Annotated in this window: 59 protein-coding genes and 1 tRNA gene (1 of these 60 running past the window's edge); 27 read left to right on the top strand and 33 right to left on the bottom strand. The window is 64.8% G+C overall.

Features of this window, described 5'->3' with window-relative positions; genetic code table 11:
* From ACX12L_RS12370 to ACX12L_RS12360, 3 genes are all read left to right on the top strand, one after another.
* On the top strand, positions 1-243 hold the 3' end of the coding sequence (locus ACX12L_RS12370; RefSeq protein ID WP_459262858.1) for a PQQ-dependent sugar dehydrogenase. Its footprint begins 855 nt before the window's first position; only the last 243 of its 1,098 coding nucleotides appear in the window; its start codon lies off the left edge, out of view; the stop codon is at positions 241-243.
* 63 nt (positions 244-306) lie between these two features.
* Positions 307-915, top strand: coding sequence for an isochorismatase family protein (locus ACX12L_RS12365; RefSeq protein ID WP_459262857.1), 609 nt, complete (start codon positions 307-309; stop codon positions 913-915).
* Between the two features lie 121 nt (positions 916-1,036).
* Positions 1,037-2,941 (top strand): propionate--CoA ligase, encoded by a 1,905-nt coding sequence (locus tag ACX12L_RS12360; protein ID WP_459262856.1) that lies wholly within the window; start codon positions 1,037-1,039, stop codon positions 2,939-2,941.
* A 67-nt stretch (positions 2,942-3,008) separates the two neighbouring features.
* On the opposite strand, the gene ACX12L_RS12355 is transcribed toward ACX12L_RS12360, so the two are convergent.
* From ACX12L_RS12355 to ACX12L_RS12345, 3 genes are read right to left on the bottom strand one after another with little or no spacing between them, the layout of a single operon-like run.
* Positions 3,009-3,881, bottom strand: coding sequence for a MinD/ParA family protein (locus ACX12L_RS12355; RefSeq protein WP_459262855.1), 873 nt, complete (start codon positions 3,879-3,881; stop codon positions 3,009-3,011).
* A gap of 10 nt (positions 3,882-3,891) precedes the next feature.
* Entirely contained in the window at positions 3,892-4,665 is a 774-nt protein-coding gene (locus tag ACX12L_RS12350) for a GGDEF domain-containing protein (protein ID WP_459262854.1), read from the bottom strand.
* A 36-nt stretch (positions 4,666-4,701) separates the two neighbouring features.
* Positions 4,702-6,432: a SulP family inorganic anion transporter gene (locus ACX12L_RS12345; protein WP_459262853.1), complete on the bottom strand. Its 1,731-nt coding sequence runs from the start codon at positions 6,430-6,432 to the stop codon at positions 4,702-4,704.
* Between the two features lie 124 nt (positions 6,433-6,556).
* Between ACX12L_RS12345 and ACX12L_RS12340 the strand changes: the two genes are divergently transcribed.
* The 3 genes from ACX12L_RS12340 to ACX12L_RS12330 all read left to right on the top strand — a co-directional run bounded on the left by ACX12L_RS12340 (position 6,557) and on the right by ACX12L_RS12330 (position 9,179).
* A complete protein-coding gene (locus tag ACX12L_RS12340) occupies positions 6,557-7,012 on the top strand; it encodes a BON domain-containing protein (RefSeq protein WP_459262852.1) in 456 nt (151 codons plus the stop codon).
* A gap of 9 nt (positions 7,013-7,021) precedes the next feature.
* Positions 7,022-8,251 (top strand): PLP-dependent transferase, encoded by a 1,230-nt coding sequence (locus ACX12L_RS12335; protein WP_459262851.1) that lies wholly within the window; start codon positions 7,022-7,024, stop codon positions 8,249-8,251.
* A gap of 112 nt (positions 8,252-8,363) precedes the next feature.
* A complete protein-coding gene (locus ACX12L_RS12330) occupies positions 8,364-9,179 on the top strand; it encodes a DUF2189 domain-containing protein (protein ID WP_459262850.1) in 816 nt (271 codons plus the stop codon).
* Positions 9,180-9,192: 13 nt separating this feature from the next.
* Here ACX12L_RS12330 and ACX12L_RS12325 read toward each other — a convergent pair whose 3' ends face one another.
* Positions 9,193-9,840 (bottom strand): arylesterase, encoded by a 648-nt coding sequence (locus ACX12L_RS12325; RefSeq protein ID WP_459262929.1) that lies wholly within the window; start codon positions 9,838-9,840, stop codon positions 9,193-9,195.
* 24 nt (positions 9,841-9,864) lie between these two features.
* Here ACX12L_RS12325 and ACX12L_RS12320 point away from each other — a divergent pair, with 24 nt between their 5' ends.
* Positions 9,865-10,587: an ABC transporter ATP-binding protein gene (locus tag ACX12L_RS12320; protein WP_459262849.1), complete on the top strand. Its 723-nt coding sequence runs from the start codon at positions 9,865-9,867 to the stop codon at positions 10,585-10,587.
* 30 nt (positions 10,588-10,617) lie between these two features.
* Here the strand turns inward: ACX12L_RS12320 and sstT are convergent, their stop codons facing one another.
* Complete coding sequence (gene sstT / locus ACX12L_RS12315; protein ID WP_459262848.1) at positions 10,618-11,829, bottom strand: serine/threonine transporter SstT; 1,212 nt, start codon at positions 11,827-11,829, stop codon at positions 10,618-10,620.
* A 150-nt stretch (positions 11,830-11,979) separates the two neighbouring features.
* Here sstT and rlmB point away from each other — a divergent pair, with 150 nt between their 5' ends.
* Positions 11,980-12,726, top strand: a complete 747-nt coding sequence (rlmB, locus tag ACX12L_RS12310; RefSeq protein WP_459262847.1) for a 23S rRNA (guanosine(2251)-2'-O)-methyltransferase RlmB — start codon at positions 11,980-11,982, stop codon at positions 12,724-12,726.
* Positions 12,727-12,732: 6 nt separating this feature from the next.
* Here the strand turns inward: rlmB and ACX12L_RS12305 are convergent, their stop codons facing one another.
* From ACX12L_RS12305 to ACX12L_RS12280, 6 genes are all read right to left on the bottom strand, one after another.
* Positions 12,733-13,191 (bottom strand): SRPBCC domain-containing protein, encoded by a 459-nt coding sequence (locus tag ACX12L_RS12305; RefSeq protein WP_459262846.1) that lies wholly within the window; start codon positions 13,189-13,191, stop codon positions 12,733-12,735.
* Positions 13,192-13,197: 6 nt separating this feature from the next.
* Entirely contained in the window at positions 13,198-13,581 is a 384-nt protein-coding gene (locus tag ACX12L_RS12300) for a VOC family protein (protein WP_459262845.1), read from the bottom strand.
* A 122-nt stretch (positions 13,582-13,703) separates the two neighbouring features.
* Positions 13,704-14,189 carry a VOC family protein gene (locus ACX12L_RS12295; RefSeq protein ID WP_459262844.1) on the bottom strand — a complete coding sequence of 162 codons (486 nt, stop codon included), beginning with the start codon at positions 14,187-14,189 and terminating at the stop codon, positions 13,704-13,706.
* Positions 14,190-14,230: 41 nt separating this feature from the next.
* On the bottom strand, positions 14,231-14,677 hold the full coding sequence (locus ACX12L_RS12290) for an SRPBCC family protein (RefSeq protein WP_459262843.1): 447 nt from the start codon (positions 14,675-14,677) through the stop codon (positions 14,231-14,233).
* Between the two features lie 32 nt (positions 14,678-14,709).
* The gene (locus tag ACX12L_RS12285) at positions 14,710-15,162 is read right to left on the bottom strand and encodes a VOC family protein (protein WP_459262842.1); all 453 of its coding nucleotides are present in this window, start codon (positions 15,160-15,162) and stop codon (positions 14,710-14,712) included.
* A gap of 58 nt (positions 15,163-15,220) precedes the next feature.
* Complete coding sequence (locus ACX12L_RS12280) at positions 15,221-15,574, bottom strand: DUF1428 domain-containing protein (RefSeq protein WP_459262841.1); 354 nt, start codon at positions 15,572-15,574, stop codon at positions 15,221-15,223.
* Positions 15,575-15,657: 83 nt separating this feature from the next.
* Between ACX12L_RS12280 and ACX12L_RS12275 the strand changes: the two genes are divergently transcribed.
* The gene (locus ACX12L_RS12275) at positions 15,658-16,329 is read left to right on the top strand and encodes a TetR/AcrR family transcriptional regulator (protein ID WP_459262840.1); all 672 of its coding nucleotides are present in this window, start codon (positions 15,658-15,660) and stop codon (positions 16,327-16,329) included.
* Positions 16,330-16,335: 6 nt separating this feature from the next.
* Positions 16,336-17,103, top strand: a complete 768-nt coding sequence (locus tag ACX12L_RS12270; protein WP_459262839.1) for an SIR2 family NAD-dependent protein deacylase — start codon at positions 16,336-16,338, stop codon at positions 17,101-17,103.
* Here ACX12L_RS12270 and ACX12L_RS12265 read toward each other — a convergent pair.
* Both ACX12L_RS12265 and ACX12L_RS12260 read right to left on the bottom strand, forming a co-directional pair.
* Entirely contained in the window at positions 17,080-17,673 is a 594-nt protein-coding gene (locus ACX12L_RS12265) for a chromate transporter (protein ID WP_459262838.1), read from the bottom strand. The genes ACX12L_RS12270 and ACX12L_RS12265 overlap by 24 nt on opposite strands.
* A gap of 2 nt (positions 17,674-17,675) precedes the next feature.
* Entirely contained in the window at positions 17,676-18,266 is a 591-nt protein-coding gene (locus ACX12L_RS12260) for a chromate transporter (RefSeq protein ID WP_459262837.1), read from the bottom strand.
* Between the two features lie 216 nt (positions 18,267-18,482).
* Here ACX12L_RS12260 and ACX12L_RS12255 point away from each other — a divergent pair, with 216 nt between their 5' ends.
* Entirely contained in the window at positions 18,483-18,815 is a 333-nt protein-coding gene (locus ACX12L_RS12255; protein ID WP_459262836.1) for an SMR family transporter, read from the top strand.
* Positions 18,816-18,821: 6 nt separating this feature from the next.
* On the opposite strand, the gene ACX12L_RS12250 is transcribed toward ACX12L_RS12255, so the two are convergent.
* Entirely contained in the window at positions 18,822-19,208 is a 387-nt protein-coding gene (locus tag ACX12L_RS12250; protein ID WP_459262835.1) for a hypothetical protein, read from the bottom strand.
* Positions 19,209-19,311: 103 nt separating this feature from the next.
* Positions 19,312-20,001: a Bax inhibitor-1/YccA family protein gene (locus ACX12L_RS12245; RefSeq protein ID WP_459262834.1), complete on the bottom strand. Its 690-nt coding sequence runs from the start codon at positions 19,999-20,001 to the stop codon at positions 19,312-19,314.
* Positions 20,002-20,219: 218 nt separating this feature from the next.
* Between ACX12L_RS12245 and ACX12L_RS12240 the strand changes: the two genes are divergently transcribed.
* Positions 20,220-20,627, top strand: coding sequence for a GlcG/HbpS family heme-binding protein (locus tag ACX12L_RS12240; RefSeq protein ID WP_459262833.1), 408 nt, complete (start codon positions 20,220-20,222; stop codon positions 20,625-20,627).
* Positions 20,628-20,854: 227 nt separating this feature from the next.
* Here ACX12L_RS12240 and hemP read toward each other — a convergent pair whose 3' ends face one another.
* The 7 genes from hemP to ACX12L_RS12205 form a co-directional block, all read right to left on the bottom strand.
* Positions 20,855-21,088, bottom strand: coding sequence for a hemin uptake protein HemP (gene hemP, locus ACX12L_RS12235; RefSeq protein WP_459262832.1), 234 nt, complete (start codon positions 21,086-21,088; stop codon positions 20,855-20,857).
* A gap of 93 nt (positions 21,089-21,181) precedes the next feature.
* Positions 21,182-21,592 (bottom strand): ExbD/TolR family protein, encoded by a 411-nt coding sequence (locus tag ACX12L_RS12230; RefSeq protein ID WP_459262831.1) that lies wholly within the window; start codon positions 21,590-21,592, stop codon positions 21,182-21,184.
* A gap of 6 nt (positions 21,593-21,598) precedes the next feature.
* Positions 21,599-22,318 (bottom strand): MotA/TolQ/ExbB proton channel family protein, encoded by a 720-nt coding sequence (locus tag ACX12L_RS12225; protein ID WP_459262830.1) that lies wholly within the window; start codon positions 22,316-22,318, stop codon positions 21,599-21,601.
* Between the two features lie 15 nt (positions 22,319-22,333).
* A complete protein-coding gene (locus ACX12L_RS12220) occupies positions 22,334-23,050 on the bottom strand; it encodes an energy transducer TonB (protein ID WP_459262829.1) in 717 nt (238 codons plus the stop codon).
* A gap of 105 nt (positions 23,051-23,155) precedes the next feature.
* A complete protein-coding gene (locus ACX12L_RS12215; RefSeq protein ID WP_459262828.1) occupies positions 23,156-23,428 on the bottom strand; it encodes a (2Fe-2S)-binding protein in 273 nt (90 codons plus the stop codon).
* Between the two features lie 193 nt (positions 23,429-23,621).
* Positions 23,622-23,903, bottom strand: coding sequence for an SWIB/MDM2 domain-containing protein (locus ACX12L_RS12210; RefSeq protein WP_013519340.1), 282 nt, complete (start codon positions 23,901-23,903; stop codon positions 23,622-23,624).
* A gap of 161 nt (positions 23,904-24,064) precedes the next feature.
* Positions 24,065-24,970, bottom strand: a complete 906-nt coding sequence (locus tag ACX12L_RS12205; protein ID WP_459262928.1) for a DMT family transporter — start codon at positions 24,968-24,970, stop codon at positions 24,065-24,067.
* 380 nt (positions 24,971-25,350) lie between these two features.
* Between ACX12L_RS12205 and aceA the strand changes: the two genes are divergently transcribed.
* The 13 genes from aceA to ACX12L_RS12140 all read left to right on the top strand — a co-directional run bounded on the left by aceA (position 25,351) and on the right by ACX12L_RS12140 (position 38,244).
* Positions 25,351-26,682 carry an isocitrate lyase gene (gene aceA / locus ACX12L_RS12200; RefSeq protein ID WP_459262827.1) on the top strand — a complete coding sequence of 444 codons (1,332 nt, stop codon included), beginning with the start codon at positions 25,351-25,353 and terminating at the stop codon, positions 26,680-26,682.
* A 286-nt stretch (positions 26,683-26,968) separates the two neighbouring features.
* Positions 26,969-28,888, top strand: a complete 1,920-nt coding sequence (gene thrS / locus ACX12L_RS12195) for a threonine--tRNA ligase (RefSeq protein WP_459262826.1) — start codon at positions 26,969-26,971, stop codon at positions 28,886-28,888.
* Positions 28,889-28,966: 78 nt separating this feature from the next.
* Complete coding sequence (gene infC / locus ACX12L_RS12190; RefSeq protein WP_459262927.1) at positions 28,967-29,566, top strand: translation initiation factor IF-3; 600 nt, start codon at positions 28,967-28,969, stop codon at positions 29,564-29,566.
* A 172-nt stretch (positions 29,567-29,738) separates the two neighbouring features.
* Positions 29,739-29,942 (top strand): 50S ribosomal protein L35, encoded by a 204-nt coding sequence (gene rpmI, locus ACX12L_RS12185; RefSeq protein ID WP_013519334.1) that lies wholly within the window; start codon positions 29,739-29,741, stop codon positions 29,940-29,942.
* Positions 29,943-29,968: 26 nt separating this feature from the next.
* On the top strand, positions 29,969-30,328 hold the full coding sequence (gene rplT, locus ACX12L_RS12180; protein ID WP_005795139.1) for a 50S ribosomal protein L20: 360 nt from the start codon (positions 29,969-29,971) through the stop codon (positions 30,326-30,328).
* 101 nt (positions 30,329-30,429) lie between these two features.
* Positions 30,430-31,482, top strand: a complete 1,053-nt coding sequence (pheS, locus tag ACX12L_RS12175; protein ID WP_459262825.1) for a phenylalanine--tRNA ligase subunit alpha — start codon at positions 30,430-30,432, stop codon at positions 31,480-31,482.
* Positions 31,483-31,605: 123 nt separating this feature from the next.
* The gene (gene pheT / locus ACX12L_RS12170) at positions 31,606-34,050 is read left to right on the top strand and encodes a phenylalanine--tRNA ligase subunit beta (RefSeq protein ID WP_459262824.1); all 2,445 of its coding nucleotides are present in this window, start codon (positions 31,606-31,608) and stop codon (positions 34,048-34,050) included.
* Entirely contained in the window at positions 34,047-34,397 is a 351-nt protein-coding gene (locus ACX12L_RS12165) for an integration host factor subunit alpha (RefSeq protein WP_459262823.1), read from the top strand. Before pheT ends, ACX12L_RS12165 begins: the two co-directional genes overlap by 4 nt.
* Before the next feature lie 99 nt (positions 34,398-34,496).
* Positions 34,497-34,922 (top strand): MerR family transcriptional regulator, encoded by a 426-nt coding sequence (locus tag ACX12L_RS12160; RefSeq protein ID WP_459262822.1) that lies wholly within the window; start codon positions 34,497-34,499, stop codon positions 34,920-34,922.
* A 33-nt stretch (positions 34,923-34,955) separates the two neighbouring features.
* Positions 34,956-35,032 (top strand) — tRNA-Pro (locus ACX12L_RS12155).
* 646 nt (positions 35,033-35,678) lie between these two features.
* The gene (radC, locus tag ACX12L_RS12150) at positions 35,679-36,215 is read left to right on the top strand and encodes a RadC family protein (protein ID WP_459262821.1); all 537 of its coding nucleotides are present in this window, start codon (positions 35,679-35,681) and stop codon (positions 36,213-36,215) included.
* Between the two features lie 696 nt (positions 36,216-36,911).
* Positions 36,912-37,316 (top strand): single-stranded DNA-binding protein, encoded by a 405-nt coding sequence (locus ACX12L_RS12145; protein WP_459262820.1) that lies wholly within the window; start codon positions 36,912-36,914, stop codon positions 37,314-37,316.
* Between the two features lie 67 nt (positions 37,317-37,383).
* The gene (locus ACX12L_RS12140; protein WP_459262819.1) at positions 37,384-38,244 is read left to right on the top strand and encodes a DUF932 domain-containing protein; all 861 of its coding nucleotides are present in this window, start codon (positions 37,384-37,386) and stop codon (positions 38,242-38,244) included.
* Positions 38,245-38,349: 105 nt separating this feature from the next.
* Here the strand turns inward: ACX12L_RS12140 and ACX12L_RS12135 are convergent, their stop codons facing one another.
* From ACX12L_RS12135 to ACX12L_RS12125, 3 genes are read right to left on the bottom strand one after another with little or no spacing between them, the layout of a single operon-like run.
* Positions 38,350-38,820 carry a hypothetical protein gene (locus tag ACX12L_RS12135; protein ID WP_459262818.1) on the bottom strand — a complete coding sequence of 157 codons (471 nt, stop codon included), beginning with the start codon at positions 38,818-38,820 and terminating at the stop codon, positions 38,350-38,352.
* A complete protein-coding gene (gene stbB / locus ACX12L_RS12130) occupies positions 38,817-39,560 on the bottom strand; it encodes a StbB family protein (protein WP_459262817.1) in 744 nt (247 codons plus the stop codon). Before stbB ends, ACX12L_RS12135 begins: the two co-directional genes overlap by 4 nt.
* Positions 39,557-39,976, bottom strand: coding sequence for a hypothetical protein (locus ACX12L_RS12125; RefSeq protein ID WP_459262816.1), 420 nt, complete (start codon positions 39,974-39,976; stop codon positions 39,557-39,559). The genes stbB and ACX12L_RS12125 overlap by 4 nt, the downstream gene beginning before the upstream one ends.
* A gap of 294 nt (positions 39,977-40,270) precedes the next feature.
* Between ACX12L_RS12125 and ACX12L_RS12120 the strand changes: the two genes are divergently transcribed.
* Complete coding sequence (locus ACX12L_RS12120; RefSeq protein WP_459262815.1) at positions 40,271-40,843, top strand: hypothetical protein; 573 nt, start codon at positions 40,271-40,273, stop codon at positions 40,841-40,843.
* A gap of 15 nt (positions 40,844-40,858) precedes the next feature.
* A complete protein-coding gene (locus ACX12L_RS12115; protein ID WP_459262814.1) occupies positions 40,859-41,833 on the top strand; it encodes a relaxase/mobilization nuclease domain-containing protein in 975 nt (324 codons plus the stop codon).
* A 15-nt stretch (positions 41,834-41,848) separates the two neighbouring features.
* Here ACX12L_RS12115 and ACX12L_RS12110 read toward each other — a convergent pair whose 3' ends face one another.
* The 8 genes from ACX12L_RS12110 to ACX12L_RS12075 form a co-directional block, all read right to left on the bottom strand.
* Positions 41,849-43,198, bottom strand: a complete 1,350-nt coding sequence (locus ACX12L_RS12110) for an McrC family protein (protein WP_459262813.1) — start codon at positions 43,196-43,198, stop codon at positions 41,849-41,851.
* 4 nt (positions 43,199-43,202) lie between these two features.
* Positions 43,203-45,122 carry an McrB family protein gene (locus tag ACX12L_RS12105; protein ID WP_459262812.1) on the bottom strand — a complete coding sequence of 640 codons (1,920 nt, stop codon included), beginning with the start codon at positions 45,120-45,122 and terminating at the stop codon, positions 43,203-43,205.
* A gap of 95 nt (positions 45,123-45,217) precedes the next feature.
* Positions 45,218-46,096, bottom strand: a complete 879-nt coding sequence (locus ACX12L_RS12100) for a hypothetical protein (protein ID WP_459262811.1) — start codon at positions 46,094-46,096, stop codon at positions 45,218-45,220.
* On the bottom strand, positions 46,083-47,681 hold the full coding sequence (locus tag ACX12L_RS12095) for an AAA family ATPase (protein WP_459262810.1): 1,599 nt from the start codon (positions 47,679-47,681) through the stop codon (positions 46,083-46,085). Before ACX12L_RS12095 ends, ACX12L_RS12100 begins: the two co-directional genes overlap by 14 nt.
* Before the next feature lie 40 nt (positions 47,682-47,721).
* Positions 47,722-50,445: a DEAD/DEAH box helicase gene (locus ACX12L_RS12090; protein ID WP_459262809.1), complete on the bottom strand. Its 2,724-nt coding sequence runs from the start codon at positions 50,443-50,445 to the stop codon at positions 47,722-47,724.
* A 27-nt stretch (positions 50,446-50,472) separates the two neighbouring features.
* On the bottom strand, positions 50,473-52,116 hold the full coding sequence (locus ACX12L_RS12085; RefSeq protein WP_459262808.1) for a site-specific DNA-methyltransferase: 1,644 nt from the start codon (positions 52,114-52,116) through the stop codon (positions 50,473-50,475).
* Between the two features lie 51 nt (positions 52,117-52,167).
* Entirely contained in the window at positions 52,168-52,563 is a 396-nt protein-coding gene (locus tag ACX12L_RS12080; protein ID WP_459262807.1) for a type II toxin-antitoxin system RelE/ParE family toxin, read from the bottom strand.
* On the bottom strand, positions 52,556-52,903 hold the full coding sequence (locus tag ACX12L_RS12075) for a type II toxin-antitoxin system Phd/YefM family antitoxin (protein WP_459262806.1): 348 nt from the start codon (positions 52,901-52,903) through the stop codon (positions 52,556-52,558). Before ACX12L_RS12075 ends, ACX12L_RS12080 begins: the two co-directional genes overlap by 8 nt.
* Positions 52,904-53,195 lie beyond the last annotated feature (292 nt).

Raw genomic sequence — 53,195 nt, 5'->3', positions numbered from 1 at the left:
TCGGGCATGGCCTTTCTCACCAGCGACCGGTACGGCGCGGCCTGGAAGGGCAGCCTGTTCGTGGGCTCGCTCAAGTTCGCGCGCCTGCACCGGCTGGAACTGCGCGATGCGCGCGTGGTGCGCGACGAATACCTGCTCGACGGCCTGGGCGCGCGCATCCGCGACGTGCGCCAGGGGCCGGACGGCTGGCTCTACCTGCTCACCGACAGCCCCGACGGCCAACTGCTGCGCCTCAAACCATGACGGCCGGGCGCGCCCCGCCTGCGACAATGGCCGCCTACACCTTTGAACAGAAGATCGACCGCCATGCTGCTTGACGCCTCCGAATCCCAACTCGTGCTCGTGGACTACCAGGAACGCCTGATGCCCGCCATCTTCGAAGGCGCGGCCGTGCTGGCGAATGCGCGCAGGCTGGCCCGGATCGCGCAGCTCGTGGACGTGCCCGCGTGGGGCACAGAGCAGAACCCCTCGCGCCTGGGCCCCAACGATGCCGAGCTGCGCGCCCTGTGCCAGCGCACGCTGGCCAAGATGCACTTCAGCGCCGCCGAGGAAGGCCTCGGCGAGTGGCTGCGCCCGGCGCCCAAGCCCCAGGGCGGCAACGCGCGCAGCCTGCCCAAGCATCTGCAGAAGGCCCGCGAGCAGCAGCAGGCCACCGAGCGCGCCAGCATCGTCATCGCCGGCTGCGAGGCGCACGTGTGCCTGCTGCAGACGGCGCTCCAACTCATCGAGGACGAGTTCGAGGTCTGGGTGGTGACGGACGCCTGCAGCTCGCGCACCGAACGCAGCCGCGACGCCGCCTTCGACCGCCTGGCAGGCGCGGGCGCCGAACTGGTCACCACCGAGATGGTGGCCTTCGAATGGCTGCGCGGCTGCGAGCACCCGGCGTTCAAGGACATGCTGGCGCTGGTGAAATAGCAAGGCCGCCCAGGCAGGCGGCAGCGTCAGCTTTCTGCAAGCGCGACATGAATAATTATGAATTTTGGATGACCGACCTTTCGCGCCAGGGTGGCGCGGCATGCTTCCAGGAGACAGCACCATGGCCGCCGAGCACAGCAACTACGCCGATTTCTACCGCCGCTCCATCGACGAGCGCGACGCCTTCTGGGCCGAGCAGGCCCGGCTGATCGACTGGCATCAGTCCCCCCGGACGATCTGCGACTACGGCAACCCGCCATTCGCCCGGTGGTTCCCCGACGGCACCACCAACCTGTGCCACAACGCGGTCGACAGGCATCTGGCCGCGCGCGCGCAGCAGAACGCGCTGGTGGCCATCTCCACCGAGACCAACACCGAGCGCGCCTACACCTACGCCGAGCTGCACCAGGAGGTGCAGCGCATGGCGGCGGTGCTGCAGGCGCTGGGCGTGAAGCAGGGCGACCGCGTGCTGATCTACATGCCCATGATCGCCGAGGCGGCCTTCGCCATGCTGGCCTGCGCGCGCATCGGCGCCATCCATTCGGTGGTGTTCGGCGGCTTCGCCTCGTCGTCGCTCGCCTCGCGCATCGAGGATGCCGAGCCCACGGTGATCGTGAGCGCCGACGCGGGCTCGCGCGGCGGCAAGGTCGTGCCCTACAAGCCGCTGCTCGACGAGGCCATCGACCTGTCGGCGCACAAGCCCGCCGCCGTGCTGATGGTGGACCGGGGCCTGGCCTCCGCCGCCATGCGCGCGGGGCGCGACCATGACTGGGCGGCGCTGCGCGAGCAGCACCTGAACACCCAGGTGCCCTGCGCCTGGGTGCAGGCCACGGATCCGAGCTACACGCTCTACACCAGCGGCACCACGGGCAAGCCCAAGGGGGTGCAGCGCGACACGGGCGGCTACACCGTGGCGCTGGCCGCGAGCATGCGCCACATCTTCCAGGCCAACGCGGGCGACACGTACTTCTGCACCAGCGACATCGGCTGGGTGGTGGGCCACAGCTACATCATCTACGGCCCGCTGATCGCCGGCATGACCACCATCCTCTACGAAGGCCTGCCGATCCGCCCCGACGCGGGCATCTGGTGGAGCATCGTCGAGAAATACAAGGTCACGCACATGTTCTCTGCGCCCACGGCGGTGCGCGTGCTGAAGAAACAGGACCCGGAGTACCTCGCGAAGTACGACATTTCCAGCCTCAAGGCCCTGTGGCTAGCCGGCGAGCCGCTGGACGAGCCCACGGCCACCTGGATCAGCGGCGCCCTGAACGTGCCCATCATCGACAACTACTGGCAGACCGAGACCGGCTGGCCCATCCTCACGCTGTGCAACGGCGTGCAGCAGCAGTCCTCGCGCTTCGGCAGCCCGGGCAAGGCGGTGTACGGCTACAACGTCAAGCTCATCGACGAGGCCACGGGCGAGGAGCTGACCGAGCCCAACCAGAAGGGTGTGGTGGCCATCGAGGGGCCGCTGCCCCCGGGCTGCCTGCAGACCGTGTGGCGCAACGACGAGCGCTTCGTGGGCACCTACTGGAAGAGTATCCCCGGCCGCCTGGTCTACAGCACCTTCGACTGGGGCATACGCGACGAGGACGGCTACTACTTCATCCTCGGGCGCACCGACGACGTGATCAACGTGGCCGGCCACCGCCTGGGCACGCGCGAGATCGAGGAATGCATCGCCGGCCACTCCAACATCGCCGAGGTGGCCGTGGTCGGCGTGGCCGACCAGCTCAAGGGCCAGGTGGCCATGGCCTTCGCCGTGCCGCGCGATGCCTCGGGCCTGACCGACGACGCCGCGCGCCTGAAACTCGAGGGCGAGGTGATGAAGCAGGTGGATTCCCAGCTCGGCGCCGTGGCCCGCCCCGCGCGCGTGTTCTTCGTGACCCAGCTGCCCAAGACGCGCAGCGGCAAGCTGCTGCGCCGCGCCCTGCAGGCCGTGGCCGAACGGCGCGACACGGGCGACCTGACCACCATGGAGGACCCGACGGCGCTGCAGCAGATCAAGGATCTGCTGGGCTGAACAAGCCCCCGTCTGCTTTTGTTTTGATAGCTTCCAGCGCCGCGGATGGCGGGCGCTGGAGGCTTTTTTATTGGTTGCCAGCGGGCTTGAGCAGCGTGGATTCGATCTTGTTGGCCAGCTGCGCCACGGCCAGGGCGGCCGGGCAGCCGGGCATCTGCAGCATCAGCAGCTGGCGGCGCATCACGGCCTCGCGCACCGAGGGGTCGGCCGGAATGTCGCCCATGTGGATCAGGCGCATGGGGCGGCCCGAGTCGGTGCTCACGAAGCGGTCCAGCACCTGCTGCAGCTGGCCGGTGATGGCGCGTCCGTCGCCGGCGCGCGCCGCCTGGTTCACCACCATGCGCACGTGCTGGCGCTTCTGCTGGGTGGCCAGCACCTTGATCGCGGCATAGGCGTCCGTGAGCGAGGTGGGCTCGGGCGTGGCCACGATGAGCACTTCCTGGGCCAGCGACACGGAGAACAGCACCACGTCGGAGATGCCGGCGCCGGTGTCCAGCAGCACCACGTCGTACTGCGGCGCCAGGGTCTGGATGACGTTGAAGAATTCGTTGCGGACCTCGGGCGTGAGGCGCGAATACTCGACCATGCCCGAGCCGGCCAGCACCACGGAAAAGCCGCCGGGGGCCTTGATCACGGCGTCGCTCAGCTGGGCCTTGCCGGTGAACACGTCGTGCAGCGTGGTCTTGGGGTGCAGGTTGAGCACCACGTCCAGGTTGGCCAGGCCCAGGTCGGCGTCCAGCACCAGCACGCGCAGCCCGCGGCGGGTGAGCGCGGCGGCCAGGTTCGCCGATACGAAGGTCTTGCCCACGCCGCCCTTGCCGCTGGTGACGGCAATGATGCGCGCGTCGACCGGCGCGGCGGCGGCAGGCGTGGGGGCTGTGGCCGGAGCGGTGGTGCCGGCGGAAGCGGGTGTCGGTTGTGGGGACAGCGCGTCGTTCATCACTGGGCTTTCAATAGGCGCTGCTTGTGGATGGGTTCAGGGGCGGGGGCAGGTCGCCCCAGACCGTGGGGGTGTGTAGCGGGCCGAACAGCAAGCTCTTTTCCTCCGCGCTCACGCTGCTGTCGGGCTGGTCCTCGATGCTGACCCTGTTGCGGCCGGCAAGCTTGGCCTTGTACAGCTCGGCATCGGCGCGGTCGGTCCACAGCGCGGTGGTGCTGCGGATCCACTGCAGCGCGAAGGCGCCACCGACGCTGACGGTGACGTTCAGCGTCAGCGACGGGGAGATGCACACGGGCGTGGATTCGATGGCGCGGCGCACGCGCTCGGCAACCACGCGGCCAAAGCCGAACTGGCATGCGGGCAGCACGATGGCGAATTCCTCCCCGCCGTAGCGGGAAACGGTGTCCATGGGGCGCACGCACGATTCGAGCGTGCGCGCGACCGACTGCAGCACGATGTCGCCCGCAAGATGGCCATGGCTGTCGTTGACCTGCTTGAAATAGTCGATGTCCAGCATGAGCAGCAGCGCTGCCTCCCCCGAGCGGGCGACGCGGTCGAGCTCGCGCTCGAGCACCGCATGCACATGGCGCCGGTTGGGCAGGCCGGTGAGGGGGTCTTTGAGCGAGAGCTCGCACAGGCCGTCGATCAGGCTCTGCAGGTACAGCACCGGTGACTGTTCATGCAGCGCCGCTTCGGATCCCAGCGACTGGGCCACCAGCGCATGCGCCGTGGCCAGGCGCAGGTCACGCAGACGAACGGAAGCGGAGGACGCAGTGTCGTTCACAAAAGGAAACAAATTGGCTTTCGGCGATTTTAGCAGCTACGGCGCGCTGGTTTGCGCAAGCGGATCCCCGCTGCCCGTACCGTGCTCGCGGGGCGGCGCGGCGGCCGTCTGCTGCAGCGCGGCGATGGCCTCCGCGTCGGTCCGATAGGTGATGAAGTTGGGGCCTGGCGCGAGGGCCCCCGCATTCTCGAGGGTGCGCTGCACGGGCAGTTTGATTCCACTCACGTGCAGCATGCCGCCGTGGCCTTGCAGCAATGCGCGCAGGCGCATGAAGGCCTCCACGCCGGTCACGTCGATGCGGTTGATGGGCAGCGCGAACAGGCACAGGTGCCGGGTGTCGGGGCGCTGGGCCAGCTCGTCGGCCACGCGGCGTTCCAGCGCGTTGGCGGAGGCGAAATCCAGCTCCGCATCCATGCGCAGCGCCAGCACCCGGGGGGCCAGCGGGGCGATCTGCCACAGATGGCGGTCGCGCAGGCTGCCGTCGGGGTGCAGCCCCACCTCGATGATGCGCGGGTGCAGGCGCTGGTACAGGAAGTGGCTCAGGTTCATCAGCAGGCCGATCAGCACGCCCCAGTACAGGCGCGGCGCGGTCACCAGCGTGAGGCCGAAGGTCGCCAGGCCTATGGCCGTCTCCACCCGCGAGATGCGCCACAGCCTGAACATGGTGCCGGGCTTGATAAGGTTCGTGATGGCGGCCACCACCACCGCGGCCAGCACCGACTGCGGCACGTGGTAGAGCGCGGGCGTGAGCCACAGCAGGGTGGCCAGCACCAGCAGCAGCGCGAACAGCGTGGCCCAGCCGGTCTTGGCGCCCGCGTACAGGTTGATCGCGGAGCGCGAGAACGAGGCGCTGGTGGCGAAGCTGCCGCACAGGCCCGAGCTGATCTTGGCCATGCCGTGGGCGATCAGGTCCTGGTTCTCGTTCCAGCGCGTGCCCCCCTGCTGGTGCTCCACCTTGGCGCTCGACGCGGTTTCCAGGAAGCTGACCAGCGTGATCACCATCACCGGCATCACCAGGGCGCCCATGTCGTCCCACGACAGCCACCCCGGCCAATACGGCGAGGGCAGGCCCGAGGGCAGGTGGCCGATCACGGCGCCGTCGGCGTCCGCGTAGCCCATGGCCCAGCTGACGAGGGCCGCGAGGGCGATCACCACGATGGCGGCCGGAAAGCTCGGGCGCCAGCGCCGGGCCAGCACCAGCAGGGCCAGGCTGCCCAGCCCGAAGGCCAGCGCGGTGAAGTCGAAGTGGTGCGGCGAGGGGCTCTCTGCCAGCGCGTGCCAGCTGGTGCGCAGCCCGAGCAGCGCCGGCAGCTGCGACGCCAGGATCAGCAGCGCCGCGGCCTGGGTGAAGCCGCCCAGCACGGGCGACGTCACCAGGTTGAGCAGCCAGCCGAAGCGCACCACGCCCAGCACCAGCTGCAGCAGCCCCGACAGCAGCGCCATCCACACGGCCAGGGCGACCCATTGGGCACTGCCGGGTTCGGCCATGCCGGTGAGCGATGTGCCTATGAGCAGGCTGGTGAGAGCGGTGGGGCCCACGCCGAGGCGGGTGGAGGAGCTCCAGAGCACGGCCACGAGGGCCGGCACGAGCGATGCATAGATGCCCGTCACCAGCGGCATGCCGGCCAGCGCCGCATAGGCAACGCCCTGGGGCACCAGCATCAGCCCGACGGTCATGCCGGCCCAGAACTCCCCCCGCAGGAGGGCGGCCGTGGGGCGGGGCCAGGCCAGGAAGGGAAGCCAGCGGTGCAACGAGAGTGTGGACATGGGGGCCGATTGTCACGCCAGTGGGAGCCGCCGTTGTCCTACTGCGGTTTCAGCCCTTTCCGACCCGCGGCCAAGGCCATGCTCCCTACAGTGGCGGGCGTGTCCCCACAAAGGAGAACCAACCATGGACAGTACACATTCCGCCCTTTCGATGCCGCGCTGGACGGTCCTGGCCGCCGCACTGGCGCTGGCCCTGGGGCTGGCCGGCTGCAACAAGACCGAGGAGCCGACGGCGGGCCAGCGCGTGGACGAGGCGATAGGCAAGACCGAACGGGCGGCCCAGGAGGTCAAGCAGAAGGCGGAGACCGCAGCCAGCGAGGTGAGCGATGCCACGCGCCGCGCCGCGGCCGGCGCCGCCGCGCTGGTGGACGACGCGACCATCACCGCCAAGGTCAAGGCAGGGCTGGCGCAGGACATGGACCTCGGCGCCCTCAAGATCGACGTGGACACGAGCGCGGGCGTGGTCACGCTCAAGGGAGAGGTGAAGTCCGAGCAGGCGCGCGAGCGCGCCAGCCAGATCGCGCAGGCCGTGTCGGGCGTGAGCTCGGTGGAGAACAAGCTCACCGTTTCCGGCGGCTAACATCGGCGCATGACCCAGCCATCCGCTCCCGACCTCCGCACCCGGCTCATCCACCACGGCTACCGCCCGCCCGCGGGGTTCGAGGCGCCGCAACCGGCGGTGCACAAGGCGTCCACCGTCATCTTCCCGAACGTGGCCGCCATGCGCGCGCGCGAGTGGAAGGACAAGAGCAGCTACACCTACGGCCTGCACGGCACGCCCACCACCTACCAGCTCGAAGAGCGCCTGGCGACGCTGGAGGGCGGCCGCCAGTGCCTGCTGGCGCCCAGCGGCCTGGCGGCCATCGCCACCGTGTCGCTGGCCCTGCTGCGGCATGGCGACGAGGTGCTGATCCCGGACAACGCCTACGGCCCGAACAAGGCCCTGGCCGAGGTGGAGCTGCGCCACTACGGCATACGGCACCAGGTCTACGACCCGCTCGATCCGGCCGACCTGGCCGCCAGGATCACCGACGCGACGCGGCTCGTGTGGCTGGAGGCGCCGGGTTCGGTAACGCTCGAGTTTCCCGACCTGCCCGAGCAGGTGCGCATCTGCCGCGCGCGCGGCGTGACCTCGGCGCTGGACAACACCTGGGGCGCGGGCCTGGCCTTCGCGCCGTTCGACCTCGTGGGCGACGGCCAACTGGGCGTGGACATCAGCGTGCATGCGCTCACCAAATACCCCAGCGGCGGCGGCGACGTGCTCATGGGCAGCATCACCACGCGCGACGAGGCGCTGCACCTGCGCATCAAGCTCGCCCACATGCGCCTGGGCCTGGGCGTGGGCGCGAACGACGTCGAGGCCGTGCTGCGCTCCCTGCCCAGCATGGCGCTGCGCTACCGCGCGCACGACGTGGCGGCGCGCTCCCTGGCGCAGTGGATGGGCACGCAGGCGCCCGTGGCGCAAGTGCTGCACCCGGCGCTGCCGGGCTCGCCCGGCCACGAGCACTGGCGCGCCCTGTGCGGCAGCGCCGGCGGTCCCGAGGGCGCCGCGGCGGGCCTGTTCAGCGTGGTCATTGATGCGCGCCACACGCAGGCACAGGTGGATGCGTTTTGCGACGGCCTGCGTCTGTTCAGGCTGGGCTACAGCTGGGGCGGGCCCATGAGCCTGGTGGTGCCCTACGACCTGCCCGGCATGCGCGAGCGCGCCACGCCGCACCTCGAGGCCGGCACGGTGGTGCGCTTCGCGGTGGGGCTGGAGGCGGTGGAAGACCTGCGCCAGGACCTGGCGCAGGCCATGGAGCGCGCCTTCGCCGGCTGACGGGCAGGCTCGGCCGGCGGCTGCCGGGGTGGGATTTCCTTGATGTCCAGCAAGACCGGGGCTGGTTATCGTGGGCGTACTTCCACCGCCGCCGCGCCGCCGGCTTGCCGCCATGACCGATTCCCCCGCGCCTGTATCCGCCAGCGCCCCTGCGGCCCCCCTGGTGCTCACCCCTCTGGGGTGGCGGGACCCGTTCCGCTGGCTTGCCAGGGGCCTGCGCGACGTGGCGGCGGCGCCCGGCATCGCCCTGTTCTATGGCGGCTGCTTCTGGCTCATGGCGCTGGTGCTGGGCTGGGTGTTCCGGGCCAGTCCCGAATACACCATGTCGCTGGTCAGCGGCTGCCTGCTCGTGGGGCCGTTCCTGGCCATGGGGCTGTACGAAACGAGCCGCAGGCGCGAGCTGGGCCTGCCGCCGCAACTGGGCGAGTCCATCACCTGCTGGGACAGCCACATGGGCAGCATGGGCATGCTCGTGCTCGTGCTCGTCGTGCTGGAACTGCTGTGGGGCAGGGCGTCGCTGGTGGTGTTCGCGGTGTTCTTCAACACCGGCATGCCTTCCACCACGGGCGTGGTGCAGGCGATTTTCAACCCTGGCAACTGGCAGTTCATCGCCGTCTACCTGCTGGTGGGAGGGGTGTTCGCGGCCCTGGTGTTCTCCAGCACGGTGGTGTCCATTCCGATGATCCTTGACCGCGACACCGACGCGCTGACGGCGGGCATCGCGAGCATGCGCGTGGTGCTGGAAAACCCCGCGGTGATGCTGCTGTGGGGCGCCCTCATCACGGTGCTCGTGGTGTTCTCGCTGTGGGCCTGGGGCGCGGGGCTGCTCCTGGTCGGGCCGGTGCTGGGCCATGCCAGCTGGCACGCCTACCGCGCGGCCGTGGCCGCGCCTGCTGCCGCGGCGCCACAGCCCCAGGGTGGCGGCTGACGGCGCAACCGGCCTACAGCAGCTTGCGGAGCTGCGGCCACACGTTGTCGAGCATGCGCGGATGCGCCTCGGCGCGTGGGTGGATGCGGTCGGGCTGGAACAGCGCCGTGGAGTCCGGCACGTCGGCAATGCCATGCAGCAGGAACGGCACCAGCGGGACCTTGCGTTCCTTGGCCACGGCCTCGAACAGGGCGGCGAAGCGGCGTGCGTAGTCGGCGCCGTAGTTGGGCGGCATCTGCATGCCCACCAGCAGCACGCGCGCGCCGGCGGCCTGTGACTGCTCGACCATCCATGCCAGGTTGTCCCGGGTGTTGGCCAGGGGCAGGCCGCGCAGCGCGTCGTTGGCGCCCAGCTCGAGCACCACGTGCGTGGGGCTGTGCTGCTTAAGCAGCGCAGGCAGTCGTGCGCGGCCGCCGGCCGTGGTGTCGCCGCTCACGCTGGCGTTGACCACCGTGGCGCCGATCTTTTCCTGAGCCAGCCGCTTCTCCAGCAGCGCCACCCAGCCGCTGCCGCGCGGCAGGCCGTATTCGGCGCTGAGCGAGTCGCCCACCACCAGGATCACGGGGGGCCTGGCGGCGGCCTTGCGGCCCTGCTGCGCCAGCGCGGGCGCCGTGCCGAGCAGGGCCAGGGCGCCGGCCGCGATAAAGTCACGCCGAAACATACGCATCACTGTCGAGATCCTTTCATGTCCGAAACCTTCGCCGCTGCGGCAGCAGCCAACGCTTCCGAGCCGTCCGTGCCCCCAGAGCCCATCATCGCAGTGGAGCATGTGCACAAGTCCGTCACCGACTCCACGGGTACGCTGGAGATTTTGCGGGATATCGATTTCCGCCTCGCGCCGCAGGAGACCGTGGCCATCGTCGGTGCCTCGGGCTCGGGCAAGAGCACGCTGCTGTTCATCATCGCGGGGCTCGATACGCCCACGCGCGGCACGGTGCGGCTGGCGGGGCAGGACCTGTTCGCGCTGGACGAGGACGAGCGCGCCGCGCTGCGCGCGCGCCAGGTGGGCTTCGTGTTCCAGAGCTTCCAGCTCCTGGGCAACCTCACGGCGCTGGAGAACGTGATGCTGCCGCTGGAGCTGGCCGGCAGCCGCGACGCGCGCCGCCGCGCGGCCGACATGCTGGGCCGCGTGGGCCTGGGCCAGCGCCTGTCGCACTATCCCAAGGTGCTCTCGGGCGGCGAGCAGCAGCGCGTGGCGCTGGCGCGCGCCTTCGTGGTCGAGCCGGCCGTGCTGCTGGCCGACGAGCCCACGGGCAGCCTGGACTTCGCCACCGGCGAGACCATCATGGAGCTGATGTTCGCCCTCAACCGCGAGCAGGGCACGACGCTGGTGCTGGTCACGCACGACCGCGCCATTGCCGCGCGCTGCGACCGGCGCATCACCATCGAGGCCGGGCGCCTGGTGTAGCGGCACGCCAGGAACGGCATCCAGGCCGTTTCAGGCGCGCCGGGGCGCCATGCAGGCCGCCGCCGTGAACAGCACGTCGGTGGACGAATTGAGCGCCGTCTCGGCCGAGTCCTGCAGCACGCCGATGATGAAGCCCACGCCCACCACCTGCATGGCCACGTCGTTGCCGATGCCGAACAGGCTGCAGGCCAGCGGAATCAGCAGCAGCGAGCCTCCGGCCACGCCCGAGGCGCCGCAGGCGCAGACCGAGGCCACCACGCACAGCAGCAGGGCCGTGGGCACGTCCACATGGATGCCCAGGGTATGGGCGGCGGCCAGCGACAGCACGCTGATGGTGATGGCGGCGCCCGCCATGTTGATCGTGGCGCCCAGCGGGATGGCGATGCTGTAGGTCTCTTCGCTCAGGTTCAGGCGCTTGGCCAGCGCCATGTTGATCGGGATGTTGGCGGCCGAGCTGCGCGTGAAGAAGGCCGTCACGCCGCTCTCGCGCAGGCAGGTGAACACGAGCGGGTAGGGGTTGCGGCGGATGGTCAGGAACACGATCAGGGGATTGACCACCAGCGCCACGAACAGCATGCAGCCCAGCAGCACGGCCAGCAGGTGCGCATAGCTCCACAGCGCCTGCACGCCCGCCTCGGCGAAGGTGGCGGCCACCAGGCCCAGAATGCCCAGAGGGGCGCAGCGGATCACCCACTGGATCACCTGCGTCACCGCCTGGGCGCCGTCCTGCAGCGCCTCGCGCGTAGCTTCGCTGGCATGGCGCAGCGCCACCCCCAGGGCCACGGCCCAGGCCAGGATGCCGATGTAGTTGGCTTCCAGCAGCGCCTTCACGGGATTGCTGACCATGCTGCCCACCACGTTGAGCAGCACCTCGGACACCGCACCCGGCGCGGCCTGTCCCTGGACGGAGGTCTGGAGCGCCAGGGCGCTGGGAAACCACATGCTCGCGGCCACGCCCACGGCAGCCGCGGCCAGCGTGCCAATGGCGTAGAGCAGCAGGATCGGGCGCATGTGCGTGTTCTCGCCCGGGCGGTGGTTGCTGATGGCCGCCATCACCAGCACGAACACCAGCATCGGGGCGATGGCCTTGAGCGCGGAAATGAAGAGTTGGCCCAGAAACGCCACGGCGGGCGTGGCGGCGGGCCACACGATGGCCAGTGCGGCGCCCAGGATCAGGGCGATCACGATCTGGGTGACCAGGCTGGTGCGCTGCGCCCGGCGCAGAAGGGGGGAGAGGATCATGGTGCTAGCGATGAGGAAACGGGAGCCGCGCGTACCTGCGGGGTAAGCAGGCGGGGCGCTTGCGCCATGGCGGGTGGCCAGGGGGCTCGTGGAGCGTTCGGGGCGCGATTCTAAGGATGCCGGGCCGGCAAGCCCGGATAATGTCCCTCCATGTCCTCCCCCAAAGTCCTGTTCGGCTTCCATGCCGTGGGCGTGCGCCTGAAGACCGCGCCGCAATCCATCATCGAGGTGTATTACGAGGCCACGCGCCGCGACGCTCGCATGCGCCAGTTCCTTGCGCGCGCCAAGGAGGCGGGCGTGCGCCTGATCGAGGCCGACGGCCTGCGCCTGGCCAAGCTGGCGGGCAGCCACGGCCACCAGGGCGTGGCCGCGCGCGTGCAGGCCGTGGCGCAGCTGCATTCGCTGGACGACCTGCTCGACCAGCTGGAGGCCGACGGCGTGGCGAACCCGCTGTTGCTGGTGCTCGACGGCGTGACCGATCCGCACAACCTGGGGGCCTGCCTGCGCGTGGCCGACGGAGCGGGCGCGCACGCCGTGATAGCGCCCAAGGACCATGCCGTGGGAATCAACGCCACTGTGGCCAAGGTGGCCAGCGGCGCGGCCGAGACCGTGCCGTACTTCATGGTCACCAACCTGGCGCGCACGCTGGGTGAGCTCAAGGAACGCAACATCTGGGTCATCGGCACCAGCGGCGATGCCGACAAGACGCTCTACCAGGTGGACCTGAAGGGCCCCGTCGCGCTGGTGCTGGGCGCCGAGGGGCCGGGCATGCGCCAGCTCACGCGCAAGACCTGCGACGAACTCGTAAGCATCCCGATGAAGGGGGCGGTGGAGAGCCTGAACGTCTCGGTGGCCAGCGCCGTGTGCCTGTACGAGGCGCTGCGCCAGCGCGGCTGACCCGGCTCAGCGCCTGGCCGCAAGGTCGGCCAGCACGGCGGCCAGCCGGTCCAGGTTCTGCTCGTTGCCGGGCACGCAGACGGGTGCCAGGCGCGCGCAGGTCTCGGCGTCCGCGAACGTCTGGTGCCAGCCGATGCGGGTGCCGCCGTCCTGCGGCGCCAAGGTGAGCGCCAGCTCGAACCAGGGCGCGCTGGTGTGCTCGATCACGACGCGCTGGCCCGCCGCGATCTCGGTGAAGCGGCATTCGTTGGCGTAGTCGGTGCCGTCCGGTCCGTGCAGGGTGTGGATCCAGCGTCCGCCCGGGCGGAAGTCGAACGTATGGAAGGTGCTGTGGAAGCCGGCCGGCCCCCACCAGCGCGAGATCAGGCGCCAGTCGGCAATGGCGCCGAATACGGCCGCAGGCGAGGCAGCCAGCACGCGCGTGGTGCAGAGCGTGCGGATCTCGCTGGATGCTGCAGGGCTCATGGCGGTTCACTGCATGGAATGCAGGCCGATGCAATTGCCTTCGGTATCGACCACGAGGGCGATGTGTCCGTGCGGCGCAATGGAAAACTTGGGCCTGGACACCTGGCCGCCCGCGGCTTCGACGCGGCCCTGCTCCACGGCGCAATCGTCGCAGGCGAAGTACACCAGCGTGCCGCCGCCCGAGGGAACGCCCTCCATCTTGACCAGCGCTCCGCTTGCGCCCATGGTGCCCATGTCACCGGGAAAGGACAGCATCTGCAGGCCGCCGTCCGGCCCGGCGGGCGCCGCCAGCGGTTGCAGCGTGCACTGGAATACCGTCTCGTAGAAGCGCCGCGCGCGCTCCATGTCCTGCACATAGATTTCGAACCAGACGACGGGATTGGGTTTCATTTGTGGCTCCTGGGTGACTGGGGGGATCGATCAGGCGCGCGGGTGGCGGTCGATGGGGGCTTTGACGGAGGCGTCAGCGGTGATCGAGCGGGGCCGGCAGGGCATTCGGCCTGGTACCCGCCTCACCCGCGGCACGCCGCCTCGATGGCGGCGATGTCGATCTTGCGCATCTGCATCATGGCGTCGAACGCACGCTTCGCCGCCGCGCGATCGGGGCCGGTGACTGCCTCGGTCAGGGCCACCGGCGTGATCTGCCAGGAAATGCCCCATTTGTCCCTGCACCAGCCGCACACGCTTTCTTCGCCGCCGTTGCCGACGATGGCATCCCAGTACCGGTCGGTTTCCGCCTGGTTGGAGGTCGCGACCTGGAACGAGAAGGCTTCGCTGTGCTTGAACGCGGGGCCGCCGTTGAGCCCGAGGCAGGGGATCCCCATGACCGTGAATTCGACGGTCAATACATTTCCTTGCTTGCCGGATGGAAAGTCGCCCGGGGCGTGGTGGATCGCGCCGACCGACGAGTCGGGGAAAGTCCGGGTGTAGAAGCGCGCGGCCTCCTCGGCGGCGCCGTCGTACCAAAGACAAATCGTATTCTTCGCGGGTTTCGTCATTTCGCTTCTCCACACCCTTGCAGGCCAGCGCACACGCACATTCAGTCTGGAATGTCCGGCTCCACGAGCGCGGCCAACTGGGCGAGGGATTCCTGCCAGCCCAGGTAGCACATCTCCAGGGGGATGGCCTGCGGGATGCCTGCCTGGGCGATGCTCAGTTCCGTGCCGCAGGCCACCGGCTTGAGCCTGACCGTGACCTCCAGCACGCCGGGCAGGTTCGGATCGTCAAACCGGTCCGTGTAGCGGACGAGCGCGCCCGGGACGAGTTCAAGGTACTCGCCCGAGAACGAGTGCCCGTGGCCTGTGCCGAAATTGTGGAACGACATGCGGAACGTGCCCCCGGCGCGGGCTTCCAGGTGATGCACCTTGCAGGTGAAGCCATGGGGCGGGAGCCATTTGGCCATGGCGTCGGCCTCCAGGAAGGCCCGGTAGACCTTCTCGGGCCTGGCGCGCAGCACACGATGGAGATGGACGGTTCGGTCGGACATGGGGACTCCTCGGGTGGGTTGGTGCATGGGGATCAATGCTGCGCCGTCACGTTCACCATCCACGGCGTGCCGAAGCGGTCGCGCACCATGCCGAAGCCGGGCGACCAGAACGTGGCCGCGTACGGCATCACGACCTGCCCGCCGTTGCCGAGCGCGTCGAACAGGCGCTGCCCTTCGGCCGCGTTGGCGGCCTGGATCGACACCCACAGGCCTTGCGGCAGCTGGTAGCCGCCGCCGCACAGGGCGGGGTCCTGCCCCGGCACGGCCGGCATGGCGTCGGAGCCCATCAGCGACTGCCCTTCGGTCTGCAGGTGCACATGCATGATGCGGCTCCTGGCCGATTCGGGCAGCGCCGGCATGCCCTCGGAGGCCGGCATCTCGCCGAAGGTGCTCTGGTGGACGATGGTGCCGCCAAACAGCCTGGCGTAGAAGGCAAAGGCCTCGGCGCAGTTGCCGTCGAAATTGAGGTAGGGGGTGAACTGCATGCGTGTCTCCTGAGGATGGGGTTTGCAAATGGCGTGGGTGGTGCGCAATGCCGCCAGGCTAAGCACTCACCAGCACGCGAAAGCCGCCGTAGATCAGGCGCTTGCCGTCGAACGGCATGTCCTTGGGGCCGCGAGGGTCGTCCATGAAGGCTTTCATGCCGGCATCGCGCGCCGCGCGCGAGGGCCAGGCCACCCATGAGAACACCACGGTCTCGTCGTCCTTGCGTTGCACGGCCATGGGCATGGACGTGAGCTTGCCCTCGGGCACGTCGTCGCCCCAGCACTCCACGAACTCGGTGGCGCCGTGTTCCTTGAAGAGCTGCGCTGCCTCGGTGGCGAGCCGGCGGTAGGCTTCCTTGTTGGCGGTGGGGACGGCGAGCAGAAAACCGTCGACGTAGCTGTCGGACTTCATGATGCGGCTCCTTTGTGGACGGTGTACACTTATACGCGCATCACGATCGAAAATGAATCGTGTCCATGTAAAACCTAGTAAGAATGCCGAACGAGGATCCAAGCCCCGTCCGCAGCACCTACCGCCACGGTGATCTGCGGCGCGCATTGCTCGATGCGGGCGTTGCGCTGGCGCGCGAGGGCGGCCCGGGTGCCGTCGTGCTGCGCGAGGCCACGCGGCGCGCAGGCGTGGTGCCCAATGCGGCGTACCGGCATTTCCAGAGCCACCAGGTCCTGCTGGAGGCAGTGCGCGCGGTAGCGCTTTCCGAATTGGCGCGCGCGATCGAGGCCGAGATCGACGCCACCCGGCGCATGCGCGATCCGCGCCGGCGCGCGCGCGCGGCGTTCTGCGGCGTGGGCCTGGGCTATTTGCGCTTCGCGCGGCGGGAGCCCGGCCTGTTTCGCACCGCATTCGCGGCGCGGCCCTTCGACGTGAACGAACGCGCCCCGCATGACGGCGCGGCGCGCGGCGCCAGCGGCATGGACCCGTTCGAGCTGCTGTGCCACACGCTCGACGGCATGGTCGAGGCCGGCCTGCTGCCGCCCGCGCGCCGTCCGGGGGCCGAGTTCCTGGCCTGGTCCGCCGTGCACGGCATGGCGATGCTGGTGCTCGACGGCCCCCTGCGCGGCCTGGACGAGGCCGGATGCCAGGCGCTGGCCGAGCGGCTGGTCGCGATGGTCGAGCAGGGCCTGCTGGCCGAGGCTTCGGTACGATGAGCCACTATGCACGATAGCCCTCCAGCCGTCCTCGACGAGGCCCGCGCCTGGCTGCGGGACGCGCGCCGCGTCGCGGTGCTGACCGGCGCCGGCGTCAGCGCCGAGTCGGGCGTGCCCACGTTCCGCGATGCGCAGACCGGCCTGTGGGCGCGCTTTCGGCCCGAGGACCTGGCCACGGAGCAGGCCTTCCGGCGCAACCCCGGGCGCGTCTGGGACTGGTACGCCGAGCGGCGCGAGAAGCTGCTTGGCGTGCAGCCCAACGCCGGCCACCACGCGCTGGCGGCGTTCGCGCGGCGCGCGCCGGGCCGGCTCACGCTGATCACGCAGAACGTGGATGGGCTGCACCAGCTGGCGGGCAGCGAGGGCGTGCTGTGCCTGCACGGCAGGCTTGCGGACGACCGCTGGCTGGATCACCCGCGCCCCTGCTGCGATCTGGCCCGGGCCGTGCCGGGCCGCCCGCCGCGCTGCGCCGGCTGCGGCAATCTGGTGCGCCCCGGCGTGGTCTGGTTTGGCGAGGCCCTGCCGACGCAGGCGCTGGATGCGGCGCAGCAGGCCGTGCAGGCCTGCGATGTGATGCTGGTGGCGGGTACGGCCGGCGCCGTCTATCCGGCCGCCGGCCTGGCGCACCAGGCGCGGCAGGCCGGTGCGCGCGTGGTGGTGCAGAACATCGGGCCGAGCGAGCTCGACGGCATTGCCCATGCCGTGCTGCGCGGGCCGTCGGCGCAGCTGCTGCCCGCGCTGCTCGGCGTCTCAGACCCAGCCCAGCGCGCCTAGCAGCGCACCCGCGCCCAGCAGCCACAGCAGGTGGATGCGCGTGCGCCACACCAGCAGCGTGGTGGCGGCGGAGAGCAGCCACAGCGGCCAATCCCGCGCCGGGTCGCCGTGGGCGCTGCCCAGCACCCAGGCCGTGGCCAGTATCAGCCCGATCACCAGCGGCGCCATGCCTTGCTTGAAGGCCCGCACCGAACGGCGCTCGCGGTTGCGGTGCGCCCAGCGCGTGGCGGCCCAGGTCAGCAGGCTGCTGGGCAGCATGACCCCCGCCATGCACACGGCCACGCCCAGTGCGCCGGCGGCCCAGGCCATGTGCGTGCCGTCGCCCGTGTTCAGGCCCACGTTCCAGCCCAGCAGAGCGATGAACAGCACGTTCGGGCCGGGCGCGGACTGGGCGATGACGATGGATGTGTTGAACTGCACGTCGGTGAGCCAGCCCTGGCGCTCCACCAGGAAGCGGTGCATGTCCGGCGCCGTGGCGATGGCGCCGCCCACGGCCAGCAGCGAGATCGACAGGTAGTACAGGAACAGGTTCAGCCAGTCCACGGGCTGCAGGTTCAGTGCAGTGGCCATGATCAGGCTGGGAGCTTGCGCCACGTGAGCGCGCAGGCCGCGCTGCCCACCACGGGCAGCACCCAGGCCAGCGGCAGGCGCAGCACGCTCATGGCGGCAAAGGTGGCCACGACGATCAGGCCGCAGGGCAGGGGCCCCAGCGGGTGCCTGCCCAGCGCCGCCGCCAGCCGGCAGCCCACGCCCGCGACCAGGCCTGCCGCCACCGCGCCCATGCCGCGCAGCGCGCCGACCACCATGGGGTGCGTGGCAAAAACCGCATACACGGCGGCCACTGCCACCACGAGCAGCATGGGCAGCAGCAGCATGCCCACCACGGCCACCAGGGCGCCGCGCGCACCGAAATGGCGGTCGCCCACCATGATGGACAGGTTCACCACGTTGGGGCCGGGCAGTATCTGCGCGGCGGCCCAGTCCTCCATGAATTCCTCGTTCGTCATCCAGCGGCGGCGATCCACCAGCTCGCGCTGCACCACCGCCAGCACGCCGCCAAAGCCCTGCAGCGCCAGCCAGGTGAAGGCCCAGAACAGTTCGCGCAGGCTGTGCGGGCGCGGGCGTTCGCCGATGGAAGAGGTATCGATGGAGGCGGTGGGCATGGCAGGCGCTGCGAAGCACGCCATGGTACGCGGGCGGGGCCCTGGCCGCCGCGCAGGGGCCATCGCCGAATGCGATGCGGCCATCAGCCGGGGCGATGGGGTGGCGATGGACGGGTTCGGTTAAGAGGGAAATACCCATGCAGCACTTATCCAATAAGCGCTGCAAGCTATCATTTTGATATTCCAACGACTGACGGCGAAGCGGCGGCACCCACCATGCACCCCTACATCCTGCTCGGCATCTCCATAGCGGCGGAGGTCGTCGCGACCACGGCCCTGAAGTCCTCACAGGGGCTCACGCGCCTGTGGCCCGCCGTGCTGGCCGTGCTGGGCTATTGCGTGGCCTTCTACCTGGTTTCCAAGGTCATGAACCACATGGCCACGGGCGTGGTGTACGCCGTCTGGTCGGGGCTGGGCATCGTGCTGATCTCCCTCGTGGGCTGGCTGCTCCACGGGCAGAAGCTGGACCTGCCGGCCATCGTGGGCATGGCCATGATCGTGGGCGGGGTGCTGGTGATGCAGCTCCTGTCCAAGACCGCAGGGCACTGAGTTCGGTCAACCACGGTTGCGGGAGCTGCGGGGCTGGGGCTCGGCATCGTCCTCGCTGGCGCGGGGAGCGGCGGCGGGTTTTTTCTCCAGTTGCGTGAGCACCGAGGGCGCGCCCTCGATCTTGTTCTCGCGCATGTACTGGTCCATCTCCTTCCAGCCCGCGAACACCATGGCCTTGGATGCCTTGGGGTTGAGCGTGAAGCAGTCCTCCAGCCCGCGCAGGGCGTGGCGGCAGGCCCCGCCTATGGCTTTGGCTTCGGCCTCGCGCTGCGCGATGCGTGGGTCCGGGCCCAGCCCCGGAATCTCGCAGCCAGCCAGGGCCAGCAGCGCGGCGGCGGCGAAGGCGGCACGAAGGCAGGCAGCAAGGCGGGGGCGTTGGCGAGGTGGCAGCATGTACACCTGATATCGGCAGCGGACACGGCAAATTGAGGCCAGCAGCCCAGAAAAAAGCCCCGGGGGAAGCCGGGGCCTGGTGAAAAGGGGCGCTGACAGGTATTCAGTCGCGCTCGCCGCCCATGATGCCCAGCAGGGCCAGCAGGCTCTGGAAGACGTTGAACAGGTCCAGGTACAGGGCCAGAGTGGCGCTGATGTAGTTGGTCTCGCCGCCGTCCAGGATCTGCTTCAGGTCGTACAGCATGTAGGCGCTGAAGATGCCGATGGCCGCCACCGAGATCGCCATCATGCCTGCCGACGAGCCCACGAACACGTTGACGATGGCGCCTACCATGAGCACCAGCGCGCCCACGAACAGCCATTTGCCCATGCCCGAAAGGTCGCGCTTGATCACGCTGGCCAGGCTTGCCATGACGAAGAACACGCCTGCCGTGCCGGCGAAGGCCGTCATGATCAGGTCGGTGCCGTTCTTGAAGCCCAGCACCATGCCGATCAGGCGCGAGAGCATCAGGCCCATGAAGAAGGTGAAGCCCAGCAGCACGCCAATGCCGGCGGCGGACTGCTTGGTCTTTTCGATGGCGAACATGAAGCCGAAGGCGCCGCCCAGGAACACGATCAGCCCCAGCCCGCCGCGCAGCGACTCGGTGATGCCCGTGGCCACGCCCAGCCATGCGCCCAGCACCGTGGGCACCAGGCTCAGTGCCAGCAGCCAATAGGTGTTGCGCAGCACGCGGTGGCGCTGCTCCTGCGACAACGCATAGCCCGGGCCGATACTGGTGATTTCAGTGCTCATCTGGTTTCTCTCCTGAATGGCCTGCATGGTGCAGGCCGAGGCATTCTAGATGCGGGTGCCGGACGCCCGATGCAATACCCGCGCGCCATCCCGTACTTAAACAGATGGATTCTTTTGCCCCGCGAAGGTTCATTGGCGCGGCGTGCCGGGTCTATGCTTCACGGGCCTGCGCGCGGTGCGCCGCGCGCGTTCCTTTCATCCATTGCAGGATTTGCCGCATGAAAACCAAACCCGAGCTCGAACTTGCCGACGTGAAGCTGATCGCCGCCGCCGCCGAGGCAGAGGCCCTGAAGAACCAGTGGGCCGTGACCATCGCCATCGTGGACGATGGCGGCCACCTGCTGTGGCTGCAGCGCCTCGATGGCGCGCCGGCCATCTCCGCGCACATCGCGCCGGCCAAGGCCCACACCGCCGCCCTGGGCCGCCGCGAGAGCAAGGGCTACGAGGACGTCGTCAACGGCGGCCGCACGGCGTTCCTGAGCGTGCCCACCGTGCAGGGCCTGCTGGAGGGGGGCGTACCCATCATGAAGGGCGGCCAGTGCCTGGGCGCCGTGGGCGTGAGCGGCGTGAAGTCCAATGAAGACGCGCAGATTGCGCGCGCGGGCATCGCGGCCATCGGCCTGTAATCGGCCCGGTATCCGAAGATTCCTTTTTTGATAGCTGGCAGCGCTTGATGGACAAGCGCTGGAGCCCGAAAAAGCCAAAAAACCTTCGAATGGCAAAAAACCGGCCTTGCGCCGGTTTTTTTGCGGGTGGGTGGTGGGTGAAAAAAAGCCTGGCTACGCGGGCATGCCCGTTGGCTGGCCAATACGACCCTTGGGACCGAGGTCCTGGAGTCGCCCCACGATGAAACCTATTTCGTCAGAATCAGTTTGCCGAGCTTGGTGGCCTGCAGGCGGTAGCTGGCGCCGTTGTGCACGATGGTCACGGCTTTGTGGCCGCGCAGCAGGGTTCTGCTGTCGACGGCCATGCCGCCTGCCTGCATGTCTGCCGCCGGGCCATTGAAGTAGCCGACGGAGGCATTGCCGGTATTGCGCAGGTGCGAGGCGGGCAGGGCAGAAGAGGGGATGGTCAGCTCGGCGTGCATGATGATCGTCAATCCGTTTTGGATATTTGAATGATAATCATTATCGTTTGTGTGTCAAGTGTTTTCTTTACTGATCCGCGAACGGTGCGTGGCTTACTGACCGGGGTCGGTTACGAAGCCGATCTTGCGCACGCCGGCGCGCTGCGCGGCCGACATGGCCTGGGCCACGCGTTCGTAGCGCACGTCCTTGTCGCCGCGGATGTGCAGGTCCGGCTGCGGATCCTTGCGCGCCTCGGCCTGCAGGCGCGGTTCCAGTTCCTCGTCGCTGATGCTCGATTCGTTCCAGTGGTACTTGCCATCGGCCGTGACCGACAGGCGGATGGTTTCCGGCTTGACCACCTCGCGCTCGTTGGACGCGCGCGGCAGGTCCACGGGCACGGCATGCTTCATCACGGGCACGGTGATGATGAAGATGATCAGGAGCACCAGCATGACGTCCACCAGCGGCGTCATGTTGATCTCGTTCATCACCTCGTCGGCGTCGTCCTGGGTACCGAAAGCCATGGCACGTCAGCCTTTCTTGATGGGCAGCACCTTGGCCGCAGCGTCGCCCTGCACCGTCACGCGCGCGCCGGTCACGAAATAGGCGTGCAGGTCGTGGGCAAAGCTGTTGAGGCTGCTCAGGATGGATTTGTTGCCGCGCACCAGGGCGTTGTAGCCCAGCACGGCCGGAATGGCCACGGCCAGGCCCAGGGCGGTCATGATCAGCGCCTCGCCGATCGGGCCGGCCACCTTGTCGATCGTGGACTGGCCCGACGCGCCGATGGCCACCAGCGCATGGTAGATGCCCCAGACGGTGCCGAACAGGCCGATGAACGGTGCCGTTGAGCCCACCGATGCCAGGATGGCCAGGCCCGACTGCAGGCGGGCGGTGAATTCGTCGATGCAGTTGCGCAGGCAGCGCGTGACCCAGTCGCTCACGTCCAGGCTGTCGTGCAGATGGGCCTGGGTGTTGCGGTGGTGCGCCGTGGCCTCGCGCCCCTCCAGCGCCAGGTGGCGGAAGGGGTTCGCCGGGTCTGCGCCCAGCTTGGACAGGCCGGCGGCGAAGTCCTCGCTGTGCCAGAAGTCGCGCGCCCGGCGTGCGTGCTTCTTGTACCTGACGATGTCCAGTGCCTTGATGACGATGACGATCCATGATGCCAGCGACATGCCCAGCAACAGCACGGCGACGGCACGCGTGACGAAGTCGCCCTGTATCCAGACGTTGGCGATGCCGAAATGCGATTCCATGAAAACTCCCGGGGTCTATTGTTGGAGAACGAAGTTGATGGGCTGCAGGTACCACATGGCCTCGGGCACGCCGTTGCGCGTGCCGGGCACGAAGCGCCAGCGCGAAACCGTGTCCACGGCCTGGCGGTCCAGGCGCTCGAAGCCGCTCGACTGCTTGATCTCGACCTTCTGCGGCAGGCCGTCGGTGCCTATCAGCACGCGCAGGACGATCTTGCCCTGCTCACCCAGGCGCTTGCTGACCGCGGGGTAGACCGGCTTGGGGTTGTTCAGGTGGCTGGCGTCGCTGGAAGGCTGAACGATGGCCGGCCCGGGCGGGGCCGTGGGCGCCGCAGGGGCCGGGGCAGGAGCGGCCTCGACCGGCGCGGCCGCCGGCTGCGGCTGCACCACGCCCACGGGCGCCGCGGGTGCCGGCGTGGGGTCGGCTATTGCCACGGGCATGGGCGCTGGGGCGGGTGCCGGTGCCGGGCGCGGCTTCGGGGGCGTGGGCTTTGGAGGCGCGGGCACGGGCTTCGGCGGCTGCGGCACGGGCGCCGGCGGGGTAGGCGGCGCGGGCGGTGTCGGTGCAAGAAACTCGCTCAGGACCTCGGCCGGGATGATGACTTCCGCGGCCTGGCGCATCAGCCCGGACTGCAGGGCCCACAGGCCGGCAGCATGCAGCAGCAGCACGGAGCCTGCGATCACGGCGTTGCGGCTCAACCCCCTGGGGGAGCCATATCGATCTGAATGCGACATAAAGTAATAGCGCCAGCACTTGTCCAGCAAGGGCTGGAAGCTAATACAAGCTTGGATATTCTGCCTATTTACGCAGGACCCACCAAGCGGATCCTATGACGATGATCAGACTTGCAGCGAGTGTTGAGAGCAGTTGCATGACGTACCTTCCTGGCAGGCTTTGGCAAGCTGGACGTCACTGGCTCCGACCTCCTTGCGGAGGGCGGCCACCGGCTGCGACGCGCAGCACTGCGCGACGACATCGCGCGCGCAGTCCTCGCAGTGCCCGCATTGGGTGGCAACGCCCAATTCGAACTGGATCTCATCGAAGCTCATACCTGCGCGCGCATGGCGTGCAATCTCGCGGTCGGAAACGCGGCGGCAAACACAGACGATCATGGTGCAGGCAGTCGTGGCTGGCTATGAAACGGTGGTCGGATTATAAATGAGAATTCATCGTATTTGCAGTTTGTATCCCCATTGCGATGTCGAATACTTCGGCTGCTGCTTGGCAGACACAAAAAAACCGGCACGAGGGCCGGTCTTTTTCGTCGCAGGCCCGCTGTGGCGCGGCCTGCCTGCCCGGGCGGGCTTATTTCACGTGCTTGCCGATCAGGCCGGCCATCTCGAACATCGAGACCTGGGGCTTGCCGAACACCTCCTTGAGCTTGGCGTCGGCATTGATCATGCGCTTGTTGGCGGCGTCCTGCAGGTTGTTGGCCTTGATGTAGACCCACAGCTTGCTGATGATCTCCGTGCGCGGCAACGGGGTGGCGCCGACCACGGCAGCCAGGGCCGGGCTGGGAGTCAGCGGCTTCATGAAAGCGGCATTGGGAGTGCGCTTCTTTGCGGGAGCGGTCTTTGCAGTTGCCATGTCGGGTGGTCCTTGTTGGAAGTGAAAAGTATCACCAGCGAAAACCTGCTCCACTGGCTAGCGGCGATGCTACTGGGAAAAAAACGCGTTTCCAAGGAGGGGGAGGTCTTTTTTGCCTCGATTTGTAGTGGCCCGGGAGGCTCCTTTGCACGGGTGGTGCTTCAGCGGCCGCGCCCGTGCCCCACGCGCCATGCCAGGCGCGAGGGCAGGGTGGCCAGCACCACGCTGGCCAGCGCCATGCCGAAGGCCAGCAGCTGGACCGGCGTAAAGCGCTCGCCCAGCGCCAGCACCCCGACCAGCGCCGCGCTCACGGGCAGCAGCACGGTGAACACGCCGCCCTGCGCAGCGGGCACGGCCTTGAGGCCCGTCATCCACAGCCACACGGTCCACATGCACGCGGCCAGCGCGTAGAACAGCAGCAGCAGCCACAGGCTCCAGGGCACGGCGGCGAAGTCGAAGCCCCAGGCGAAGTACATGCCGAGCGGCGTGGACAGCGCAAAGCCCCACAGATTGATGAGTGCGGTGATGCGCTTGGGGCCGAGCGCGCCGGTGAGCTTCTTGCCGATCACGGAATACGCACCCTCGCACACCGAGGCGCACAGCAGCAGGGCATAGCCCAGCCACTGCGTGTAGATGGCGTTTGCAGGATCTTTCCCAATGCTGGCGGGCGCCGCGTGCTCCTGCCTGGATAGCGCGAAAAGCGCGATGCCGGCGACCGCGCAGGCCACCGCCAGCCAGGTGCGCGGCGCCACCCGCTCATGCAGGAAGAGCCAGCTCATCACCGCCACGCAGGCGGGGATGGACGCCATGATCACGCCGGCCGAGGTGGCGCTGGTCAGGCTCACGCCGTAGATCATGCAGACGGTGAACAAAAAGTTGCCGAGCAGGGATTGCAGAAACAACAGGCCGCGGGTCTGCGCCGTCAGCGGCGCCTCCTGCGCGGGCCTTTTGATCCAGCCCAGCATGGCCACGCCGCCGATGCCGAAGCGCATCCAGACGAGCAGGAAAACCGGAAAGGCCGCGGCCAACGGCTTGGACAGCGCCACATAGCTGCCGACCAGCGTCATGCTGAGTGCCAGGCAGAGATAGGCGACGGGGCGGCTGGGGGTGTTCACGCGATGGAGGTGGGGGAAGGGGCGCACATCATGCACGATACGGCTGCGGCAGCGCGCCGTGGCCATCGCTTGCACAGGGAAAATTTCATGATGCGGAAGTTGGTTTTCTCATCGTGAATCATTGGTCTTGTTGCGGTGCAGAAAAATTTCTTGATATGAGAAATTGCTTTTCACAAAGAGGAATGATGTCCGCAAGTATTTGATTTGTATGGAATAAATTTATCTCTTATATAAGACATAAGAGCTTGCATTGGTCTTATATAAGACTTAGAGTTACATCCAAGGGCGCCGCATTGGCGTCTGTCGATTCCCTTACCTCTTGGAGAGCAAGCATGCCGAATTCCCTGAACGCACAATTGAGCCGTGAGCAGCAGATCGCAGCCCTGGAGAAGGACTGGGCCCAGAACCCCCGCTGGAAGAGCGTCAAGCGCGGCTACAGCGCCGCCGATGTGGTGCGCCTGCGTGGCAGCCTGCAGCCCCAGTACACGCTGGCCCAGCGCGGCGCGGAGAAGCTGTGGGAGCTGGTCAACGGCGGCGCCAAGAAGGGCTACGTGAACGCCTTCGGCGCCATCACTGCGGGCCAGGCGATGCAGCAGGCCAAGGCGGGCCTGGAGGCCGTGTACCTGTCGGGCTGGCAGGTGGCCGCCGACGGCAACACCAGCGAGACCATGTACCCCGACCAGTCGCTGTACGCCTATGACTCGGTGCCCACCATGGTGCGCCGCATCAACAACACCTTCAAGCGCGCCGACGAGATCCAGTGGGGCCGCGGCATCAACCCCGGCGACAAGGAATTCATCGACTACTTCCTGCCCATCGTGGCCGACGCCGAAGCCGGCTTCGGCGGCGTGCTCAACGCCTTCGAGCTGATGAAGAACATGATCGCCGCTGGCGCCGCCGGCGTGCACTTCGAAGACCAGCTGGCCGCCGTGAAGAAGTGCGGCCACATGGGCGGCAAGGTGCTGGTGCCGACCCAGGAAGCCTGCGAGAAGCTGATCGCCGCGCGCTTCGCCGCCGACGTGATGGGCGTGCCCACCATCGTGCTGGCCCGCACCGACGCCGAGGCCGCCAACCTGATCACCAGCGACCACGACGCCAACGACAAGCCCTTCCTGACCGGCGAGCGCACGCAGGAAGGCTTCTACCGCGTCAAGAACGGCCTGGAGCAGGCCATCAGCCGCGGCGTGGCCTACGCGCCCTATGCCGACCTGGTGTGGTGCGAGACCGGCACGCCCGACCTGGGCTTCGCCCGCGAGTTCGCGCAGGCCGTGCTTGCCGCCTGCCCGGGCAAGCTGCTGAGCTACAACTGCTCGCCGTCCTTCAACTGGAAGAAGAACCTGGACGACAAGACCATCGCACGCTTCCAGGACGAGCTCTCCGCGCTGGGCTACAAGTACCAGTTCATCACGCTGGCCGGCATCCACAGCAACTGGTTCAACACCTTCAAGTTCGCCCACGCCTACGCCCGTGGCGAAGGCATGAAGCACTACGTCGAGATGATCCAGGAACCCGAGTTCGCCGCACGCGAGCAGGGCTACACCTTCGTGTCGCACCAGCAGGAAGTGGGCGCGGGCTACTTCGACGACGTGACCACGGTGATCCAGGGCGGTTCGTCCAGCGTGAAGGCCCTGACCGGCTCCACCGAAGAAGAGCAGTTCCACTGATCCCGCGCAGAGCGCGCAAGGCCCGGAGCGCAGGCTTCGGGCCTTTTTCGTTGGCGCAGGGTAGAATCTGCGTCTTTCCAACACACAAGGGCGAGAAAGGCAATGTCGGTTATGACACCGCGAACTACGACGGAGACCTCCACCAGCCGCTGAGGCTGGCCGTTCGCGCCTGCACGAGACCACTTTCTCCCCCTCCCTCGAAAAGCGCGGACTGTGTTCCGCGCTTTTTGCTTTGGGGCCGGGAGCGCGCACCGTACCTCTTTCAGCTCACAAGGATTTGCACACCATGCTTCAGATCACGCTCCCCGATGGTTCCCGGCGCGAGTTTCCCGGCCCGGTGACGGTGGCCGATGTGGCCGCCTCGATTGGCTCCGGCCTGGCCAAGGCCGCGCTGGCGGGCAAGATCGGCGACAAGGTCGTCGATACCAGCTACCGGATCACGCAGGACAGCCCCTTGAGCATCGTCACGGCCAAGGACCCCGAGGGACTGGAGGTGATCCGCCACTCCACCGCTCACCTGCTGGCCTACGCCGTCAAGGAACTGTTCCCCGACGCGCAGGTGACCATCGGCCCGGTGATCGAGAACGGCTTCTACTACGACTTTGCCTACAAGCGCCCGTTCACGCCCGAGGACCTGACGGCGATCGAGAAGCGCATGACGGAACTCGCCGCCAAGGACGAGCCCGTGGTGCGCCGCGTGCTGCCGCGCGACGAGGCCGTTGCGTACTTCAAGGGCCTGGGCGAGCACTACAAGGCCGAGATCATCGCCAGCATCCCGAGCAACGAGGACGTGAGCCTGTACCGCGAGGGCGGCTTCGAGGACCTGTGCCGCGGCCCCCACGTGCCCAGCACCGGCAAGCTGAAGTTCTTCAAGCTGATGAAGGTGGCCGGCGCCTACTGGCGCGGCGACCACCGCAACGAGATGCTGCAGCGCGTCTATGGCACGGCCTGGGCCACCAAGGACGAGCTGAACCAGTACCTGCACATGCTGGAAGAGGCCGAAAAGCGCGACCACCGCCGCCTGGGCCGCGAGCTGGACCTGTTCCACATCGACGAGCATTCGCCCGGCACGGTGTTCTGGCATCCCAAGGGCTGGACGCTGTGGCAGGAGGTGGAGCAGTACATGCGCCGCGTGTACCGCGACAACGGCTACCAGGAAGTCAAGGCGCCGCAGATCCTCGACAAGGGTCTGTGGGAGAAGACCGGCCACTGGGACAAGTACCGCGAGAACATGTTCGTCACCGAGAGCGAGAAGCGCGACTACGCGCTCAAGCCGATGAACTGCCCGGGCCACATCCTGATCTTCAAGCAGGGCATCAAGAGCTACCGCGACCTGCCGCTGCGCTACGGCGAGTTCGGCCAGTGCCACCGCAACGAGCCCACGGGCGGCCTGCACGGCATCATGCGCGTACGCGGCTTCACGCAGGACGATGGCCACATCTTCTGCACCGAGGACCAGATTCAGCCCGAGGTGCTGGCGTTCACGCGGCTCCTGCAGAAGGTCTACCAGGACTTCGGCTTCACCGACATCGTCTACAAGGTCGCCACGCGGCCCGACGCGCGCATCGGTTCGGACGAGATCTGGGACAAGGCCGAGGCGGCGCTCATCGAGAGCCTGAAGGCCTCGGGCTGCGACTTCGAGATCTCGCCCGGCGAGGGCGCGTTCTACGGCCCCAAGATCGAGTACACGCTCAAGGACGCGATTGGCCGCCACTGGCAGTGCGGCACCATCCAGGTGGATTTCTCGATGCCCGAGCGGCTGGACGCCGAATACGTGGGCGAGGACGGCGGCCGCCACCGCCCGGTGATGCTGCACCGCGCCATCGTCGGTTCGCTCGAGCGCTTCATCGGCATCCTGATCGAGCAGCACGCGGGCGCGCTGCCGGTGTGGCTGGCGCCGGTGCAGGTGGCGGTGCTCAACATCACCGACGCGCAGAGCGATTACTGTCGCGAAATTGCCGCAAAGCTGCAGAAAGCGCTGCCGCATCAAGATCTTAGGGTGGTCCAGGATCTGCGTAACGAAAAGATTACGTATAAAATACGCGAGCATGCGCTGCAAAAGCTGCCCTACATCCTGGTCGCGGGCGACAAGGAGAAGGCGGCCGGAGCCGTCGCAGTGCGCGCCCGGGGCAATAAAGACCTGGGTGTGATGTCCCTCGACGCCTTTGTCGAACTGATCGCACGGGACATCGCCTCCAAAGCCTGATTTTTAAGTCAAAACTGGCCTTAGAGCGCACAGGTGGTGCGTGAGCAGCTACGCTTTTCGTAGCATTTTTGATTGAAGGTGAGAGCCATCGCTACTGAATTTCGTGACCGTCGCCAGCGCGAGGAGCGCAAGCACCGCCTGAACCGGGAAATCATGGCGCCCGAAGTGCGCCTGTCCGGCCCTGACAACGAGCCCCTGGGCATCGTCAGCCTGCAAGAGGCTCTGCGCATGGCGGGCGACCTGGATGTGGACCTGGTGGAGATCGCCGCCACGGCCACGCCGCCGGTGTGCCGGTTGATGGACTACGGCAAGTTCAAGTACCAGGAACAGAAGAAGGCTGCCGAGGCCAAGGCCAAGCAGACGGTCATCGACATCAAGGAAGTCAAGTTCCGCCCCGGTACGGACGATGGCGACTACAACATCAAGCTGCGCAACATCCGCCGCTTCCTGGCCGATGGCGACAAGGTGAAGGTCACGCTGCGCTTTCGCGGCCGCGAGATCACGCACCAGGAACTGGGACTGGCCCTGCTCAACCGCCTGCGCGACGAGCTGGCCGACAGCATCCAGGTGGAGCAGTTCCCCAAGCTCGAAGGCCGCCAGATGATCATGATGATCGCGCCGGCGCGCAAGAAGCCCGGGGCCAAGCCCGCGGCGGATGCCGCGGCAGCGGCCGCGTAGGCGAGAGGATTTGGCCGGCGCCCGCCGCAAGGCGGGTGCCGGCCGATAGGCCATGCGAAAGCATGGCCGCACGGCGGGCGCAAGCCCGCCGCTTGAAAAAGTGGCTCGGGGCCAACAAGGTTGCACAGCGGTGTGCAAACGCCTCACGAGCACAAGCAACAGGAGCATTCACATGCCCAAAATGAAGACCAAGAGCAGCGCGAAGAAGCGTTTTCGCGTTCGTCCGGGTGGCACCGTCAAGCGCGGTCAAGCCTTCAAGCGTCACATCCTGACCAAGAAGACCACCAAGAACAAGCGCCAGTTGCGTGGTGCAGTGGCCGTGCATGAGACCAACATGGGTCACATGGCACAGATGCTGCCCTTTGCCGGCCTGTAATCAACTGACGAACAAGGAGAAAGCACATGCCTCGCGTCAAACGTGGTGTTACGGCCCGCGCCCGTCACAAGAAGGTTCTCGCCCTGGCCAAGGGTTTCCGCGGCCGCCGCGGCAACGTCTTCCGCATCGCCAAGCAGGCGGTGATGAAGGCCGGGCAATACGCCTACCGTGACCGCCGTACCAAGAAGCGCGTGTTCCGCCAGCTGTGGATCGCCCGTATCAACGCCGCTGCCCGTGAACTGGGCCTGACCTACAGCCAGTTCGCCAACGGCCTGAAGAAGGCGTCCATCGAGATCGACCGCAAGATGCTGGCCGACCTCGCGGTGCATGACAAGGCTGCCTTCGGCAGCATCGTGGAGCAAGTCAAGGCCAAGCTGGCCGCTTGAGTTCACGACTGTCAGCTATGTTCTTCATAGCTTTCAGCGCGCAAACAACAAGGGCTAGGGCTTGAGAAGGCGCTAGCCCTTGTTTCTTTTCAAGAGTCGATATGAACGAGTTGGATTCCTTGGTCGAAAGCGCGCGCGAGTCGTTCGCGCGCTCTGCAACCCCCGCCGAACTGGAGAACGCCAAGGCGCAGTTCCTGGGCAAGTCGGGCCGCCTGACCGAGCTGATGAAGGGCATGGCGCAGCTCTCGCCCGATGAGAAGAAGACGCGCGGCGCGGCGATCAACGTGGCCAAGCAGGCGGTGGAGGCGCTGCTCGCGGCGCGCCGCCAGGCGCTGGCCGATGCGGAGCTGCAGCGCCAGCTCCAGGCCGAGGCGCTGGACGTGACGCTGCCCGGCCGCAAGCAGGGGCGCGGCGGGCTGCACCCGGTGTCGCTCACGCTCGAGCGCATCGAGGGCATCTTCGGCTCCATGGGCTTCGACGTGGCCGACGGCCCCGAGATCGAGACCGACTGGTTCAACTTCACGGCCCTCAACACGCCCGAGGACCATCCCGCGCGCTCCATGCACGACACCTTCTACGTGGAAGGCGGCACGAGCGAGGCGCCCCACCTGCTGCGCACGCACACCAGCCCCATGCAGGTGCGCTACGCGGTGCAGCACGTCAAGAAATACCGCCACCTGATCGACGCGGGCCAGCCCATGCCCGAGATCCGCGTGATCGCGCCGGGCCGCACCTACCGCGTGGACAGCGACGCCACGCACTCGCCCATGTTCCACCAGTGCGAGGGCCTGTGGATCGGCGAGAACGTGAGCTTCAAGGACCTGAAGGTCGTGTTCACGGCCTTCTGCAGGACCTTCTTCGAGAGCGACGACCTCGTGCTGCGCTTCCGGCCCAGCTTCTTCCCGTTCACCGAGCCCAGCGCCGAGATCGACATCCAGTTCCAGAGCGGCCCGCTGGCCGGCCGCTGGCTGGAGGTGGCGGGCAGCGGCCAGGTGCACCCCAACGTGGTGCGCAACATGGGGCTGGACCCCGAGCGCTTCATCGGCTTCGCCTTCGGCATGGGGCCGGACCGGCTGACCATGCTGCGCTATGGCGTGAACGATTTGCGCCTGTTCTTCGACGGCGACATCCGCTTCCTGTCGCAGTTCCAGTAACGCACGAAAAGAGGAGCTGCCAGCGCTTTCCAGCAAAGGGTTTCAGGCTATTTTTATATTGAAACCAAGACACAGAAAGCGCCAGCAGCTCACTTTAAAAGAGCACGCCAAAGAAGTCTGACTATGCAATTTCCTGAATCCTGGTTGCGAGAGTTCTGCAACCCGCCTTTGAGCACCCAAGAGCTGGCCGACACCCTGACGATGGCGGGGCTGGAGGTCGAGGAGCTCCAGCCCGTCGCCCCGCCGTTCAGAAGAATAGTCGTCGGCGAGATCAAGGAGGCCGCGCAGCACCCCAACGCCGACCGCCTGCGCGTGTGCCAGGTGGACGTGGGCCAGCCCGAGCTGCTCAACATCGTCTGCGGCGCGCCCAACGCGCGCGTGGGCATCCGCGTGCCGTGCGCCATGGTGGGCGCCGAGCTGCCTCCGGGCGAGGACGGCAAGCCCTTCCTCATCAAGGTGGGCAAGCTGCGCGGCGTGGAGAGCCACGGCATGCTGTGCTCGGCGCGCGAGCTGAAACTGTCCGAGGACCATGGCGGCCTGCTGGAGCTGCCCGCCGACGCGCCGCTGGGCCAGGACATCCGCGAATACCTGAAGCTTGACGACACGCTGTTCACGCTCAAGCTCACGCCCAACCTCGCGCATTGCCTGAGCGTCTACGGCGTCGCGCGCGAAGTGTCCGCGCTCACCGGCGCGCCGCTCAAGGCGCCGCAGTTCCCGAAGGCTGCAGCCGCCATCGATGACCGCCTGCCCGTGCGCGTGAGCGCGCCCGACCTGTGCGGGCGCTTCTCGGGCCGCGTGGTGCGGGGCGTGAACCCGCGCGCGCAGACGCCGCAGTGGATGGTCGATCGCCTCGCGCGCTGCGGCCAGCGCAGCGTGGCGCCGCTCGTGGACATCTCCAACTACGTGATGTTCGAATTCGGCCGGCCGTCCCACATCTTCGACCTGGACAAGATCCACGGCGGCCTCGACGTGCGCTGGGGCAGGGCGGGCGAGCAGCTCAAGCTGCTCAACGGCAACACCATCACCGTCGACGGGAAGGTCGGCGTGATCGCCGACGAGCGCGAAGTGGAATCGCTCGCGGGCATCATGGGCGGCGACGCCACGGCCGTCTCCGACGACACGCGCAACATCTACGTGGAGGCCGCCTTCTGGTGGCCCGAGGCCGTGGCCGGCCGCTCGCGCCGCTACAACTTCGCGACCGACGCGGGCCACCGCTTCGAGCGCGGCGTGGACCCCGAGCTCACCGTGGAGCACATCGAGCGCATCACGCAGCTCATCGTCGAGATCTGTGGCACGCCCGAGACGGCCCTGGGCCCCATCGACGACCAGCGCGTGAACATGCCCGCGCAGAACGCCGTGCGCATGCGCGTGGCGCGCGCGGCCAAGGTCATCGGCATGCCGCTCACGCAGGCGCAATGCGCGGACGCGCTCAGGCGCCTGGGCCTGCCGGTGCAGGAGGAGGAGGGCGCCGTCACCGTGCTGCCGCCGTCCTTCCGCTTCGACCTGCGCCTGGAGGAAGACCTGATCGAGGAAGTCGCGCGCGTGGTGGGCTACAACAACCTGCCCACCAATCCGCCGCTCGCCCCCATCACGCCGAAGCTGCGCGCCGAGTCGCGCCGCAGCAGCTTCGCCGTGCGCCGCGAGCTCGCGGCCCTGGGCTACCAGGAAACCATCAACTTCAGCTTCGTCGAGGAGCGCTGGGAGAAGGAGCTGGCCGGCAACGCCGCGCCCATCAGGCTGCTCAACCCCATCGCCAGCCAGCTGAGCGTGATGCGCTCGTCGCTGCTGGGCTCGCTGCTGCAGGTGCTCAAGTTCAACCTGGACCGCAAGGCCGGCCGCGTGCGCGTGTTCGAGCTCGGCCGCGTGTTCCTGCGCGACGCCGGCGTACAGGGCAGCGACAGCAGTGTGGAGGGCTATGCCCAGCCCATGCGCGTGGCGGGCCTGGCCCATGGCACGGCCGACGCGCTGCAATGGGGCCGCAAGGACAAGGCCGTGGACTTCTACGACGCCAAGGGCGACGTGGAGGCGCTGCTGGCACCGCTGCGCCCCGTGTTCGAACCGGCCGCGCACCCTGCGCTGCACCCGGGCCGCTGCGCGCGCGTGCTGCTCGACGGCAAGGCCATCGGCTTCGTCGGCGAACTGCACCCGCAGTGGCGCCAGTCCTGGGAACTGTCCGCGGCGCCGGTGATGTTCGAGCTCGAACTCGATGCCGTGCTGCAGCGCAAGGTGCCGGCCTTCCGCGCCGTGGCCAAGCGCCAGTTCGTGGAGCGCGACATCGCCGTGGTCGTGGCCGAGCGCGTCACCCATGACGAGATGACGGGCGCCATCGCCGCCGCCCTGCCGGGCGAACTGCTGCGCTCGGCCGTGCTGTTCGACGTGTTCCGGCCCCAGCCGCCGCGTGCGGGCGAGAGCGCGCCGGCGGGCGCGCTGGCCCAGGGCGAAAAGAGCCTGGCCATACGCCTGACGCTGGGCAGCGACAGCGCCGCGCTGACGGATACGGAAATCGACGCTGCCGTGCAGACCGTGCTGCAGGCGCTGGCCCAACGGACGGGAGCGAGGCTGCGATGACATCGGGAATGGAAACCGGCGCGATCGAATTCGCGGTGGAGAGCCTGGAGTCCCCGGCCCTGACCAAGGCGCAGCTGGCGGACCTGCTGTTCGAGCACATAGGCCTGAACAAGCGCGAGTCCAAGGACATGGTGGACGCGTTCTTCGACCTCATCGTGCAAAGCCTGGTCGATGGCCAGGACGTGAAGCTCTCGGGCTTCGGCAACTTCCAGATCCGCACCAAGGCCCCGCGGCCCGGGCGCAACCCGCGCACGGGCGAGGCCATTCCCATCGAGGCGCGGCGCGTGGTGACGTTCCATGCCAGCAGCAAGCTCAAGGAGCAGATCCAGGGCCAGTCCAAGGCCTGAAACAGTTGACACTGTGTTGCGTTTGCTGGTCCTTGGGCGCTGGTGGGCGCGGAGCGCCTGCAGTACCCTCGACGGTTTCCGCTCATTCGCGCATATTCCATGAGCACCTTGCTGCCCCCCATTCCGGCCAAGCGCTACTTCACGATTGGTGAGGTGGCGGATCTGTGCGGCGTCAAGCCCCATGTCTTGCGCTACTGGGAGCAGGAGTTCACGCAGCTCAGGCCCGTCAAGCGTCGCGGCAACCGCCGCTACTACCAGCACCACGAGGTGCTGATGATCCGCCGCATCCGCGACCTGCTGTACGACCAGGGATTCACCATCAGCGGCGCGCGCAACCGGCTGCAGGAACTGGTGCATGCGGACAAGGGCGCGCGCGGCGCCTCGCTGCCCGGGCTCGACGATGAGCAGGCATTGCACGGGGAGCCCGGCGCGCAGCCCGCGGAGGGCGGCGCGCCGCGCGCCTTGCCCCTTGGCTCCGCACAGCTGAGAAAAGAATTGGAAGAAATTCGCGCACTTCTTTTTTAGTGCTGTTTTTTCGCTATAGAATACAAGTCTTGTCGGCGTGTAGCGCAGCCTGGTAGCGCACTTGCATGGGGTGCAAGGGGTCGCGAGTTCGAATCCCGCCACGCCGACCAATAAAATCAACGGGTTAGCTCAGAAATGAGCTAGCCCGTTTTTCTTTTTGGCGCTCCGGGGGTAAACCGGGGGGTAAACCGCCGTTGCGCAGGCCGTTCTGATGACGGCCTCACGAAGAACCCACGTCGTAGCAACAGGCTTTTTGTTCTCACAGGGTCTTGCATGTAGGCGTCTGTGGCGGTCAAGCAACGCCTGCCGGTCTTTGCGCCACCGGACGACAAAAAAGTTCGTGTTCGCGAAATGGGTTTTTGGCGACATGTTCTGGTGACGTGTCGCTAACGGGGTCACGTTTGATCTGCGCTCGGTTTGTGTGCGGAGTTGCCCTTGGGGGACGGAGCGTCCCGGCGTACCGCCGTCGGGCTCTGCGGGCTGCGCCCCGCGCCCCTGCAGGTCGCGGCCATAAGGCTCCGATCCCTGACGCCTCCGGCCGTCCCGGCCTGCGCGCTGCGCTTGCCTGTCTCACGCCTGCTGGTGTGGTGGGGCTGGCTTGCTGGTCCCTTCATCCTTGCACACCGTTCTCGCCGTCAAGGTCTGCGCGCACCTTGTGCGCTGGCGGCCTCTCGGCCGTCTTCGAACCTGTGACTGCTGCGCTGCGGCGTGCCGGTTCCGGTCTCGGGCAATCCCGCCCGATCATCGGAGTTGGTCATGCAGCACGATCTGTTCTCTTCCCTCGATTCGTTCCTGTCGGTGCCCGCTGGTTCTGGCGGCTTGCTCATCCGCGATGTAACCGGGCAGTACCGTCCGGCTGAGGCCGACGAGGTTTTGCTGGCCGCGCAGCGCCTGCTGGCGGCCCAAGTGCGTGGCAGCGACCTGATGGACTCGCCTGCAGTGGTCAAGGAATTCCTGCGCTCTCGCCTGGGCCATCTGCCGCACGAAGTGTTTGCGGTGATGCACCTGGACTCACAGAACCGTGTGCTGGACTACGTCGAGATGTTCCGGGGCACGGTGAGTCAGACCTCGGTCTACCCACGTGAGGTGGTGCGCGATGCTCTTCTGCGCAACAGCAGCGCATTGGTCCTGGTGCACAACCACCCCAGTGGCGAAGCGCGTCCGTCGCGAGCCGACGAACACCTGACGCAGACGATCAAGCAGGCCACGGCACTGGTCGACGTGCGGGTGCTAGACCACTTCATCGTGGCGGGTGAGGTGGTCTGCTCCATGGCAGAAATCGGCCTCGTTTGAGCCAGGGGGCTTCGCCCCCTTTTGTTCTTCGTTTAAGTGCGCGCTGCGCGCGCGGATCGAAGAGCGGCTGACCAGGCCGGCACAGCCGGCAGCATGGTGTTGCGGCCCTGTCCCGTGCCCGGGGATCGCGGTCTGGTTTCCTTCCCGCTGTGCGGGAAAGAGCCCGCTGGACGAACTGGCGCTTGGGCCACTCCCGCCGCTGCGCTGTGGTCTCGTCCCGTCCGCCAGATCGTCCCCCCGGTCACCCGCCATGCCCGAAGCCGGGCCGCTGGGAATGCCGGAGACAGTAAACCACTGGAGTGATCGCAGCGGCTCGAACGTCGCGCCAGTCGCTGCGCTTGGTGTCACGCCGTCCGCAGAGTCGCCGCTGCTCATTTCACCCGGTCGCCTGTGCTGTGCTGGTCGCCCGAAGAGGCTAGGGCAGCGCGTGCGCCAATGGGCCCACCGTTCTCCCCCCACGGCGCCCCCATCCACAGGTGAGGGGGACTTGTGGGGGGATCTTTCAGCGGTGGGCCAGGTAACTGGCTCACTGCTTCGTGCTGCAAGGTTTCCCCATCCCCCACCCCTTCCCGAGGGAAGGGGCCTTGCCCACCCCCCGCCCGCCCGTGGGCGGGAGCGAGGGAGTCCGAGCAAGAGGATCGGTTTTGAGGAGCCCGGATCGGGGTCCGGCTGGTCGCTCTTGCAAGGAGTTTCACCATGGCAAATGTTCAAGTCATCCAGCGCCACGCGCACCTGGCCGGTGCCGTCAAGCTCGAATTCGTCAGCGGGCGCGAAGGCCGTCTCGCCAAGGCGACGCTGACCGCCATCAGCAACCAGTACCGCGGCAGCGGTGAAGACCGCGAGGAACGCGCGGTCGCCGTTCAGTGGACCCTCTGGGGCAAGCAGGCCGAACACGCCGCCGAGTACCTGGGCAAGGGCTCCCACGTCAACGTGGTGGGGCGCCTGCACAACACCCAGTACCAGGACGGAGACGGCCGCGAGGTCTACGGCATGGCGTTCACCGTCGAAGACATCGACTACCTCGACAGCAAGGCCGAAAGCGAAGCCCGCCGCAGCCGCAGCGCGCAGGAGCTGCACAACCCAATGCCAGCCACCGCCTGAAGCACACCACCGGGCGCCAGCCGCCCGGTCTCCATCTCACTCATCCATCCCGAACCAGGAGCACACCATGATCTCCACCGCCCATTCCCCCCGTCTGGCCGCCCGCTTCGGCCAGAACACGTTTGTGATCCGCAGCGAAAGCCCACTGGCCGAAGATCAGATGCGCCGCGCTGCCCCGTCCATCTTTGCCGAAGGAAAACACGGCAGCCGTTCCGAGCGCTACACCTACATTCCCACCATCGACGTGCTGCGCAGTCTGCGCCATGAAGGGTTCGAGCCCTTTATGGTGGCGCAAAGCAAAAGTCGCATCGAAGGCAAGACCGAGTTCACCAAACACATGATCCGCATGCGCCACGCGGGGCAGGTGAGTACCCGCCCCGAGGCCAACGAGATCATCCTGATCAACAGCCACGACGGCGCCAGCAGCTACCAGATGCTTGCGGGCGTGTTCCGCTTTGTCTGCTGCAACGGTCTGGTGGTGGGTGATGTCACCAACGACATCCGCATCCCGCACAAGGGCAACATCCGTGACGAGGTGATCGAAGGCGCTTTCCGGGTGCTGGAGGACTTCGAGGCCGTGGACGCGTCCACCGACGGCATGAAGGCCCTGAGCCTGCAGCCCGAAGAACAGAGGGCCTTTGCCACCGCCGCCCTGGCATTGCGCTACGGTGCGCGAGGGGAGGGCGAACCACCGGCCCCGGTCACCGCCGATCAACTGATCGAAGCCCGCCGTCCGGAAGACTTCGGCGCCAGTCTCTGGACCACGTTCCAGCGCGTGCAGGAGAACGCGATGAAGGGCGGCCAGCCGGGCCGTGGTGCCAAGGGCCGGCGCCTGCACACGCGCCCGGTGGCCAGCATTGACCGCAGCGTGAGCCTGAACCGGGCGCTGTGGGTGCTAGCCGAAGAGATGCGCAAGCTCAAGGCCTGAACGGGGCCAACATCACACCGCCCCAACGCTGGGCGGTGTGGTCCACCCGAAATTCTGAAGCGCTCGCCGGCTGCCGCCGGCTCGCGCGATTTCGGCTGAGACTTCTCACCGAAGCCACAGCAAGGCGGCCATTCCCCAGCTGATGGCCGAAGCAAGCACCGCTGTCGCGGCGTGCAGAAGCCACCCTTCCCAGGGGCGTGCACCCTTGCGGGCCAGGGCTGCCACGTCTTGCAGCGGCAGCATCACCCGCTGCAAGGCCGGGCCGACTTCATGGCGGAACACCACACGCGCCGCTTCCTCCATGGCCCGGGTCTGTGTGTCCACAGTCCCCCGTGCCATTTCGTCCGCGCGGCGGGCAATGTGCTTCACCGTCTGAACCTTCGCGTTCTCGGTGATTTCATCCATACGCTTTGAATACGCTTCGACCCTCTCCGCCAGTTCGGTGCTGGTACTCAGCAACTCCATGCGGCTCGCTTCCAGTTGGGGTGCCAGTTTTTCGAACCGATCCAGCAACGTGCCCAGATCGCCGATGGCCACCGCCATCAGCTCCTCGCGGGCCGTGACCAGGTCGCTCACTGTGCCTGCCGTGCCAGCGGCACCACGTTACTGGCGGCGCTCTCGGCCAGACCGAGCGCCGCAAAGCAGGCATCCAGCTGCGGCAATACCCCAACCGCCAGTCGCCGTGTGGCCAGCTTCTGGGCCAGCGCGAGCTTTTCTGCGGTGTCGCTGGCCTTGACGATCAGGGCCTTGTAGTCGGTTTCGTCAAGGGCCAGGGTGGCAAGGTCGGCATTGCTGCCCCGGATACGGCCATAAACCTCGTTGGGGCCCAGATAGCAGGCCACGTTCTCTGTGGCGACGGGTTGCGCTTTGAGGAATGCCCGCAACAGATCGAAGTGCGCCGGGACATCTGCAGCGCCGCTGACCATGTTGAACACCAGCCGCACCCTTGAACGGGGTACGCCCAGCCGCGCCAGCTCGACCAGGGTGGCGATGGTGTCCTGCTGCTGCTTGAGGGCGGGCACCGTGGGAACCACGAACGCATCGAAGTCCTCATGGCTGCCTTGGTACTTCTGCATCAGGTCGAGCAATTTCTCCACGTTGCTGGCCCCGATGTCCACCACCGCGCTGTCCATGGTCTGCAGGAGCTCCTGCAGCTCGCCGAACTGCCGGCCACGCATCGCATGGCCCTCGCCGTCGGCCGCGTTCAGGCTCTCGACGGAGAACAGCTCAGCACCGTCTATGCGGGGCAGCAGCAGGTGCCTGGCGATGGTGGTTTTGCCCACGTTTCCCGAGAAATTGATGACGGCGATTTTCATGGTGAGTCCTTTGCGTTGAGCCTGGCGCGCGCCAGGGGGTTGGTGATTCGGCTGCTCGCGAACGCTTCGGCGATCTCTTTGCCGCTGCGCATGTCCGTTTGAACGGAAGCGACCTGAGGTGACTGGGGCGTGGTGGTTGGTGGAGGGGTTGCGGACGCCAGCGGTTGGGTGAGAGCGGCTGGCACTTCATCTGGTCGCGCACCCGAGGCCAATACCTGTGCGACGGAAGCTGCTTTGGTGGCTCTGGCCACTTCGCGCTGCACGGTCGCATTGCTCACGTGCACGCCGACCGCAGCCAATGCCATGCGGATCGCCTCGAAGGTGTAGCCCTGGGCGCGCAGCTCCCGCATGTCCTGCGCAAATCGCTTGGCCTTGCGTGAGCTTCTGCCCGGTGGATCGGTTGGAACCAGTTTCATCGTTCGGTTTCTGGTCAGACGTTGGTCGGCTGTTCTTCAATTGCTGATCGGTTTGTGCAGTGGCTGTTTGCCTGCTGATCACTGCTCGTGCTGAATGCTCACGTGCTGAGCGGTGCTGCTCGGTACGTGTTCATCTTCAACCCGCCTGGCGCCTGTTCGCCTGCTGGATTCGGACCCAAATCCAGCGGCTACAGAGCCTCGATTCAGGCCAATACTGGGTTGATAGGTGAGTGCAGAGATAGGCGGCCTGCCGCCGGTTTCACAAGCGCTCCGCGCCCCTCCATTCGTCGGCCCATGAACACCCCAACACACGACTTCGTCACGGTTGAAATGCGCGGCTTGAAGGCCGCGCTGGTGGCCTGTGCGCAGGCGCAACGGGTCAGCGTCTCGGAGTTGGTGCGCGGCGCCGTGGCGCGCGATCTGGGACTTTCGACGGAGGGTGAGCCCCGTATCGGGGAGATGCCCCACCCGGCTGGACACACGGCCAGCGTCAAGCTGTCGATCCGAATGACGGCCCAGGAGGCTTCGCAACTGGCTGCAGGCGCCCGAGCCGCAGGTCTGTCACGCGGTGCATACCTGGCTGGGCTGGTGGCTAACGTGCCCGTGTTGTCTGCCGGTGGCGGCCGGGCCGAACACATCGCCGCACTTAGGGTTTCCAGCGCCGAACTGGCCACCCTGAGCCGAAACATCCACCGTCTCACCGTGCTGCTGCGCCAGGCCAACGTAGAGCCCGCCAGGGCCTATCGCGAGATGCTGGACACGCTGGCGGGCGACGTGCGCCGCCACCTGGAGCTGGCCGCCCGTGCCTTGGCCGACCTGCAACCGCGCAGCCTGGGCGCAGGGTCAACCACGTCCCCTATCAAATAGCGAAAGGAGTTCGACATGGCTACCCCGGACAACCTTGACGGCATCCTGATCACCTGGGGTGATCGCCTGTTCTACCCCGGCAACCGCGTCATGAAGGTGAAGCCTTCTCCCCGGTTGAGTGGGGACGCGGCACGGCAACGCGCGGCCGTCATCCGCCAGCGCATTGCGGCCACGGTGATGCGGCGTGCGCCTCAGGTCATGGTCAAGGTGACTGGGGGAGGGCGCGGCCTGCGGGCCATTGCCGCCCACTTCCGCTACATCAGCAAGAACGGCCGGCTGGAGATCGAGGACCAACGCGGCGAAATCATGCGGGGCAAGGACGTTCTGCATGACCTGGCCGAAGAGTGGCGATTCAGCGGCTCATACATACCCGACGGGGCAGAGCCGGGCCACCGGCGGGAGGCCTTCAACATCATGCTGTCGATGCCACGCGGCACCGACCCGCTAACCGTGCAGCGCGCCGCCCGGGAGTTCGCACAGGTCGAGCTGAGGGACCACAAATACGTGATGGTGCTGCACGACCACCAGGCCAACCCGCATGTGCACATCAGCGTGCGGGCCGAGTCGGCGCTGGGCAAGCGCCTCAACCCACGCAAGGCCGATCTACACCGCTGGCGCGAGACCTTCGCCGAGAAGTTGCGCGGGCATGGTGTGGACGCGGAGGCTACCCGGCAAGCGACGCGCGGGCGCAACCGCAAACACGACGACCTTTGGCGCATCAAGGCTCGGCAGGAAGGGAGACTGCTCTCCGCCCGTACGGGCGCCAAAAGCAGCTCGCAGACCCGCACCACGCGCTCTGGTGCAGCCGAAGCATGGGTCCACGTCGGCGACGCGCTGGCGAGATCCGGTGATTTGACTGACCGAGAACTGGCGAGGTCTATCGCCGAGTTCACCCGGGAGATGTTTTCGAGCCTGGTGCAGACATCTCCAAAGAGAGCGCCCGACATCACACAACAACCGATTCCACGCGATGCCAGTCCGCGCCGTTGACGCCACGAGACGCGGTCACGCAGCGGCGTACTCGGTTTCGGCGTCGGTCAATCGCGGGACTTGCATCGTAGGGGTGGACATATCTCTCGTCCAAAGAGGGATCAGCTTGACCGTGACGACAATCTCCGAGTTCTGATCATCGCCCGCAGTCATGATTTTGAAAGCAGGTGGCGGAAGGTTTGCGGCCAAGCCATCAGGCATCGGGTAGACAAGCTCTAGAGCCGAGCACCCATAGCGCATGGCATACGCCAGAAGTTGGTACACGTCGGCTTCATCCACGCCGTAGTCAGGGACGGCCGGGTTGAGGCGCTTCCACTTCGCATCGACCACGCGATCAATGCTTGAAGCGGCGCCGTTCTGGCCAACCTTCCAGACCGTGATGTCTGGCTTCAGCAAAAACACACCGGTTGCACCATGAGCAGCCAGGTGCAAAGGAGGCCCCTGCTTGTGAACGATTTGGTCAGGCCCGGCTACGTCTTCTTCGCGCTTGGCAACGTGTGCTTCGAACAGCTTGTTCATGTCGAACAACAGCCCGGGCGCCTGCGTAGCTCCTGCGCTCATAGCCGGGCTGGCCATCGCCAATATCCACTCGCACCAGGTGAGCAGGGGGGCGTAGCGGTGCGTGGTGCGGTCTCGCGAAAGGGACGCCACATCCTTCGCCGACATTCTCACCGATGAAATGCTGGCGTACCGGGCATGGGTCTCGAACCACAGACGCTGTGTATTGCCATTGATGAGCCACGTTCTGCAGGCGTCCAGCGTCGCACGTACCGCGCGGTTGTAGGCGTTGTCAGCGGTGAATTCGTCGTACTCGCAATGCAGCAGGTGTGGCCGCGCGAGGTTGCGACGGACATGACCATGCGCCTGGAAGCGCCCCTTGATGACAGGAAGGTCGTCTGCATGCGCCACATACCGACTGATCAAGCCTCTTCGGGCTTGTTCAAGTGCGCAATGCAGGAATGCCTCGATGAAGATGTCTAGCAGCGGCGCGCGCACGGCTTGCTGCGGCGCGAAGCCAATTTTCGTGATCGCAACCTGCCGGGCGCTGTGCAGCATCGCCAGCAAGGCGCCGCGAGAGCGCTCCAGTTCGTCGGCTGTTCGCGCATCTGCCATCCCCACCTTGGGCAGCACTTCGACTACGCAGGTTGGCAACCGAACGATTCCGCAGTGTTGCGCGAGCTTGATTCCGCCGGAGAGGCGCTGACAGAAGCCTCGGCGAAGATCGTTCAAACGGAGAAGGGCTTGCGCTTCGGCCTCGGATAGCCATTGGGGGGCCTCTTCTTCCGAGATACCAGGCGCATGGTCCCCCTCGAAGACGGGGATGACCTCATGTTCCAGCACAGTGACGGTGCGCAGGCCGCCCATGGGATCAAACCGGGTTCTGGGTGTTGGCGACTTCTTCGGACTGTGCTGGCGTCGCCATATTGAGTTGTGCAGCTCCGTACAGCCCCATGATGTGCGCTTCGTTCCAGCTGCTGGGGTCGCCTACAGCGAAGGTCGTCCTCGCTTCAGTGCCCACAGATTGCTTTGCACCGGGGAAGAGTTCGGATGGCGACAGTGAGCGCGATTTGAAGAAAACGCTGTCCTTGCCGTTTCCAGTCAAGACCAGGCGCACCTTCTCCATGTCTTCAAAAAAGTACTCTTGAAGCAGCGGAATCACGCGCTGGGCCAGCACCTGCTGCAGCTCGGCGAGAGATGTGATGCCCATAAACACGGCGTGACCGATGGCGTGGTCGCGGTCGAGTAAGTACTCCAATCGGTCGTTCAAGCACTGGAGCAACGCGCGCAAATCAACCACTCCCAGCATCGCCGGCTCGATCCGCTTGGGCTCGGGTGCGCACTCCTGGAAGCGGAATCGGCGTCGCAAAGCGATGTCCATCATCGCGATGGATCGGTCGGCCGTGTTCATCGTGGCGACGATGTTCAGGTTGTCAGGCACCCCAAAGCGCTCTGGCAGACCGGGCAAAGTCACCCAGGCGCCTTCGTCCTTTACCTTGCTTCCAGCAATCACGCGCTTGCTGGGTTCGATCAAAGTGATCAGCTCACCGAAGACCTTGGCCACATTCGCGCGGTTGATTTCGTCGATGAACAGCGTGAACTGCTGGGTCGGGTTGGCATGGGCCTTTTCGCACAGGGTAAGAAAAGGGCCTTTCTGGAACACCACGGCTACACCCGCACCGTCCTGGGCGGCGACGGGGCGCAGCCCGCCAATGAAGTCCTCGTAGGCATAGCTGGGATGGAAGGCCACGAAGGCAAAGTCTTCCCCCTTGTCGTACGCCGTCTTCATGCGCGCCTGCATCTCAAAGGTCTTGCCGGTTCCCGGTGGTCCGAAGAGGATCAGGTTGTCGGCCAGGCGAAGCGTAGGCTTGGCATTGGTTGCGACTTCAACGTCATATTCAGGGTCGGGCTCATGTGCGGACAGTGCAGCAGATCCCTTGGCAGAGCCGTCTTTGCCGGAAGTGCCGTCAGAACCCCTAACTGGTTGAGTCGCCTCTTCCTTGATGAGCGTACCCACAGGGAGTTCGTAGTAGTCCACCGCGCCAGGATGCTGCAGCTCAAGCCGTTTGCGCAGTTCCAGCAACGCCGCATCCATCGCAGGGCGGCTTTCGCCCAGAGCTTGCGTCCAGATCTTGTGCGCACGCGCCACCTGAAACTTGTTGCCCTGACTGAAGATTCGTTCAAATGAGTCGGGGAACAGGACGTGGCACAGCGTGTGGTACAGCTGTCGCCCCTTGCCGCTGGGAATGGTTTCCAGCCATTTCGCGAAACCTTGTGCGTCATTCAACAGCGCTTCTCGCTCTGCAAGAGGCTTTGCCACGAACGCAGCGAATGCTTCCACCGCAAAGATGATCTCCATGGGCAGATAGTTGTTGTAGCCGGGGCCGGCGCTGCCAAGGCCCGACAAAACAGGAATCTGCAGGAAGGGGGACGATGTTGGGAAAGCAGCCGCTGGCTTCATGTTCCAGATGCGCTCCACCGTCTTGATCTTGGTCGGTGCTCGAAGATTGGTCGGACCAAGTTGGACGATCCAGAACACCTCTGCCATCAAGGCCACATCCAGGGGTGCACAGGTCGCCAACTGGTCGGCCAGCTTCTCATAGAACCCGCGGTCGCCTGTGTCCGGGCGGTCCACATACTTCTCGATCAGCGACTTGAAGTGCTCAGGCGTCCACAGGGTTTGGCCGTCCAGAAACAAGGACTCCTGATTCAGCAAACAGCGCTGCTTGAACCTGTCGGCAGCGTCAAAGACTTGCGCGGCGTTGGGGAAGTGTGGGTTGAATCTGCTCATGTCTTAGTTGCGGTCACTGCCTTTGGAGGTTTAGTCTTAGCCCGCGCATTCAGGTTGATTTCAACCTACGGAATCGATAGAGAGGGTATGAGTGTTTATTGGAGCCTCGAGGCCTTTTTTCTTGGAACGTGATGTAGTTCACCACCAGGTTCGCTTGGACAAAGATACTTCCATATATTTAATTGGTCTAAGCCTATGTCTTTGGCCATGGTTGCATCTTCAATAAAAAGATCCCAATGTTCGGGCACCCCTGGAGTGTTTGGATTAGACCAACCATTGCCGACGATATCGACAAAGGCTGGTTTCGAACGAATGGTTCGAACAGAATTTGTTGATCGCTTGTGCCAATCATTTGGCGGCACAAAGAAATAACTTCCAACATCGGGAAGGGTTATGTCGTATCTTGTTGTCCAGGGAGTAGTTATGTTGCGCTGATGCCGAATACAGGTGGCATATTGAGGGCCGGCGAGATTGGGGGCGGTTAAATAGATGCGCCACCTAATTATTTCATTTATTTTTGAATGTCCGGATGAGTGTTGAACAATGTTGCGGCCGTATTCATTTTGGATGAAAAAGTATGCCGCTGACCCAGTTTTTGCAATGTAGAGTATTGATGCGGTAACCGAGTTTGCAAGTAGTAAATCCTCGGGGTTGGCTAATCCATTGAAGAGTGGGCGTATTCCCCATGTTCGGCATCCGGTGATATTGGTCTCTGGAATCGTTGAGAGGTATTTTTGGCGCAGGACTGATAGCGCTACGTTCAGCTCGTGATCCTTGCCTAGGTCAACTATAGGCTTAATGCGATTGGCTTCGAGATATCGCCATGCATCTTTCTCGACGGCAATCTTTAGCTGCAATTTTTGGCATATATTCAGTAAACTTCTTAAATTTACCTTTAGACTCTTTAGTCGTGATTCAAAAGCAGTGCCTGGAATTGCATCAATTCTGAAGAATTGTGGATCAAGCACCAACATCGGGTTCATCTCCGTCGAGGTGGAGGACTTCGGTCAGGGTGCTTACGTCCTCTGGCGGGCCATCTTTGGCCAAAGACGCCATATAAATCTGCTGCTCGCCCGTCGTTGCTGCATCCATAAAGTCTTCTGGCCAAATATCTAAACCACCATCTTTCCTGAGAGGCGAGGATTCAACAATTGTCTTGCCGTCATTTTGTGCGACATAGATAATTCGAACATTCTCGGATAACCAGCGTTCAAAATCACTCTCTGATATCGCGTCAGCAATTGTGAGTCGCAATTTTCGAATTAAGTGGTCACTGTGCGTTTCAACAATTACTTGGCGATTTGCCTGTGCAAGTGCGACGAACCAAGTCGCAAGCCGGGCCTGCACCTTTGGATGAAGATGCGACTCTGGTTCTTCGAAGGCACAAAGTCGCACCGATACGTTATCTTCAAAAATGGGGGAGGTGCCAGAGTGCTTAAACCTGTTCGGATCACTAAAGAGGCCTAGCTGAACTATTGGAAGAAGGTATGTTAGTCCTCTTCCCACATGGGATAGCGTGGCATTTCCGAACATTAAGCGAAAACCAATCTTTTCGAATTCTTCGATGGATAGAGGTGTTTCAATTCCCAATCCTGTGAGCACTTCATTAATTGCATCTCGCAGCCCGCGCTCACGTGGAACCGCTGCAGAGTTGCTGTCGAGAAAGTCTGGAAACATATAGTGAACGGGATCGTTTTGGTGCGCATAAAGTAACTGCGCAGCGAACTCACCGCTCACTCCGATATTATCCGTCTCCGAAGAGGCAGGGGGGTACAGTGGAGGCGGCAGGCTTCGAGTTGAGCTTAGAAAGAAGAAGCCCTTCAGTATTTCCTCAAGATCATCGAAGGGCTGTGCAAATAGAATATTGAATGCGTTTGCGAGGGAGCGCTCAGTGTGTCTTGGGCCAATATTTCGTTTATCTACCGAAAGGCCTGGAAAGAAATGATGAACGTTGACTTCAATTTTCTTTCTTAAGTGACCGCCCCAGCTACAATCGAATCTTCCATCAAGGTTTCGGATGGTTTCAACTTCTGCATTGAACGGCTCGGATCCAGAAAGGTCAGTGCCGCTCTTCGAGGAGAAGGCAATCTTGTCTAGAGTGACCTTGCCCTTGCGGTCAGAGTAGTTAAGCTCCATTCGCGTAGTCAGTCGCAAATTTTTGTTCTTTGTTTCAGTCTTTAGCCAGGGAATGCCTCCCCGTTCGGCTAACGTCGCGACGTCTGGGTTTTCTGACTCAACGAGCGCTTTTGGTACATCAACAGTTGACGTCCACTCGATTGCAAAAATCGGCCCTTGAACAACTTCCTCGGATATTGGAGGCCATCCAGAAATTAGCTCGCGAAGTCCAATGGCTTTTACATATCCGTCGAGATGCAGCGGAGTTTCGACGCGCGCGAGCTCCAATGTCTGTTTGAGTAACAGTAGCGCCTGCGTAATTGTGCTTTTTCCGCTATTGTTCTTGCCCAATAGAACTGTTAGTGCACCGAACTCAATTCGAGTGCGATCATAGATGCTCTTGAAGTTGGTGACTTCAAGCGAAACGATTCGTGCTGCTGTCATCTTTGAACCTCACTCATTTTTCGCATTCCGCAGTGGCAGCTCAAAGTTGCCGAATTTTGGCGAGTGCATCCGCCAGCCTCTCTGCCCCGTCAATGGGGTTGCTATCGAAAACCATCATGTAGCGGTAGTCGCGGCCGGCTTTGGCCTCCCACAGCTTGCCGAGCTTCAGCTTTAGTTCGGAGTCAGTGTTGTCTCGGTCATCGCCCTTAGTCTCTAGGGCAATGATCCGGCCTGCCTTGGTCTTGACGATGAAGTCGGGGTAGTGGTTCAAGAAGCCGTTGATCCTGAAGCCCTTGCCGCGCGAGCCGTTGCGGTGCCACCACTGAACGCTGTCCAGGTTAGCCACGTCGTTGATTAGTCGCCGCTCGAAGTCGCCCATGGCGGCTTCGGTGACGTACAGGCTTTTGGGAACCGCTGAAGCATTTGCGCTGGGAGTGATCGTCTCCGGCAGCGCATAGCTAGGTTGCACAGCGATGCGGTCTACGTCGAGCATGTCGGTGAAGTTCTTCAGCGCATGGACGTTGGCCAACGTAGAGATCTTCTGTTTGATCTTGCGAACGTAGGCCACATCGCGTTCGATGCAGTCGCGGATTTGCTCAGCGTTCATGCCGGTCACCACGCGGCGGATGTACTCTTTCACCTCAGGGTCGGTGATCGGGTACATATTTCCGACCAGTTCTGCAAGGCGCGACACCAGGTTCATAACCTGACTCTCTTGCGACAATGCAAGCAGGTACTCGGTGAACTTAACTCGCTCGCGGGCGGCCATCTTGAACGCGCGCGGAGCATAGTTCTCTTCTCCAAGTTGCTCCAAATCCACTCTGTAGACCTCGGATTCGACGTCCTCGAAAGAGATCGTCGCGTCGGCCTGGGATAAGCGGAACTCCTTCAGCAGCTCCTCTCGCTCAAACACTTGGTGAGGTTGATTCTCCTCAAAGAAGCCACCGTTCCGCACCTGGATGAAAAACTGCGGAAGGCGAATGGCCATCGCCTCGTCGCGAAAGATGTCTTTGACTTTGTGTCGATTCATCTTGTCTTCCAACTCTGGAGAAACATCATCACCGCTGGCTTGTGCCTTCTTCTCGAATGCTTGGTTCTCAGTGAGGGCTCTGGCCTTGATATCTGCCACAAAGGCCGCGCTAGCAGACCAAGCATCAGGTGTATTGGAGGCGGCTTCTGATGTCTGCGTGCTCAACGCACTCGCGGCCGCTGTTGTGGCCGCGGCCTCCCAATCGGGCGATACGCCGCTCACGTCTAGGTCGTCAGCCGATGCTGCTTGGGATTCTGCCTCCACCGGTTCAAAGATGCCGCTGAAAGGCAATTGCGTTTCGCCAGTCGATCCCGCTTGCTCTGTCGATTCTGCGGTTTGAGTATCGATTGCGCGGTAATCCTTGTCCGAGAAACCGGCTCGGTTCAGTCCCTTTACGACGCTTTGAAGCGTGTCCATGAAGCGGTTGCTGGCTGTGAACACGTAGGACAGGTTCAGCAGATCATGGCCGTGTTGCTGCACATGTGGCATGCGCAGCACCCGACCAAGAATCTGCTCCACGTCCACGGCCGAGGTTTTATCCGCCAACGAAGCAAGGATGTAGGCAAATGGGCAGTCCCAGCCCTCCTTCAACGCGTTAACGGTGATGATGAACCGCACGGGGCAATCTCGACTCATGAGGTCAATGCCTTTCAGCTCGTTGATTTCAGCCGTCTTGATCTTGATTTGCCCGACCGGAATCTTCAGTTCGACCAGCTTGTCCCGAATCCTCTCGAAGGTGGTGTTGTCATCATCGGTGCGCGGCTGGGCTTGAAACAATACGATGGGGCGAATGTGCTTGCCTCCCTTCGCTTCCTCCTGCTGGGCCAGGTCTTCGAGCTGCCTGCGCAGGATCAGGGCCGACTCGATGACCTCGCTCTTGCTGCCGCGGTTGGCGACGATCACCGGCAGCTTCACCATGTGCTGTTTCTTTAGGGCCAGGGCATCGACGTAGCTGAAAATATTGCTGTTATTGCGTGGTGTGGCCGTCAGATCAAGGATGAAGTCCGGGTTGAGGTCCTTCATCATGTCGACAGACAACTTACTCTCGGCGTTATGGCTCTCGTCAACCACGACCACTGGTCGCAGCCTTCGAATTACGTTGATAAGTGCCGATGCATCGTGCTCCGGCAGGAGCCAGTCAGAGGGGTCTCCTTCGTCAGGCTTGAGGAAGGACGCCAGGTTGCCGTTTTCCTGGAAGATCTTTCGGTCTTCCTTGTTCCGGGCTCGCAGCGAGTCGAAGCTCATCACCACAATTGACAACTGCTCTTGCGCAGTGTCGTACGAGAACCCGGCGCCCATCAGCAGGTCGCGCTTTTCGTAGACCGCCACGCGGTGTCGAAACAACTGATCCAGGCGCTTCCGGTACGGGTGCTCGGGACTGGCCAGAGCCTGCACCGTCTGGTCCAGAATGGTGAGCGACGGAACCAGCCACACCACCATCTTTGGCCGCCGTGGTGCGCGTTTGGCCAGTGCTGAAAATACGGTATCGAGCGCGTTCACGGCAATGAAGGTCTTACCGCCTGCGGTGGGCACTTTTGCGCAGATATGTGGCACGCCGGGCACCGTGTTCTTATACGGATCCATGACGGCATTGCTACCCTCGGTGCCAACCCGCACACCTTTGCCGGCCCAGTAGTCTTTGAAGGCCTGCGCTAGGTTGGGTGTGTTGTCCAGCACGTCTAGGTATTCGGCCAGATCTCGTAGTACGCGAGCCTGATAGTCCTTGAGTTCCATGTTGTTTGCTCTTGTTGTTCTTGTGGTTCAGAAGCGGGTAATGTCCCTGGGAATCTTTTTAAAGATGATTCCGTGCTTTGCCATAAAGGGCGCAGAAAGCAAGCACCTGTCTGCGTAGATGATGACCGTATCGGGCTTCTTATAGCCAGTGTCGCCCCCAAAGCGAAGGCCAGCCAGGAAATCCATGTCTAGGCTGGTTGCTCGGTCAGGCTCATAGTTGAAGATCCACGCCGTTTCGGCATTTATGCCCAGCAGGTACGGGGTGTGCGGGTTATCGGTTGACGCTTGCATTGCGAACGGGATGCCCTCGCTGTAGGCCACGTAGCCCCTGATGGCTTCGACACCGACCGCCTCGTTGAGGGTGTCGCCAGTCAGGAACATCGGTTCCCCGACGGTGTAGTAGTCGAACCCTCCACCGAGGCCGTTCACCGCGTCTTCCCCCGAGCCATAGCCAGTTATTGCGGTACGCACGCGCCTTGCCGTAATGGTTTCAGCATAGGCTTCGGATTCAATCAGGATAAATCGCCTGCTCCCACGGTCTTCCGCGTTTAGCTTGAGTACCGCGTGCGCCGTGGTACCTGAGCCAGCAAACGAGTCAATGACAACTGAGTCCGGATTCGTCGCAATGCGCAAGATTCGCTCGACCAGACCGACTGGCTTAGGTGTGTCAAAGCCATGGTCGGTCCCAAGCATCTCGTTTAGCAGTGCTTTGGCCTGACGGTTTTGACCAGCGTCGGTGAGGATCGATGGATTCGGGATAGCAGGCTCATCTGGCGCCCATTCAACTTGATATGGCACCCATCCATGGTCCCGCATTTTCCATACAACCTTGTCAGCGTTCTTGAGCTTCTCGTAGGCCTTCTTACCAATTGCCCATCGGCCATCCCAGCCTTCTTCAGGATGTCGAGGCCAGACTTCCGAGCCGTCTGGTGCCTCCATCGGGTACCACATAGTCTCGCGATCCTCGCGCCGAGCTTCCTTCCCGTTCTTCCGAAGTTGTCGAGTCCTGCAACGCCTGCCGTCTTCGGCTACCTCGGGGTAGTCCTTCAAGATCTCGGGTTTTGGCAATTGCTTCAACTTGCATGCACTCAGCTTCTTGGCAAAAACAAGTGTGTGATCGTGGTAGTTCGAGAACGCCCTCTCTCCGAAATTTGAGCTTGGGCTATCCATCTTCTGCCAGATCATGTTCACAACGAAGTTCCCATTGCCGAAAATTTCATTCATGACTGCGCGAAGGTTGTGAACTTCGTTGTCGTCGATGGAAATGAATATGACACCGTCGTCAGAAAGCAGCCGGTGTAGCAATTTCACGCGCGGATACATCATGCAAAGCCACTTGTCGTGCCGCGACAGATCCTCGCCTTCCTTGCCCACTACCTGACCCAGCCAGCGCTTCATCTTGGGGTCGTTGACGGCATCGTTGTAGACCCAACCCTCGTTGCCTGTGTTATACGGCGGGTCGATGTAAATGCACTTCACTTGGCCTTCAAACTCAGGCAACAGGTTTTTCAGAGCTTCCAAGTTGTCGCCGTGAATGATGCGGTTATCGGTGCTGTTCGCAGGCAAGCCAGCCGGTGCTTTAAAGGTCGCAACCTTGTTGAGTACTCGAAATGGCACATCGTGATGGTGGTTTACCACCTTTTCTTTTCCTACCCAGTGCAGTGTTGGCATGTTGTGAATATTTAAAGTCAGAGTCGGTCGACAGATTTCGCCCGTCAAGTCTCAGGCACGAGGCCAGAGTTTGGCGAAGTCAAATGAAAGCTGGCGGTGGTGCCGGATAGACAGCAGGTACACCGTGGCGTGGTCCGATGCGAATGCATCCACCACCGAGTACAGCAACAGGTAGTCGCCGTGCAGGTATTCACGCAGCGCATCCGGGGCGCCCGTTGGCAGCGCTGCCAGCTGCGCCAGCGCCTCAGCCGACTGGGGTGGGTTGGCCAGATAGCGTCGGCCAATGCGCGGGAAGCGCCGCAGGTTCGGGATGACAGTGGCGCGAATCTCGGCCAACAGGTCATCGAACGCAAAGCCAGCATCCGCCTCGACCAGGAACGCTTCAATCTCGTCCAGGCGCTCCAGAAAGCTGGCGGTCAGCTCGACCCGGTACAGCTGGTCAGCCACGTTTCTTGGTCGGGAGCTTGCCAGCGATAGCCAAGCCACTCGGCTTGGCGGCGGTCTTGCGTCGCTGCTGCAGCTGGGCGAGGGCGGTGTCTGCCTCAAGGGTGCGGCCGGCTGCAATATCGGCCAGGCCGCGCTTGGCGTCTTCGATCAACAGCAGGTGGATGCGTTCGCGCTCCAGCCGGTGGTAGTAGTCAAGCCTGTCGGCGTCGATCAGCGCAACATAGCTCTCGCCATTCTTGGTGATGATCTTCTCTGCACCGGCCTTGGCTTGGTCGGCCAGTTCGGACAGGTTGGAGCGTGCCTGTGTGAAGGGCACCACGTCGCTGGCAGAAAAACCCATAACCGGTTCCTTGGGGATAGATGACAGAATTCTGTGCATTCTACGCTTGGAACCTACGGGCAAGGATTGGCGGTCTCGGTGAAAAAGTGCTTCTTGGGCAAGGGGGGCATTGCCCCATCTTCCGGGCGCCAGAACCAGCTTTGGGGCAGGTGGGCGTGTTGGTGGTGTTGATTTCCACGCAGAAGTGACCCACTAACCCCCAGGATTTCCATCTAAATCTGACCCACGTACTAACCCTAACCTGCTGCTTTGTTGAGCAGCAGGAGACCAGGAGTGATAGACGTGGCAACAC

The organism is Alicycliphilus sp. T452 (assembly GCF_054512775.1).
This window is presented reverse-complemented; position numbering and strand designations above follow the sequence as displayed.

What these genes read in the sequence shown, in the direction of transcription:
- ACX12L_RS12105 (WP_459262812.1), bottom strand. Translation starts at nt 45,122, where the DNA reads ATGAGCAGATTCAACCCACACTTCCCCAACGCCGCGCAAGTCTTTGAC.
- ACX12L_RS12225 (WP_459262830.1), bottom strand. Translation starts at nt 22,318, where the DNA reads ATGGAATCGCATTTCGGCATCGCCAACGTCTGGATACAGGGCGACTTC.
- ACX12L_RS12245 (WP_459262834.1), bottom strand. Translation starts at nt 20,001, where the DNA reads ATGAGCACTGAAATCACCAGTATCGGCCCGGGCTATGCGTTGTCGCAG.
- rplT (WP_005795139.1), top strand. Translation starts at nt 29,969, where the DNA reads ATGCCTCGCGTCAAACGTGGTGTTACGGCCCGCGCCCGTCACAAGAAG.
- ACX12L_RS12160 (WP_459262822.1), top strand. Translation starts at nt 34,497, where the DNA reads ATGAGCACCTTGCTGCCCCCCATTCCGGCCAAGCGCTACTTCACGATT.
- ACX12L_RS12255 (WP_459262836.1), top strand. Translation starts at nt 18,483, where the DNA reads ATGCACCCCTACATCCTGCTCGGCATCTCCATAGCGGCGGAGGTCGTC.
- ACX12L_RS12265 (WP_459262838.1), bottom strand. Translation starts at nt 17,673, where the DNA reads ATGGCCACTGCACTGAACCTGCAGCCCGTGGACTGGCTGAACCTGTTC.
- ACX12L_RS12290 (WP_459262843.1), bottom strand. Translation starts at nt 14,677, where the DNA reads ATGTCCGACCGAACCGTCCATCTCCATCGTGTGCTGCGCGCCAGGCCC.
- ACX12L_RS12320 (WP_459262849.1), top strand. Translation starts at nt 9,865, where the DNA reads ATGTCCGAAACCTTCGCCGCTGCGGCAGCAGCCAACGCTTCCGAGCCG.
- thrS (WP_459262826.1), top strand. Translation starts at nt 26,969, where the DNA reads ATGCTTCAGATCACGCTCCCCGATGGTTCCCGGCGCGAGTTTCCCGGC.
- ACX12L_RS12240 (WP_459262833.1), top strand. Translation starts at nt 20,220, where the DNA reads ATGAAAACCAAACCCGAGCTCGAACTTGCCGACGTGAAGCTGATCGCC.
- ACX12L_RS12215 (WP_459262828.1), bottom strand. Translation starts at nt 23,428, where the DNA reads ATGATCGTCTGTGTTTGCCGCCGCGTTTCCGACCGCGAGATTGCACGC.
- ACX12L_RS12355 (WP_459262855.1), bottom strand. Translation starts at nt 3,881, where the DNA reads ATGAACGACGCGCTGTCCCCACAACCGACACCCGCTTCCGCCGGCACC.
- radC (WP_459262821.1), top strand. Translation starts at nt 35,679, where the DNA reads ATGCAGCACGATCTGTTCTCTTCCCTCGATTCGTTCCTGTCGGTGCCC.
- ACX12L_RS12120 (WP_459262815.1), top strand. Translation starts at nt 40,271, where the DNA reads ATGAACACCCCAACACACGACTTCGTCACGGTTGAAATGCGCGGCTTG.
- ACX12L_RS12205 (WP_459262928.1), bottom strand. Translation starts at nt 24,970, where the DNA reads ATGACGCTGGTCGGCAGCTATGTGGCGCTGTCCAAGCCGTTGGCCGCG.
- hemP (WP_459262832.1), bottom strand. Translation starts at nt 21,088, where the DNA reads ATGCACGCCGAGCTGACCATCCCCTCTTCTGCCCTGCCCGCCTCGCAC.
- ACX12L_RS12110 (WP_459262813.1), bottom strand. Translation starts at nt 43,198, where the DNA reads ATGGGCGGCCTGCGCACCGTCACTGTGCTGGAACATGAGGTCATCCCC.
- ACX12L_RS12285 (WP_459262842.1), bottom strand. Translation starts at nt 15,162, where the DNA reads ATGCAGTTCACCCCCTACCTCAATTTCGACGGCAACTGCGCCGAGGCC.
- ACX12L_RS12100 (WP_459262811.1), bottom strand. Translation starts at nt 46,096, where the DNA reads ATGTTGGTGCTTGATCCACAATTCTTCAGAATTGATGCAATTCCAGGC.
- ACX12L_RS12305 (WP_459262846.1), bottom strand. Translation starts at nt 13,191, where the DNA reads ATGAGCCCTGCAGCATCCAGCGAGATCCGCACGCTCTGCACCACGCGC.
- ACX12L_RS12090 (WP_459262809.1), bottom strand. Translation starts at nt 50,445, where the DNA reads ATGGAACTCAAGGACTATCAGGCTCGCGTACTACGAGATCTGGCCGAA.
- ACX12L_RS12230 (WP_459262831.1), bottom strand. Translation starts at nt 21,592, where the DNA reads ATGGCTTTCGGTACCCAGGACGACGCCGACGAGGTGATGAACGAGATC.
- ACX12L_RS12145 (WP_459262820.1), top strand. Translation starts at nt 36,912, where the DNA reads ATGGCAAATGTTCAAGTCATCCAGCGCCACGCGCACCTGGCCGGTGCC.
- ACX12L_RS12125 (WP_459262816.1), bottom strand. Translation starts at nt 39,976, where the DNA reads ATGAAACTGGTTCCAACCGATCCACCGGGCAGAAGCTCACGCAAGGCC.
- ACX12L_RS12325 (WP_459262929.1), bottom strand. Translation starts at nt 9,840, where the DNA reads ATGTTTCGGCGTGACTTTATCGCGGCCGGCGCCCTGGCCCTGCTCGGC.
- pheT (WP_459262824.1), top strand. Translation starts at nt 31,606, where the DNA reads ATGCAATTTCCTGAATCCTGGTTGCGAGAGTTCTGCAACCCGCCTTTG.
- ACX12L_RS12140 (WP_459262819.1), top strand. Translation starts at nt 37,384, where the DNA reads ATGATCTCCACCGCCCATTCCCCCCGTCTGGCCGCCCGCTTCGGCCAG.
- ACX12L_RS12220 (WP_459262829.1), bottom strand. Translation starts at nt 23,050, where the DNA reads ATGTCGCATTCAGATCGATATGGCTCCCCCAGGGGGTTGAGCCGCAAC.
- pheS (WP_459262825.1), top strand. Translation starts at nt 30,430, where the DNA reads ATGAACGAGTTGGATTCCTTGGTCGAAAGCGCGCGCGAGTCGTTCGCG.
- stbB (WP_459262817.1), bottom strand. Translation starts at nt 39,560, where the DNA reads ATGAAAATCGCCGTCATCAATTTCTCGGGAAACGTGGGCAAAACCACC.
- ACX12L_RS12300 (WP_459262845.1), bottom strand. Translation starts at nt 13,581, where the DNA reads ATGAAACCCAATCCCGTCGTCTGGTTCGAAATCTATGTGCAGGACATG.
- ACX12L_RS12210 (WP_013519340.1), bottom strand. Translation starts at nt 23,903, where the DNA reads ATGGCAACTGCAAAGACCGCTCCCGCAAAGAAGCGCACTCCCAATGCC.
- ACX12L_RS12250 (WP_459262835.1), bottom strand. Translation starts at nt 19,208, where the DNA reads ATGCTGCCACCTCGCCAACGCCCCCGCCTTGCTGCCTGCCTTCGTGCC.
- ACX12L_RS12280 (WP_459262841.1), bottom strand. Translation starts at nt 15,574, where the DNA reads ATGAAGTCCGACAGCTACGTCGACGGTTTTCTGCTCGCCGTCCCCACC.
- ACX12L_RS12330 (WP_459262850.1), top strand. Translation starts at nt 8,364, where the DNA reads ATGACCGATTCCCCCGCGCCTGTATCCGCCAGCGCCCCTGCGGCCCCC.
- sstT (WP_459262848.1), bottom strand. Translation starts at nt 11,829, where the DNA reads ATGATCCTCTCCCCCCTTCTGCGCCGGGCGCAGCGCACCAGCCTGGTC.
- ACX12L_RS12165 (WP_459262823.1), top strand. Translation starts at nt 34,047, where the DNA reads ATGACATCGGGAATGGAAACCGGCGCGATCGAATTCGCGGTGGAGAGC.
- aceA (WP_459262827.1), top strand. Translation starts at nt 25,351, where the DNA reads ATGCCGAATTCCCTGAACGCACAATTGAGCCGTGAGCAGCAGATCGCA.
- ACX12L_RS12115 (WP_459262814.1), top strand. Translation starts at nt 40,859, where the DNA reads ATGGCTACCCCGGACAACCTTGACGGCATCCTGATCACCTGGGGTGAT.
- ACX12L_RS12085 (WP_459262808.1), bottom strand. Translation starts at nt 52,116, where the DNA reads ATGCCAACACTGCACTGGGTAGGAAAAGAAAAGGTGGTAAACCACCAT.
- ACX12L_RS12335 (WP_459262851.1), top strand. Translation starts at nt 7,022, where the DNA reads ATGACCCAGCCATCCGCTCCCGACCTCCGCACCCGGCTCATCCACCAC.
- ACX12L_RS12075 (WP_459262806.1), bottom strand. Translation starts at nt 52,903, where the DNA reads ATGGGTTTTTCTGCCAGCGACGTGGTGCCCTTCACACAGGCACGCTCC.
- ACX12L_RS12270 (WP_459262839.1), top strand. Translation starts at nt 16,336, where the DNA reads ATGCACGATAGCCCTCCAGCCGTCCTCGACGAGGCCCGCGCCTGGCTG.
- ACX12L_RS12295 (WP_459262844.1), bottom strand. Translation starts at nt 14,189, where the DNA reads ATGACGAAACCCGCGAAGAATACGATTTGTCTTTGGTACGACGGCGCC.
- ACX12L_RS12275 (WP_459262840.1), top strand. Translation starts at nt 15,658, where the DNA reads ATGCCGAACGAGGATCCAAGCCCCGTCCGCAGCACCTACCGCCACGGT.
- ACX12L_RS12365 (WP_459262857.1), top strand. Translation starts at nt 307, where the DNA reads ATGCTGCTTGACGCCTCCGAATCCCAACTCGTGCTCGTGGACTACCAG.
- ACX12L_RS12360 (WP_459262856.1), top strand. Translation starts at nt 1,037, where the DNA reads ATGGCCGCCGAGCACAGCAACTACGCCGATTTCTACCGCCGCTCCATC.
- ACX12L_RS12095 (WP_459262810.1), bottom strand. Translation starts at nt 47,681, where the DNA reads ATGACAGCAGCACGAATCGTTTCGCTTGAAGTCACCAACTTCAAGAGC.
- rpmI (WP_013519334.1), top strand. Translation starts at nt 29,739, where the DNA reads ATGCCCAAAATGAAGACCAAGAGCAGCGCGAAGAAGCGTTTTCGCGTT.
- ACX12L_RS12260 (WP_459262837.1), bottom strand. Translation starts at nt 18,266, where the DNA reads ATGCCCACCGCCTCCATCGATACCTCTTCCATCGGCGAACGCCCGCGC.
- rlmB (WP_459262847.1), top strand. Translation starts at nt 11,980, where the DNA reads ATGTCCTCCCCCAAAGTCCTGTTCGGCTTCCATGCCGTGGGCGTGCGC.
- ACX12L_RS12345 (WP_459262853.1), bottom strand. Translation starts at nt 6,432, where the DNA reads ATGTCCACACTCTCGTTGCACCGCTGGCTTCCCTTCCTGGCCTGGCCC.
- ACX12L_RS12340 (WP_459262852.1), top strand. Translation starts at nt 6,557, where the DNA reads ATGGACAGTACACATTCCGCCCTTTCGATGCCGCGCTGGACGGTCCTG.